The 57,671-nt window shown below is 63.4% G+C and carries 49 protein-coding genes and 5 tRNA genes (1 of these 54 cut by a window edge); 41 read left to right on the top strand and 13 right to left on the bottom strand.

The genetic code is table 11. The annotated features are described in order from the left end of the window. The first annotated feature begins 8 nt into the window (after positions 1-8). The 8 genes from V5F23_RS08755 (at position 9) to V5F23_RS08790 (ending at position 10,315) form a co-directional block, all read left to right on the top strand. Complete coding sequence (locus tag V5F23_RS08755; protein ID WP_042732749.1) at positions 9-491, top strand: sigma-70 family RNA polymerase sigma factor; 483 nt, start codon at positions 9-11, stop codon at positions 489-491. 148 nt (positions 492-639) lie between these two features. Next, positions 640-1,974, top strand: coding sequence for a SidA/IucD/PvdA family monooxygenase (locus V5F23_RS08760; RefSeq protein WP_047737368.1), 1,335 nt, complete (start codon positions 640-642; stop codon positions 1,972-1,974). Positions 1,975-2,355: 381 nt separating this feature from the next. Continuing rightward, positions 2,356-5,589 carry a transporter substrate-binding domain-containing protein gene (locus V5F23_RS08765; protein ID WP_338498081.1) on the top strand — a complete coding sequence of 1,078 codons (3,234 nt, stop codon included), beginning with the start codon at positions 2,356-2,358 and terminating at the stop codon, positions 5,587-5,589. Positions 5,590-5,747: 158 nt separating this feature from the next. Then, the gene (locus V5F23_RS08770) at positions 5,748-6,182 is read left to right on the top strand and encodes a response regulator (RefSeq protein ID WP_212803577.1); all 435 of its coding nucleotides are present in this window, start codon (positions 5,748-5,750) and stop codon (positions 6,180-6,182) included. Positions 6,183-6,295: 113 nt separating this feature from the next. After that, on the top strand, positions 6,296-6,910 hold the full coding sequence (locus tag V5F23_RS08775) for a response regulator transcription factor (protein WP_042732779.1): 615 nt from the start codon (positions 6,296-6,298) through the stop codon (positions 6,908-6,910). Positions 6,911-7,070: 160 nt separating this feature from the next. After that, positions 7,071-7,937, top strand: a complete 867-nt coding sequence (locus V5F23_RS08780; RefSeq protein WP_047737364.1) for a pirin family protein — start codon at positions 7,071-7,073, stop codon at positions 7,935-7,937. A 214-nt stretch (positions 7,938-8,151) separates the two neighbouring features. Continuing rightward, positions 8,152-9,594 (top strand): mechanosensitive ion channel family protein, encoded by a 1,443-nt coding sequence (locus V5F23_RS08785; protein ID WP_042732781.1) that lies wholly within the window; start codon positions 8,152-8,154, stop codon positions 9,592-9,594. A 280-nt stretch (positions 9,595-9,874) separates the two neighbouring features. Then, on the top strand, positions 9,875-10,315 hold the full coding sequence (locus tag V5F23_RS08790; protein ID WP_212803578.1) for a carboxymuconolactone decarboxylase family protein: 441 nt from the start codon (positions 9,875-9,877) through the stop codon (positions 10,313-10,315). A 59-nt stretch (positions 10,316-10,374) separates the two neighbouring features. On the opposite strand, the gene V5F23_RS08795 is transcribed toward V5F23_RS08790, so the two are convergent. Further along, a complete protein-coding gene (locus V5F23_RS08795) occupies positions 10,375-11,526 on the bottom strand; it encodes an MFS transporter (RefSeq protein ID WP_212803579.1) in 1,152 nt (383 codons plus the stop codon). A 130-nt stretch (positions 11,527-11,656) separates the two neighbouring features. After that, on the bottom strand, positions 11,657-12,310 hold the full coding sequence (locus tag V5F23_RS08800) for a carboxymuconolactone decarboxylase family protein (RefSeq protein ID WP_042732209.1): 654 nt from the start codon (positions 12,308-12,310) through the stop codon (positions 11,657-11,659). A 173-nt stretch (positions 12,311-12,483) separates the two neighbouring features. Between V5F23_RS08800 and V5F23_RS08805 the strand changes: the two genes are divergently transcribed. Continuing rightward, positions 12,484-13,476, top strand: coding sequence for a diaminopimelate epimerase (locus V5F23_RS08805; RefSeq protein WP_212803580.1), 993 nt, complete (start codon positions 12,484-12,486; stop codon positions 13,474-13,476). Positions 13,477-13,673: 197 nt separating this feature from the next. On the opposite strand, the gene codA is transcribed toward V5F23_RS08805, so the two are convergent. The 4 genes from codA to V5F23_RS08825 all read right to left on the bottom strand — a co-directional run bounded on the left by codA (position 13,674) and on the right by V5F23_RS08825 (position 17,634). After that, complete coding sequence (gene codA, locus V5F23_RS08810; RefSeq protein WP_212803581.1) at positions 13,674-14,921, bottom strand: cytosine deaminase; 1,248 nt, start codon at positions 14,919-14,921, stop codon at positions 13,674-13,676. Positions 14,922-15,046: 125 nt separating this feature from the next. After that, positions 15,047-15,898 carry an alpha/beta hydrolase gene (locus V5F23_RS08815; RefSeq protein ID WP_123578633.1) on the bottom strand — a complete coding sequence of 284 codons (852 nt, stop codon included), beginning with the start codon at positions 15,896-15,898 and terminating at the stop codon, positions 15,047-15,049. Positions 15,899-16,114: 216 nt separating this feature from the next. Then, positions 16,115-16,471, bottom strand: coding sequence for a 6-carboxytetrahydropterin synthase QueD (queD, locus tag V5F23_RS08820; RefSeq protein ID WP_003203918.1), 357 nt, complete (start codon positions 16,469-16,471; stop codon positions 16,115-16,117). Positions 16,472-16,554: 83 nt separating this feature from the next. Then, entirely contained in the window at positions 16,555-17,634 is a 1,080-nt protein-coding gene (locus tag V5F23_RS08825; protein WP_123578634.1) for a patatin-like phospholipase family protein, read from the bottom strand. Between the two features lie 241 nt (positions 17,635-17,875). Here V5F23_RS08825 and V5F23_RS08830 point away from each other — a divergent pair, with 241 nt between their 5' ends. The 6 genes from V5F23_RS08830 to V5F23_RS08855 all read left to right on the top strand — a co-directional run bounded on the left by V5F23_RS08830 (position 17,876) and on the right by V5F23_RS08855 (position 24,024). Continuing rightward, entirely contained in the window at positions 17,876-18,184 is a 309-nt protein-coding gene (locus V5F23_RS08830) for a PepSY domain-containing protein (RefSeq protein WP_042728342.1), read from the top strand. Next, positions 18,184-18,495, top strand: a complete 312-nt coding sequence (locus V5F23_RS08835) for a PepSY domain-containing protein (RefSeq protein ID WP_042728343.1) — start codon at positions 18,184-18,186, stop codon at positions 18,493-18,495. Before V5F23_RS08830 ends, V5F23_RS08835 begins: the two co-directional genes overlap by 1 nt. Continuing rightward, complete coding sequence (locus V5F23_RS08840) at positions 18,495-19,163, top strand: response regulator transcription factor (protein WP_042728344.1); 669 nt, start codon at positions 18,495-18,497, stop codon at positions 19,161-19,163. Before V5F23_RS08835 ends, V5F23_RS08840 begins: the two co-directional genes overlap by 1 nt. Before the next feature lie 10 nt (positions 19,164-19,173). Continuing rightward, the gene (locus V5F23_RS08845; RefSeq protein ID WP_047737350.1) at positions 19,174-20,487 is read left to right on the top strand and encodes a sensor histidine kinase; all 1,314 of its coding nucleotides are present in this window, start codon (positions 19,174-19,176) and stop codon (positions 20,485-20,487) included. A gap of 282 nt (positions 20,488-20,769) precedes the next feature. Next, positions 20,770-22,086 (top strand): Na+/H+ antiporter NhaC family protein, encoded by a 1,317-nt coding sequence (locus tag V5F23_RS08850; protein WP_161796091.1) that lies wholly within the window; start codon positions 20,770-20,772, stop codon positions 22,084-22,086. 258 nt (positions 22,087-22,344) lie between these two features. Then, entirely contained in the window at positions 22,345-24,024 is a 1,680-nt protein-coding gene (locus tag V5F23_RS08855; protein WP_042728347.1) for a methyl-accepting chemotaxis protein, read from the top strand. A gap of 375 nt (positions 24,025-24,399) precedes the next feature. On the opposite strand, the gene yegQ is transcribed toward V5F23_RS08855, so the two are convergent. Then, the gene (yegQ, locus tag V5F23_RS08860) at positions 24,400-25,719 is read right to left on the bottom strand and encodes a tRNA 5-hydroxyuridine modification protein YegQ (protein WP_047737346.1); all 1,320 of its coding nucleotides are present in this window, start codon (positions 25,717-25,719) and stop codon (positions 24,400-24,402) included. A 147-nt stretch (positions 25,720-25,866) separates the two neighbouring features. Here yegQ and V5F23_RS08865 point away from each other — a divergent pair, with 147 nt between their 5' ends. Next, positions 25,867-26,928, top strand: coding sequence for an AI-2E family transporter (locus V5F23_RS08865; RefSeq protein WP_042728349.1), 1,062 nt, complete (start codon positions 25,867-25,869; stop codon positions 26,926-26,928). Here V5F23_RS08865 and V5F23_RS08870 read toward each other — a convergent pair. The 4 genes from V5F23_RS08870 to V5F23_RS08885 all read right to left on the bottom strand — a co-directional run bounded on the left by V5F23_RS08870 (position 26,925) and on the right by V5F23_RS08885 (position 29,167). Then, positions 26,925-27,107 (bottom strand): hypothetical protein, encoded by a 183-nt coding sequence (locus V5F23_RS08870; protein ID WP_042728350.1) that lies wholly within the window; start codon positions 27,105-27,107, stop codon positions 26,925-26,927. The genes V5F23_RS08865 and V5F23_RS08870 overlap by 4 nt on opposite strands. An 88-nt stretch (positions 27,108-27,195) precedes the next feature. Next, complete coding sequence (locus tag V5F23_RS08875; RefSeq protein WP_042728351.1) at positions 27,196-27,390, bottom strand: hypothetical protein; 195 nt, start codon at positions 27,388-27,390, stop codon at positions 27,196-27,198. A 245-nt stretch (positions 27,391-27,635) separates the two neighbouring features. Beyond that, positions 27,636-27,711, bottom strand: a tRNA-Asn gene (locus V5F23_RS08880). 259 nt (positions 27,712-27,970) lie between these two features. Then, complete coding sequence (locus tag V5F23_RS08885) at positions 27,971-29,167, bottom strand: amino acid aminotransferase (protein WP_042728352.1); 1,197 nt, start codon at positions 29,165-29,167, stop codon at positions 27,971-27,973. A 332-nt stretch (positions 29,168-29,499) separates the two neighbouring features. Between V5F23_RS08885 and uvrB the strand changes: the two genes are divergently transcribed. The 11 genes from uvrB (at position 29,500) to V5F23_RS08940 (ending at position 37,754) form a co-directional block, all read left to right on the top strand. Continuing rightward, positions 29,500-31,515, top strand: a complete 2,016-nt coding sequence (gene uvrB / locus V5F23_RS08890; RefSeq protein WP_042728353.1) for an excinuclease ABC subunit UvrB — start codon at positions 29,500-29,502, stop codon at positions 31,513-31,515. Between the two features lie 232 nt (positions 31,516-31,747). Next, positions 31,748-33,229 carry a glutamate--tRNA ligase gene (gene gltX, locus V5F23_RS08895; RefSeq protein ID WP_042728354.1) on the top strand — a complete coding sequence of 494 codons (1,482 nt, stop codon included), beginning with the start codon at positions 31,748-31,750 and terminating at the stop codon, positions 33,227-33,229. Between the two features lie 146 nt (positions 33,230-33,375). Beyond that, positions 33,376-33,451: transfer RNA gene (locus V5F23_RS08900), tRNA-Ala, on the top strand. Positions 33,452-33,530: 79 nt separating this feature from the next. After that, positions 33,531-33,606 (top strand) — tRNA-Glu (locus V5F23_RS08905). 53 nt (positions 33,607-33,659) lie between these two features. Then, a tRNA-Ala gene (locus V5F23_RS08910) sits at positions 33,660-33,735 on the top strand. A gap of 76 nt (positions 33,736-33,811) precedes the next feature. After that, positions 33,812-33,887, top strand: a tRNA-Glu gene (locus V5F23_RS08915). A gap of 182 nt (positions 33,888-34,069) precedes the next feature. After that, positions 34,070-34,609, top strand: coding sequence for a TetR/AcrR family transcriptional regulator (locus V5F23_RS08920; RefSeq protein ID WP_042728355.1), 540 nt, complete (start codon positions 34,070-34,072; stop codon positions 34,607-34,609). 28 nt (positions 34,610-34,637) lie between these two features. After that, positions 34,638-35,471 (top strand): alpha/beta fold hydrolase, encoded by an 834-nt coding sequence (locus V5F23_RS08925; protein ID WP_042728356.1) that lies wholly within the window; start codon positions 34,638-34,640, stop codon positions 35,469-35,471. A 45-nt stretch (positions 35,472-35,516) separates the two neighbouring features. Beyond that, complete coding sequence (locus V5F23_RS08930) at positions 35,517-35,975, top strand: thioesterase family protein (RefSeq protein WP_212803582.1); 459 nt, start codon at positions 35,517-35,519, stop codon at positions 35,973-35,975. Between the two features lie 246 nt (positions 35,976-36,221). Continuing rightward, a complete protein-coding gene (locus V5F23_RS08935) occupies positions 36,222-37,181 on the top strand; it encodes a tRNA-dihydrouridine synthase (protein ID WP_042728358.1) in 960 nt (319 codons plus the stop codon). A 120-nt stretch (positions 37,182-37,301) separates the two neighbouring features. Next, a complete protein-coding gene (locus tag V5F23_RS08940; RefSeq protein ID WP_042728359.1) occupies positions 37,302-37,754 on the top strand; it encodes an Hsp20 family protein in 453 nt (150 codons plus the stop codon). Positions 37,755-37,814: 60 nt separating this feature from the next. Here V5F23_RS08940 and V5F23_RS08945 read toward each other — a convergent pair whose 3' ends face one another. Further along, positions 37,815-41,093, bottom strand: a complete 3,279-nt coding sequence (locus V5F23_RS08945) for a bifunctional diguanylate cyclase/phosphodiesterase (RefSeq protein ID WP_042728360.1) — start codon at positions 41,091-41,093, stop codon at positions 37,815-37,817. Positions 41,094-41,162: 69 nt separating this feature from the next. Further along, positions 41,163-42,053 carry a LysR family transcriptional regulator gene (locus V5F23_RS08950; RefSeq protein WP_042728361.1) on the bottom strand — a complete coding sequence of 297 codons (891 nt, stop codon included), beginning with the start codon at positions 42,051-42,053 and terminating at the stop codon, positions 41,163-41,165. Between the two features lie 156 nt (positions 42,054-42,209). On the opposite strand from V5F23_RS08950, the gene leuC reads away from it, so the two are divergent. The 14 genes from leuC to purF all read left to right on the top strand — a co-directional run. Further along, positions 42,210-43,628, top strand: a complete 1,419-nt coding sequence (gene leuC, locus V5F23_RS08955) for a 3-isopropylmalate dehydratase large subunit (RefSeq protein ID WP_042728362.1) — start codon at positions 42,210-42,212, stop codon at positions 43,626-43,628. Positions 43,629-43,639: 11 nt separating this feature from the next. After that, positions 43,640-44,284 carry a 3-isopropylmalate dehydratase small subunit gene (gene leuD / locus V5F23_RS08960; protein WP_042728363.1) on the top strand — a complete coding sequence of 215 codons (645 nt, stop codon included), beginning with the start codon at positions 43,640-43,642 and terminating at the stop codon, positions 44,282-44,284. Positions 44,285-44,433: 149 nt separating this feature from the next. Next, positions 44,434-45,198, top strand: coding sequence for a class I SAM-dependent methyltransferase (locus tag V5F23_RS08965; RefSeq protein ID WP_047737337.1), 765 nt, complete (start codon positions 44,434-44,436; stop codon positions 45,196-45,198). A 64-nt stretch (positions 45,199-45,262) separates the two neighbouring features. Further along, complete coding sequence (leuB, locus tag V5F23_RS08970; RefSeq protein WP_042728365.1) at positions 45,263-46,345, top strand: 3-isopropylmalate dehydrogenase; 1,083 nt, start codon at positions 45,263-45,265, stop codon at positions 46,343-46,345. 54 nt (positions 46,346-46,399) lie between these two features. Then, the gene (gene asd, locus V5F23_RS08975) at positions 46,400-47,512 is read left to right on the top strand and encodes an aspartate-semialdehyde dehydrogenase (RefSeq protein WP_042728366.1); all 1,113 of its coding nucleotides are present in this window, start codon (positions 46,400-46,402) and stop codon (positions 47,510-47,512) included. A gap of 311 nt (positions 47,513-47,823) precedes the next feature. Further along, positions 47,824-48,834 carry an aspartate-semialdehyde dehydrogenase gene (locus tag V5F23_RS08980; RefSeq protein ID WP_042728367.1) on the top strand — a complete coding sequence of 337 codons (1,011 nt, stop codon included), beginning with the start codon at positions 47,824-47,826 and terminating at the stop codon, positions 48,832-48,834. 208 nt (positions 48,835-49,042) lie between these two features. Further along, positions 49,043-51,658: a FimV/HubP family polar landmark protein gene (locus tag V5F23_RS08985; RefSeq protein ID WP_123578637.1), complete on the top strand. Its 2,616-nt coding sequence runs from the start codon at positions 49,043-49,045 to the stop codon at positions 51,656-51,658. Positions 51,659-52,027: 369 nt separating this feature from the next. Then, positions 52,028-52,852, top strand: coding sequence for a tRNA pseudouridine(38-40) synthase TruA (truA, locus tag V5F23_RS08990; RefSeq protein WP_003203852.1), 825 nt, complete (start codon positions 52,028-52,030; stop codon positions 52,850-52,852). A 63-nt stretch (positions 52,853-52,915) separates the two neighbouring features. Continuing rightward, a complete protein-coding gene (locus V5F23_RS08995; protein ID WP_212803584.1) occupies positions 52,916-53,548 on the top strand; it encodes a phosphoribosylanthranilate isomerase in 633 nt (210 codons plus the stop codon). A 257-nt stretch (positions 53,549-53,805) separates the two neighbouring features. Beyond that, positions 53,806-54,726, top strand: a complete 921-nt coding sequence (gene accD / locus V5F23_RS09000; protein WP_042732641.1) for an acetyl-CoA carboxylase, carboxyltransferase subunit beta — start codon at positions 53,806-53,808, stop codon at positions 54,724-54,726. Then, entirely contained in the window at positions 54,723-56,030 is a 1,308-nt protein-coding gene (folC, locus tag V5F23_RS09005; protein ID WP_338498100.1) for a bifunctional tetrahydrofolate synthase/dihydrofolate synthase, read from the top strand. Before accD ends, folC begins: the two co-directional genes overlap by 4 nt. Beyond that, on the top strand, positions 56,014-56,682 hold the full coding sequence (locus V5F23_RS09010; protein ID WP_212803585.1) for an SPOR domain-containing protein: 669 nt from the start codon (positions 56,014-56,016) through the stop codon (positions 56,680-56,682). The genes folC and V5F23_RS09010 overlap by 17 nt, the downstream gene beginning before the upstream one ends. A gap of 90 nt (positions 56,683-56,772) precedes the next feature. Beyond that, complete coding sequence (locus V5F23_RS09015; RefSeq protein WP_039593931.1) at positions 56,773-57,333, top strand: CvpA family protein; 561 nt, start codon at positions 56,773-56,775, stop codon at positions 57,331-57,333. Positions 57,334-57,374: 41 nt separating this feature from the next. Further along, a protein-coding gene (purF, locus tag V5F23_RS09020) for an amidophosphoribosyltransferase (protein WP_042728273.1) crosses the window boundary here: on the top strand, positions 57,375-57,671 show its beginning. 1,209 nt of this gene lie beyond the right edge of the window; the window shows 297 of its 1,506 coding nt (coding positions 1-297); its start codon is at positions 57,375-57,377; its stop codon lies off the right edge, out of view.

The following is a 57,671-nucleotide window of genomic DNA, read 5'->3' on the forward strand; positions in this document are numbered from 1 at the left end:
CGGGAGTCATGTTGGAAAACTACTATCGCGAGCTGGTGTGTTTCCTGAACGCCAGGCTAGGCAGCCGCCAGGCGGCCGAGGATGTGGTGCATGACGCCTATGTGCGGGTTCTGGAGCGCGCCAGCGACACGCCCATCGAACAGCCGCGGGCCTTCCTGTATCGCACGGCGTTGAACCTGGTGATCGACGGCCATCGGCGCAACACCCTGCGCCAGGTTGAATCCCTGGACGTGCTGGACAGCGAAGAACGCTTCTTCACGCCATCGCCCCACACCTGTCTCGATCACGGCCAGCGCCTGGACATGCTCCAGCGCGCCCTGGCCGAGTTGCCGCCGCTGTGCCGCGAAAGCTTCCTGTTGCGCAAGCTCGAAGGCTTGTCGCACCCGCAGATCGCCGAGCGCCTGGGCATTTCCCGGGCACTGGTGGAAAAGCACATCGTCAATGCCATGAAGCACTGTCGCGTTCGGGTGCGACAGTGGGACACGCCTTGATTTGCCGCTGGCGATTCGCGCGGCGGTAAATTTTTTTTCCTTGTCCTCGTTCCTCTCAACAGACGACTTGCCGGCCCTGCACTCGGGCCGGTCGGTTACCCCCAGGCTTTTCGCGCCCTGTTGAGGGGCTTCTCCAGAGGACACTGGAATGACACAGGCAATTGCATCGCCCATCGTTCACGACTTGATCGGCATTGGCTTCGGCCCTTCGAACCTGGCACTGGCCATTGCGTTGCAGGAGCGAGGGCCGGTCCAGGGCGAGCTGGACGTGCTGTTCCTCGACAAGCAGGCCGACTACCGCTGGCATGGCAACACCCTGGTGACCCAGAGCGAGTTGCAGATTTCCTTCCTCAAGGACCTGGTGACCCTGCGCAACCCCACCAGCCCTTATTCGTTCGTCAATTACCTCAAGCAGCACGGGCGCCTGGTGGATTTCATCAACCTGGGCACCTTCTACCCATGCCGCATGGAGTTCAACGACTACCTGCGCTGGGTCGCCGCGCAGTTCGCCGAACAGAGCCGCTATGGCGAGGAAGTGCTGCGTATCGAGCCGGTGCTGCACCACCAGCAGGTGGAGGCGCTGCGGGTGATTTCCCGTGACAGCCAGGGCGAGGAATTCGTCCGCACCGCCCGTTCGGTGGTGGTCAGCGCCGGCGGCACGCCGCGCATCCCGGACGCGTTCAAGGCGTTCAAGGACGATCGCCGGGTGTTCCATCATTCCCAGTACCTGGAGCGCATGGCAACCCAGCCGTGCGTGAGTGGCCAGCCGATGAAGGTGGCCATCATCGGTGGCGGGCAGAGCGCGGCCGAGGCTTTCATCGACCTCAACGACAGCTTCCCGTCGGTCCAGGTCGACATGATTCTGCGCGGTTCGGCCCTGAAGCCGGCGGATGACAGTCCGTTCGTCAACGAGGTGTTCTCGCCGGAATTCACCGACCTGGTGTTCCAGCAGCCCCACAGCGAGCGCGAGCGCCTGGTCAACGAGTACCACAACACCAACTATTCGGTGGTGGACATCGACCTGATCGAGCGCATCTACGGGATTTTCTATCGCCAGAAAGTCTCCGGCGTGGCCCGCCATGCCTTCCGTACCCTGACCACCGTGGAAAAAGCCACGGCCACCGACGCCGGTATCGAGCTGGCGGTGCGCAACAGCGCCACCGGCGAACTGACCGTGCGCCGTTACGACGCGGTGGTGCTCGCCACCGGTTATGAGCGGCAGATGCACCGTTCGCTGCTGGCCCCGCTGGCGCCGTACCTGGGCGATTTCGAAGTGGACCGGCACTACAAGCTGATCACCGACGAACGCTGCAAGGCGGCCATCTACATGCAGGGCTTCTGCCAGGCCAGCCATGGCTTGAGCGACACCTTGCTGTCGATCCTGCCGGTGCGCGCCGATGAAATCGCCGGCTCGCTGTATGACCATGGCAAGCACCGCGGGCAAGCGCGCCCGGTGCCAGACCTGCACCTGGCGTCGGCGTAACCGCCCACTGCCAGACTCCCCGTGGGAGCTTGCTCGCGAATGCGCTGGGGCAGTCGATGGCGATGTTGGCTGTGCGGCCGCTTTCGCGGGCAAGCCCGCTCCCACAATGGGCTAGGTGGCGACCACAGACTCAAGGCAAACCCAAAGTCCTGTGGGAGCGGGCTTGCCCGCGAAAGCGCTCCACCTGAATTTGCGCTGCATGGCAGGCAAATCCTCAGAAATTTCCTACACTCAGTCCACGCCTGCCGCCATTTGACAGGCCCATGGACGGTTCGCTGTTCTCCCGTATTGGCAGTCTGAACCCATCAGCCGGGTGTCCCGACTCGAACGCAGTCGGCGGCGTCCCGGGCCGACTACGCCAAGCGATACAACCTGACCCCGATGATGCAGCTTCTACGCACAGGCCTGGCGGCGCTGTTGCTGGGCTCGTTGAGTGTGACGCCACCGGTGGAGGCGGCGCCCGAGTCGTTGCAGGTGCTCGGGCGTTCGAACGTGGACGATTATTCGGTGTCCCTGGGCGCGGCGGACTGGGCCTGGTTGCGCCAGAAAGGCACGTTGCGGCTGGGCGAGTCGGCGCCGGACTATGCGCCGTTCGGCATGACCGGCGACGGGCGCCACTACGAAGGCCTGACCGCCGACTATGCGCAACTGCTGGGGCAACTCTTGCACGTCCAGGTGGTGGTCCAGCGCTATCCGTCCCGGGCCGAATCGCTCCAGGCCCTGCGTGGCGGCGAGATCGACCTGCTCGGCAATGCCAATGGTTTCGAGGCCGGCGACCCGGACTTGGCGATGTCCCAAGCCTATGCCGATGACCTGCCTACCCTCGTGGCGCGCACCGACGACAGCCAGGACTTGCCGCCGGACCTGGCGGGCAAGCGCGTCGCGATGCTGTACCACTACTTGCCGCCGGACACCGTCAAGGCGTTTTATCCCGAGGCGTCCTTGCAGTTGTACCCCTCGACCCTCAGCGCCATCGGCGCCGTGGCGTTCGGACAGGCCGACGTCTACCTGGGGGATTCGATCAGCGCCCATTACCTGATCAGCAAGAACTACCTGAACAATGTCCAGCTGGCGGATTTCTCTCGCCTGGAGGTGCAGCCGTTCGCCTTCGCGGTCAGCCGCGACAACGCGCGCCTGCTGCGTATCCTCAACGCCGCGTTGCAAGCCATCCCCGCTGGCGAGCGGATGAGCATCCTGCGCCGCTGGAGTGCCGGCGGCGCGAGCGTGCCGGGGCAACAGGCGCTGCATTTCAGCGTCAAGGAGCAGCGCTGGCTGGACACCCATCCGCGGATCAGGGTGGCGGTCAACGAGCATTTCCCACCGCTGACGTTCATCGATGACCAGGGCCAGTTGCGCGGTATCAGCGCCGACGTGCTGGCCAGGATCAGCCTGCGCACCGGCCTGAAGTTCGATCTGCTGCGCGGCGGTTCGCTCAACGAGCTCATCGAGCAGGTGCGCAGTGGCCAGGCCGATGTGCTGGCGGCCGCGCCCGTCAGCCCCGAACTGGAAGACCAGTTGCGCTTCACCCGACCGTACCTGACCAACCCGTTCGTGCTGGTGACGCCGCGCAAGGTCGCGCTGACCCTGGACCAGATGGACGGCAAGCGGCTGGCGCTGATCCGTGGCAACGTGCTGCGTGACTACCTCTCGGAAACCTTTCCCGGCGTGCACCTGGTGCCGGCTGAAAACACCGCCGACGCCATGGCGATGGTGGCCGCCGGCACGGTGGAGGGCGCGGTCAATTCGTTGATCAGCGCCCGCTACCTGATTTCCCGCCAGTACCGCGACCGGTTGCAGGTCACCAGCACCGTCGGCACCTTGCCGGCTCGCGTGGCCCTGGTGACCCGGCGAGACTCGACGCAACTGCATTCGATCCTGGACAAGGCGCTGCTGAGCATTTCCCCCGAGGAAATGGACGAACTGACCAACCGTTGGCGCAGTGAAGTGGTGATCGATGACAGCTACTGGCTGCGTAACCGCACGACCATCCTGCGCGGCTTCGCCATCGCAGCGCTGTTGTTGCTGGTGACCCTGGGCTGGGTCGTCTACCTGCGGCGCCTGCTGGAGCAGTTGCGCGTGGCCAAGCAAAGCGCCGACGACACCAACCGCGCCAAGACCACCTTCGTCGCGACCATGAGCCATGAAATCCGCACACCGATGAACGCGGTGATCGGCATGCTGGAGCTGGCGCAGAAAAAAGCCGACCAGGGCGTCGTCGACCGGTCCGCCATCGAAGTTGCGTCAACGGCGGCCCGCGGCATGTTGGACTTGATCGGCGACATCCTCGACATTGCCCGCATCGAGTCCGGCAAACTCACGTTGATGCCGGAACGCGCCGCTCTGCATGAGCTGATCGAGTCGATGGCGCGCATGTTCGACGGGCTGGCCCGACAGAAACACCTGCGTCTGCTGCTGGACGTGGAGGCCACGCTCCAGCGCGATGTGTTGATCGATCCGCTACGCTTCAAGCAGATCGTCTCGAACCTGTTGAGCAACGCCATCAAGTTCACCGACCAGGGCGAGGTCCGCCTGAAGGTCCGCGGCGAACCGGGCCTGAAGGGTGAACGCCTGGACGTGTGCCTGCGGGTCGAGGACACCGGCTGCGGGATTTCGCTTGAAGATCAGCGGCGGCTGTTCAGCCCGTTCAGCCAGGCCGGTCAGAATGCCTCGTCGGCCCGCGGCGGTTCCGGGCTGGGTCTGGTGATCAGTCGAACCCTGTGCGAAATGATGGGCGGTACCCTGAGGTTGAGCAGCGTGCCGGGACAGGGCACGCAGGTCGAGGTGCTGCTCAGCCTGCCGGTGCTCGACGCCCGGCCCGGCGTGCCGCGCGCCGAGACTGAGACTGAGGCTGCGGTGGCGGCTCGGGCTCTGAAGATCCTGGTGGTCGACGACTACCCGGCCAACCGCTTGCTGCTGAGCCAGCAACTGAGCTACCTGGGGCACCACGTCCAGGTTGCTGCGGATGGTGAGCAAGGCCTGCGGGCCTGGCGCAGCGAACCCTTCGACGTGGTCATCACCGACTGCAACATGCCGTTGTTGAGCGGTTACGACCTGGCCCGCGCCATCCGGGCCGAGGAGCGCGCCCGTAACGTGCCGGCAACGCTGCTCCTGGGCTTTACGGCCAATGCCCTGCCAGAAGAGAAGCAACGCTGCGCCGAAGCGGGGATGGACGACTGCCTGTTCAAGCCCATCGGCCTGAGGGAGCTCGCCGCGCGTCTGGCCCAGGTCCTGCCGGAGGCGGCGCCATCGTCGCCCAGCGCCGGTTTCGACCTGTCCACCCTCGAACAACTGACCGGCAGCGACACCGACTCTCTCAGGCAGCTGCTGCGCGAACTGCTCAGCAGCCATGTCGAAGATCAAGCCCGGCTGCTGCGCCTGTCCGATCAGCGCGACTTGCCGGGCCTGGCGGACCTGGCGCATCGGATCAAGGGCGGCGCGCGGATGATCAACGCCCAGCCGCTGATCGACGCCTGTGAAGCCTTGGAAAGCGCCTGCCGCGCCGCCGACCGGAGCATACTGGCGCCCGCCGTGGAAGACCTGCGCGTGGTCATGGAGCAACTGGCGCAGCGACTGGCGCGACACATGGCCGCGATGCCCGGTCCGGGGGGCGCATGAAAGGGTTTACTGGGACGAATCCCAACGTCATGAGGAATGCGTCCTTCTTCAATTTGGGAATAGTCCTACAGCGCCTCTCAAAAGCTTCCTCTAGCCTGACGCCCCTTACTGTTTACGAGCCGGTTCCCGCCGGGCGCGTTGCTATTGGAATGCCTGCCATGCCGAATAAAGCACTACGTATCCTGATTGCCGACACTCAACATACCCATCGAATCGTGCTGGAACGCCTGTTCAATCAACAGGGCTACTTCCGGATTGTCCCGGTGAGCGACGTGCAAGCGCTGCTGACGTTGGTGGAGTACGGCAGCGAGCCCTTCGACCTGGTGGTGGTCAACGCCGGGCTGGCGGAGGGGGCGCTGGACCTGCACGATTTCATCCTCTACAACCCGCAGGTGCGTCACGCCATGCTCTACAACGTGCAGCAGATCGGCCTGTCGCCGGTGCCCGCCGTGCGCCGTTCCAGCCTGCACCTGAGTCACGCCCCGTTGCCTGACCTGGCCGCGTTGCGGCGGGTGACGGAGCGGGTCGATCCCCCGGCCAGCGAGCCGATGCAACCCTGGGGACGGTCCTTGAGGCAAGGCCGTGGTGGTTGAGGTGGGCCGTTGGTCCGCACTGTCGGCCCTGACAGGTGGCAAGGCCAGTCACCTGTGGAACAGTCCGCTGCAAACATGGCATCGGCGCCTTTTATATTGACTGGGGAACAGCCTTGAAAGACGTATTGATCGTGGATGACCACCCTGTGATCCGAGGGGCGCTGCGGCTCATTTGCCAGAACGAAGGCTTCCACCGTGTCAGGGATGCCAGTGGCGTGGCCGATGCCAGGGACCTCATCAAGGAGGGCGCGCCAGACCTGGTGATCCTCGACCTGGTGATGAACGGTTTCGACGGTCTGGACCTGCTGGTCTGGATCATGGGCCAGTTTCCCGCGTGCAGCGTGCTGGTGTTCACCGCCCAGGATGCCCAGCATTTCTGCAACCGTTGCATCTCGGCCGGAGCGCGGGGCTTCGTGACCAAGAAAAGCGACCTGAAGGAACTGATCAAGGCCATCCATGCGTTGAAGTCCGGCTATGCCTACTTTCCACAATTGTCCGTGCGCCTCGACTTCCAGCAGCGCACCGAACAGCAGGCCCTGGAAAGCCTCTCCACGCGGGAACTGTCCATCTTGCGCATGCTGGCGATGGGGATGCGCGGCAAGGACATTGCCGAAAGCCTGTTCCTGAGCCCCAAGACCGTCAGCACCTACAAGACCCGCCTGTTGGAAAAGCTCGGGCTGAAATCGCTGGTGGGGCTCTCGGATTTCGCCAAGCGCAATCATCTCTAAGCACTTTTTGCCAGGCAGCGGCGGGCGTGAACGGGCTCGCGCCCACAGGGGGATCGTTCTTTTAATGGAACGCTAAAGCTGGTTTTTGCGGTCTAGTGCGTCAAAGGGTTGGGTTTTAAGCTGTGTCATCGAATCGCTACCCCTGATTGGGAGACACGGCATGAAAAACATCATTGGCCTCTACACCAGCCCCCGACCGCATTGGGTCGGCGATGGCTTCCCGGTCCGCACGCTGTTTTCCTACGACCACCTGGGCAAGCACATCAGCCCGTTCCTGCTGCTGGATCACGCGGCCCCCACCGAATTCGCCCCCACCACTGAACGGCGTGGGGTCGGCCAGCACCCCCATCGCGGCTTTGAAACCGTGACCATTGTCTACCAGGGCGAGCTGGAACACCGTGACTCCACGGGCAGCGGCGGCAAGATCGGCCCCGGTGATGTGCAATGGATGACCGCCGCTTCCGGCATCATTCATGAGGAATTCCACTCCGAAGCATTCGCCCGGCAGGGCGGGTTCATGGAGATGGTCCAACTGTGGGTCAACTTGCCCGCCAAGGACAAAATGGCCCCGGCCGGCTACCAGACGATCCTCAAGGCCGACATTCCCAACATCGCCCTCAAGGACGACGCCGGCAGCCTGCGCCTGATCGCCGGGCAATTCGACGGACAGCAGGGGCCGGCCAGGACGTTCACGCCCATCGACGTCTGGGACATCCGCTTGAACGCCGGCAAGACCCTCACCCTTGACCTGGTCGAAGGTCACAACACGGCCCTGGTGGTGCTGCGCGGTTCGGTCCAGGCCAACGGCCGCGAACGGGTCGAGGCCGGTCAACTGGCCCTGTTCGATCGGGCCGGCGACCAGTTGAGCCTGCACGCCAATAACGAGGCGGTGGTGCTGCTGCTCAGCGGCGAGCCCATCGACGAGCCGATCGTCGGCCATGGTCCGTTCGTGATGAACAGCGAGCAGGAAATCCACCAGGCCTTCGGCGATTTCCATTCCGGGCGCTTTGGGCGGATGGAGGGTTGAAGCGCACAAGTGTTGCAGATTGAATAACTAACGACACCGATCCATTGTGGGAGCGGGCTTGCTCGCGAAGGCGTAGTCACAGTCGACATCTTTGTCGAACTTGCCACCCTCTTCGCGAGCAAGCCCGCTCCCACAATGGGGTTTCGCGGTGTCTTCTACAGGCTGCGCAATCTGTGCCACTCTTGCCGTCGATGACCTGCCTGGAGCTGTCCCGATGCTGTCCTTGATCTCCGACCACCCGTTGCTCTGTGCCCTGGTGTTGCTGGTGCTCGACCTGCTGTTGTGGCGACTGGTCAGCGCGCAGCGGACCTATTGGAAAATCGGCACGCGGCTGGTGATTTTCTCGTTGTTCAGCGTGCTGCTGTTCAACGAAGGCCTCAACCCGATGGTGCCGGCGCAGTGGGTCGACGACGTGCCCCGGCATCTGGCGGCCACCGGTTTGCAGATTGCCTGGTGGTTGTTTGCCGCGCGGACCCTGACGGAGTTGATCGGTGCGGCGATGATGCAACGGGTCGGCCACACCGGGCGGTTGCTGCAGGACCTGCTCGGCGCGGTGATCTTCCTGATCGCTGTCATCGCGGCCCTGGCCTACGTGCTGGACCTGCCGGTCAAGGGCGTGCTGGCGACGTCCGGCGCGGTGGCGATCATCGTCGGCCTGGCCTTGCAGAGCACCCTGAGCGATGTGTTTTCCGGAATCGTGCTCAACACCACCAAGCCTTATCAACTCGATGACTGGATTTCCATCGACGGCACCGAAGGCCGGGTCACCGACATCGACTGGCGGGCCACGCGGTTGCAGACCTCCCAGGGCAGCATGGCGGTGATCCCCAACTCCCTGGCGGCCAAGGCCAAGATCATCAACTTCAGCCGGCCCAGCGACGTGCATGGTTTGTCCATCAGCGTCCAGGTCAGCCCGCACGCCCGGCCGCAAAAGGTCATCGAAGCGCTCGAGCGTGCCATGATCGGCTGCCGTGCGTTGCTCGCCAGCCCGGCACCCTGCGTGACGCTCAAGTCCTCCGGCAGCAGCGGGGCGGAATACGAAATCAGCGGGTTCGTGGCCTCGATGGGGCAAAAGCGCGACGTGCGCAATCAACTGTACGATCTGGCGTTCCGGCATCTGCGGGCGTCGGGCATCAGCCTGTTGTCCACCACGGAAAGCGCGTCGGCCAGCGCGTTCTCGCGGCCCAGGGCATTGCTGGAAAGTTCGAGCATTTTCTCCACCCTGCGCCAGGAGGAAAAGGACACCTTCAGCCAGAACATGACCCTGCAGACCTTCCGCCCCGGCGACATGATCCTGCCGGCGGGAGAGGTCAGCGATCACCTGTTCATCATCGAATCCGGCGTGGTCAGCGTCACCCTCGTGCGCAACGGCCTGACGCTCGAAGGCGGACGCATGGGCCCGGGGGAGGTCATCGGCGAAGCGGGCATCGTCGCCGAGCAAGCCACGCTGGCGAACTTTTCGGCGAAGACGTTCTGCAGCCTTTATCGCATCGAGAACACCTACCTCAAGCCGTGCCTGGAGGCCCGTCGTGACATCAGCGATGCCATGAAGAACCTGCTGGACGTGCGCATCCACCTGGCCGAGAACCTGACGCGCGAAGCCCCCAAGCCGATCGCCAAGAAGCGCTTTCTGCAGTGGCTGCGTAGCCGGGCTTGAGCGAATCCTGAAGTTGCCCCGCCCCCCTGTGGCGAGGGAGCTTGCTCCCGCTGGGTTGCGTAGCGACCCCAGAATCCTTGCGCCTGCTGCGCAGTCGAGCGGGAGCAAGCTCCCTCGCCACAGGGGCGATATTTGCCAGCCCTTTTTGGTTCATGGCCCCTGCGCATAAGTCGCGCCGATGGGCCCATTGGCTACCCGAACTTCCCAACAATTGGCTATTTGTCTTGCGCTATTGCAGGGCTAACGTAGCGCCACACCCACCTTTGTTCTGGAGTTCACCATGCAACCGCGCATCGATTTCTACACCGCTTCTCCTGACGCTTTCAAAGCGATGTTCGCCCTGGAAACCGCCGTCTCGAAACTGGGCCTGGAAAAATCCCTGATCGAACTGGTCAAGCTGCGTGCCTCGCAGATCAACGGCTGTGCCTTCTGCATCGACATGCACACCGCCGACGCCCGCAAGGACGGCGAGACCGAACGGCGCCTCTACGCCGTCACTGCCTGGCGCGAGGCGCCGTTCTTCACCGGCCGCGAGCGCGCCGCACTGGCCTGGACCGAAGCCCTGACGCGCCTGAGCGACACCCACGCACCGGACGCCGACTACGCTCTGCTGAGCGAACACTTCAATCCCAAGGAAATGGTCGACCTGACCGTGGCGATCAACGCCATCAACGGTTGGAACCGTTTGGCGGTCGGTTTCCGCAAGATGCCCGAGGCTTAAGCCCGCGCGGGTGATCGAGCCCGACAGCGATCCGTGGGGCATGAAGGGCTGGCCAGGCCTCAGACCTTGAGGACCTTGCCGCTGGCTGCCACCGCCACCAGCGCCAGCGCGATCAGCCCGAAGGCCACGCTCAGGCTGCTGCCATGGGCCACGAAACCGATCAACGCCGGGCCGGCCAGGATGCCGGCGTAGCCAATCGTGGTGATGGCCGGCACCGCGATGGCCTCTGGCATCAGCGTCTGCTTGCCGACCGCGGTGTACAGCACCGGCACGATGTTCGAACAACCGGCCCCCACCAACGCATACCCCAGCAGCGCCGCTTGCCACATTGGTGCCAGGGTTGCCAACAGGAACCCCGTCGCTGCGAGGGTCCCGCCGTAGATGATGATGCGTTTGGGTCCCAGGCGACGCACCACGGAGTCGCCTGTCAGCCGGCCCACCGTCATGGTCAGCGCGAACGCGGCATACCCCAGCCCGGCATAGGCCGTCTCCACGCCACGTTCGGTGGTCAGGAACACCGCGCTCCAGTCCAGCACAGCGCCTTCGGCCAGGAACACGATGAAACACAAGATGCCGATAAACAGCACCACGCCGTGGGGAATCGCAAACGCCGGTCCCGAGCTCTCGCTGCCATAGGGCAGCAAGTGCGGCGCGGCCTTGAACAACGCCACCAGCAACAAGGCGTTGACCACCAGCGTCGCCCCCAGGGGCGACAACCCCAGGCCGAGCAGCGCGCTCACCCCGGCGGCACCGACGATCCCGCCGAGGCTGAACATGCCATGGAACCCCGACATCATGGTCTTGCCGCTGGCCCGTTCGACGATCACCGCTTGCAGGTTCACGGTGGAGTCCACGGTACCGAGCCCGGCACCGAACAGGAACAAGGCCGCCACCAGCCAGGGCAATGAAGTCATCGTCGCCAGCAGCGGCAGCGCCAGGCAGACCAGGATCGTGCCGCCACTGAGCACCCGGCGGCAACCGAACCGCGCCGCCAGCGCACCGGAAATCGGCATCGCCAGGATCGAACCCACACCCAGGCACAACAACAGCAGGCCGAGTGTGCCTTCATCCAGGTTCGCCCGTGCCTTGGCGTAGGGCACCAGCGGTGCCCAGGCCGCAATGCCCACGCCGGCGATGAGGTAGGCAAGGCGGGTGGACATCTGTTCCAGGCGTCCGGGGACAAAAGTGGGCGGAGGGGTAATGGCGGTCATGAATCGTCCTTGGTTTTCGGGCAGTGCGGTCGGGTGACGCAGGCAAGGGGCCTATGCTTGCATATCCACTGACCGCACCGCGACCCCAAGGTGCCAGAACGCCGCCGTATCCTCCTTGCATCCGGTGGCTTTAGCGTTCCTCGAACAATTGGATACGCGCCACCTGGTCCGCCTCGATATCCAGAGCGAGGAGCGCGGTCAGGGATGCGGGCTCATCGATGCATTCGACGATCACCCTTCGCGCCGACGTGGCATGGGCCGACAAGTGCTTGGCCCGGCGCAGCGCGCGCTTGACTGCGGGATCCACCGGTATCGGTGGCCGGCCTTTGCGCACGTTATCGCAAAAGGTCAGGGCGACCTCGCGTGGGGTGGGCGGCGGCGGTGAAGCCAGGCCAAGCTCCGCGAACAACCGGTTGAGCTGATCGGCGGTGGAAACGGCCCTGGGGAAACCGGTGAACGCCGAGGCTTGCACCACCAGTTCGACGATTTCCCCCGGCGCGAGGCCGGACGCCAGACCGGTCCTGAAATGCACGCTCAGGGGCGGCCCGACCATGCCGGCCGCAACGATGGCGGCCAGCGTTGCGCCTTCTCGCAAGCGTGGGTCGAGGCCGGGGCGACTCTGCAGATGACCGTACACCACGCCCACCGCCAGTTCGCCGAGTGCCGGCGCGGTGTGGAACAGGGCATCGAGGCGCGCGCCACCGTCGGGCACCAGTTCGATGAAATGTTTGCGGCCTTCGCTGTAGAGCTCGGCCATGGGGCTGGAAGAGGCTTTGCGGGTCATGGGAGGGGCGTCCTTGTGCCTGGGTTGGAAGAGCCAAAATACGGGTTCCCCTGGTCAGTGCGCACCTGTCGGAACTGACAGGTTACGACCGCTGTTTTTGCGTGTATGAGGTGTGCTTTTGGGGCTTGGGCCCTTAAAGTGGCGGCTCATCTGGCAGCTTCCGGACCCGATTCATGACGCAGTTCTATGATGCACGCGGCAATCTCTACGGGGTGGTTTCCCCGCAACAGGTGCGGGCTTGCGGTGTGGCCTTGCCGCCGACGGCGGCCCTTGCCGCACAGGTACGAGAAATTTGGGCTGCGGCGGCGATACAGGCGTTCTGTGCCTGGGCGCCGGGCGAGAAGCCGGCGGGGGCCAAGGACCATCGCAGCGACGGTCTGTTGATCGGGCCCTTCCAGGAGAAACCACCGTTCGATGTGTTGATCGTCAACACCGACGGCACCCTGGCCGAACGCAGCGGCAACGGTCTGACGATTTTCTCCCAGGCGCTGCGAGAGCAGGGCTTGATGCCGGACGATGGCGAATGTGTGCTGCAGGTTCATCATGACAAGCGCCAAGGCTTTTCACCGTTGCAGACTTCGGTGCGTGCCGCTGAGTTCGAGGGCCTGCAAGGCTTCTGGCTGGACCTGGGGCAGCCACTGTTCGGGCCGCAGGCAGTGGGTGCCCAAGGGGTGGACAGTGTGACCTTCGATCAACGAGACCTCAGTCGAGTACCTGCGCTCTGTGAGTTGAACCCGGCCTGGGGCCACAGTCAGTTCGTCAACCTGGGCAACCCGCACTGCGTGACGCTGGTGGAGGATGCCGAGGCGTTGCCGGCCAATGCGCAGATGGGCGCTGCGCCACTCTTGCAGGAACTGACCCGCATCGCGTTCGCCGCGCCCGGTGGCGACGGGGTTCCCTGTCCGCTGGGGGTGAACCTGCAATGGGGCTGGCGCGAAGCCGAAAGGCGACTGGCGGCCCGGGTGTTCGAGCGCGGCGAAGGGCCCACCGCCTCCTCGGGCACCAGTGCCAGCGCCGTGGCCTGCGCCGCGTGGCGGGTGGGTTGGGTGACAGCGGGGCCGGTCAGCGTAGTGATGCCGGGCGGCACGGCGCCGATTCTGTTGCAGGAAGAGAGTGGAGAGTTGGTGCGGGTGAGTCTGTTTGGGGCGGCCAGGGTCATGCCTTGAGGGAGTCGTGAGGCTGATGGCCTCATCGCGAGCAGGCTCGCTCCCACAGTGGATCTTCAGTAGTCATCAATCTGATGTACAACGCTGAACCCCTGTGGGAGCGAGCTTGCTCGCGATAGCGCCGGATCAGTCACCCCAGTATCAATTGATAGACCGCCATCGCGAGCAAGCTCGCTCCCACGGGACGGCATCAGAGGTCAGTCCAACTGCGTTCCGAATTCCACCACCGGCATCTGCCGCTTCATCAGCACCTCGCCATTGCGAATCGAGTACAGCGGCAACCCCTGGCTGCGGATCATTTCATAATCGCTGTCGGCCGAGAGGATCAGCAGGTTCGCCGGGCGTCCGGGTTCCAGCCCGTAGCGCTCGCCCAGGGCCATGGCCTTGGCGCTGTTGTCGGTGACCAGGTCGAGGGCGCTCTGCAGGTTGCGGTAGCCGAGCATGTGGCAGATGTGCAGCCCGGCTTCCAGTACCCGCAGGATGTTGCCGTTGCCCAGGGGGTACCACGGGTCGACGATCGAATCCTGGCCGAAGCACACGTTCATCCCGGCTTCGAGCAGTTCGTTGACCCGCGTGACGCCGCGGCGCTTGGGAAAGGTGTCGAAGCGGCCTTGCAGGTGGATGCTCTCGGTGGGGCAGGACACGAAGCTGATGCCCGAGTGCCCGAGCAGCCGGAACAGTTTGGCGCAGTAGGCGTTGTCGTAGGAGCCCATGGCAGTGGTGTGGCTGGCGGTGACCCGAGCGCCCATGTCGCGGCTGCGAGCTTCCTCGGCCAGCACTTCGAGGAAGCGCGAATGCGGGTCGTCGGTTTCGTCGCAATGCACATCCACCAGGCAACCGGTGCGTTCGGCCAGGTCCATCAAAAATTTCACTGAACTGACGCCCTGGTCGCGGGTGTACTCGAAGTGCGGGATGCCCCCCACCACGTCGGCGCCCATGCGGATCGCTTCTTCCATCAACTCGCGGCCGTTGCGGTAGGACTCGATGCCTTCCTGGGGGAACGCGACGATTTGCATGTCGACCAAATGGCGGTTCTCTTCGCGCACCTGCAACATCGCCTTGAGGGCGGTGAGCTGGGGATCGGTGACATCGACGTGGGTGCGCACATGCTGAATGCCGTGGGCGGCGAGGGCCTGGAGGGTTTTGCGCGCGCGGGTCCGGGTGTCTTCCTCGGTGATGGTGGCCTTGCGTTCGCCCCAGCACTCGATGCCTTCGAACAGCGTGCCGCTCATGTTCCAGCGCGGCTCGCCGGCGGTGAGGGTGGCGTCCAGGTGAATGTGCGGCTCGACGAAGGGCGGCACCACCAGGTTACCGCCGGCATCGAGGTCCTGAGGGCCCAGGCTGGGGGCCTCGGTCTGGCGGGCGACGCTGGCAATCAGGCCATTTTCCAGGTGCAGTTCATGCAAGCCTTCGTGGTTGCGCAGGCGGGCGTTGATGATGTGCATCAGGCGAGTCCCTTTCAGAGGTCTTGGAGTGGCGCGTCAGCGGAGCGAGCCCCCATGGCGCTGATCAATAGCACATACGCCAGAGAGTGGCGAGTGCCCTTTACGCAGTACATCGCGCGCGACGGTCAGCCCCGCGTCCCGGACACTGGGGTGTCCGCATTGGCGCCTATATATCGCAACACCGCCGCCACGATCGCCTCTGGCGCGTCCTCCTGGACAAGGTGCCCGGCATTGGGGACGGGCAGCAGTTGTGCGCCCGGAATCAACCGTTGCAGGGCCTGGCCGCGTTCGATGGGGATCCATTGGTCATTCTCTCCCCAGAGAATCTGCGTCGGGCAACGTACGCTGGTGTACAACCCCTCGACTTCGCGGGTGTAGCGCTCGTCCATTTGCGCGATCTGCCGATAGAACGCCGCCTGGCCGGTCTCGCCGAGCCAGGGCTGGACGTAGGGCGCCAGCTCCCGGTCCGGGATGTCCCGTTCGATCGCGCCGCGGATATAGGTCGGCACGATGGCCCGCTGGATGTAATCGGGCAGGCCGTTAAAGGCCGCTTCGTGCTGACGAACGTGCTGCACGAAAGGCGAGCCCCAGGGCGATAGCGCCACCGGGTCGATCAGCGTCAGGCTGCGGTAGTTCTTACCATTGAGCAGATGCGTGCGCAGCGCGGTGGCGCCGCCGAAGTCATGGGCCACCACATCCGGGCAGTCCAAGCCCCAGTGCGCCAGCAACTGCGCGAGCAATGGGTTCTGCACGCCGAGGGACACATCGGCATCGGGTTGCGCGGATTGGCCGTAGCCCAACAGGTCGAAGTAATGCACCCGGTGGGTGGAAAAGAAGAGCGGGGCGATCCGGTGCCACACATAGGACGAGAAGGGCGTTCCATGGACAAACACCAGCGGTGGCCCGTCACCCTGGATGGCGTAGCGAATGGAATGTCCGTTGAAGTCGTATACCTGATCCAGCTGCCAGTCGGTCATGGTCGATGCTCCGCCGAGAAGGGTTCAGGGGGTAGAGCATAGGCCAATGCAGGATGGCAGGAGAGCACAGTTGTGGCGAGGGAGCTTGCTCCCGTTGGGCTGCGCAGCAGCCCCGAAAGCGGCGACAACGATCGACCTGACGACACAGCCCCAGGCTTAAGGGCCGCTTCGCGGCCCAGCGGGAGCAAGCTCCCTCGCCACGGGAACAGCGTGGGGTCACTCGCCGTGATAGATGCAGCCGCTGGTGCAGGTTTCATGGATGCGAATCGCGCTGAGTTCCGGCAGCAATGGCTTCAGCTCGTTCCAGATCCACTTGGCCAGTACTTCGCTGGTGGGGTTTTCCAGGCCGGGGATGTCATTGAGGTAGTTGTGGTCCAGACGCTCGTAGAGCGGCTTGAAGATCGCCTTGATCTCTGAAAAGTCGCGGATCCACCCGGTATGCGGGTCGATGTCGCCGCTCAGGTGGATCGCCACCTTGAACGAATGCCCGTGAAGGCGCCCGCACTTGTGGCCGTCCGGCACGTGGGGCAGGCGGTGGGCGGATTCGAAGGTGAATTCTTTGAAAATTTCCACAGGTTCGGGCTCTTTGAAAGATCAGTCGCGAGGCAGGCGGCGCAGTTTATCAGGTTGCCAACGGTGGTGCGCGGCCATGCTGACTAAAGGGTCAGCAATCGCTCGGCCAGGCCACCGTTGACGGTCAGCTCGAGAAACTCGTCACCGAGGCGGCGACTCTCGTCCATCGCCTTGCGCCAGTAGGTGCGGCGGCTCGGGTCATCGCCCATGAAACGCTTGAAATCGTTACGGTCTGGCAGTTTGCCGTAGGGCAGGCGAGCCAGGTATTCCCGTGACGGCGCCAGTAACAGCACGTCCTGCAGGCGTTCGACGCTGGCCCGACGCCAAGGCAGGCCTTTGTCGAACCAGCCGGGGATGACCCGGTCGGTGAAGTGCGGGTACAGCACGATGTCGTTGCCGCTGTAGGGCAGGTCGAGGTGATAATCCAGCAGGCCACCGTCGCGGTAGGTGCCGGCGCCGGCACCGGGCAGGTCGCGCACCCCCTGCATCACCATCGGGATCGAGCCCGATGCCAGCAGCGCTTGGCGCAGGTTCGAGGCGTCCAGCGGCACGAAGCGGGACGGAAAGTCCTCCAGCGGATGCAGCGGCGGAGCCCGGCGCGGGTCGTGGATGATCAGGCGTTCGAAGTGCCTTGAAAGCCTTGCACGGCCGCGCAGGTTGTCGGCAATCACCGACGATAACCCCAGGCCCAGTCGCCCGCGATGGTCCTGTGCCAGCCAGCCGTGGCTCTTGACCACCATGATGTTGAGCCGGTAGTGCGGGGTTTCGAGGATCGTGTTGTCGCGGCCTTCGAGCAGGTCGTCGAGCATGCGTTGCGAGCTCTGGCTGACGCCGGCCATGGTCACGCCCTTGGCGAAGCTCTGTTCGTTGTACAAGGTGCCCAGGCGTCGGATTCCCTCGGCGGCATCCGGCAGGCAGGCACTGGCGAAGCGCCAGGAACCCACCGAGGCCCCGATCAGCGAGCGTTCCCGGGGCGCGGCAGGCAGCCACTCGCCGAACAGCGCCAGGTCCAGCCCCTGGATCCCCAGGGCTTTCGGGCCCCCGGCGGCACCTGGCAACGTGCCGACGTCGGCGGCATTCAGGCCGGCCTGGCGGATGCGTGCGAGCGCACGAGGGCCGGCCTTGAGGGTGAGGGCGGGGAACTTGATGTGGATGGCTGTCATACCGGTCTCGTGACTTGGGCAAGCGAAGGATTATAGCGACACACTCTATCTGTGGGAGCGGGCTTGCTCGCGAATGGGGTGGGCCAGCTTGCATCGATGTTGGATGTACTGACGCCTTTGCGAGCAAGCCCGCTCCCACAGGGATCGCGACTTTGACCTGGGTTCGATGATGGCAATTCAGTTTCAGTTAAGTTCACCCCGATACAGTTCCAAGGTGACGACTATAAAAAGGAGACAACCCATGAACCGCCTGACTGCCTTATTCATCGCGACCCTCATGGCCTTCAACGCGGGCCTGGCTCACGCTCGCGACTTGGGGGCCGATGAGTCCCGCAAGCTGCAAGACGCTGGTACCATCCTGAGCTTTGAAAAACTCGACGCCGCCGCCCTGGCCGAACACCCGGGTGCCACCGTCACCGACTCCGAGTTGGAAGAAGAGTACGGCAAGTACATTTACCAGGTGGAGCTGCGCGATCCCAAAGGCATCGACTGGGACCTGGAATTGGACGCCGTCACCGGCAAGGTACTCAAGAATCATCAGGATACGTAATGAAGCTTAATTTACGCGCCCGCAGCCGCTGGGCGCTGGCGCTGCTGGCGGTCTGTTCGGTGGTGGTGGCCCGGGACCTGGACCAGGACGAAGCCCTGCACCTGCGTCAGCAGGGCGTGATCCTGCCGCTGGAGCAACTGCTGCAACAGGCGCTGGACCTTCATCCCGGGGCCAAGCTGCTGGAGGCCGAGCTGGAAGAAAAGCACGGCGTCTATATTTACGAGGTCGAGCTGCTGGACACCGACGGCGTCGTGCGCGAACTGGACCTGGAGGCCGCGACCGGCCGTTTACTCAAAGATAAGGAAGACTGATGCGCCTGCTTCTGGTGGAAGATCACGTTCCCTTGGCCGACGAGCTGATGGCCGGGCTGACACGGCAGGGCTACGCCGTCGATTGGCTCGCCGATGGGCGCGACGCGGTGTATCAAGGCAGCAGTGAGCCCTATGACCTGATCATCCTCGACCTGGGCCTGCCGGGCGTGCCGGGCCTTGAGGTGCTGGCCCAATGGCGTGCCGGTGGCCTGGCCACGCCGGTGTTGATCCTGACCGCGCGCGGTTCGTGGGCCGAGCGCATCGAAGGCCTCAAGGCCGGGGCCGACGATTACCTGACCAAGCCTTTTCATCCCGAAGAACTGCACCTGCGGATCCAGGCGCTGCTGCGTCGCTCCCATGGCCAGTTCAACCAGCCGACGCTCCAGGCCGCCGGGCTGCACTTGGACGAGGGGCGTCAATGCGTGATCCGCGACGGCACCGACATCCAGTTGACCGCCGCCGAGTTTCGGCTGCTGCGCTATTTCATGCTGCACCCCGAGCAGATCCTGTCCAAGAGTCATCTCGCCGAGCACCTGTACGACGGTGAAACCGAGCGCGATTCCAATGTGCTGGAGGTCCACGTCAATCACTTGCGACGCAAACTGGGCCGCAGCGTGATCGAAACCCGTCGCGGCCAGGGTTACCTGTTCGGCGGGCAGGCCCAATGAGCGACCTGCCGTGAGATCCATCCAGCGCCGCCTGAGCCTGGGCCTGATCGGTGTGATGGTGGTGGTGGGCCTGGTCCTGGCCCAAACCAGCCTGTGGCTGTTCGAGTTGGGTTTGCAGCGTTACCTGGAAGCCGGGTTGCGCAACGACAGCGAGAACCTGCTGGTGGCGTTGGTGCGTGGCCCGCAGGGCCTGCAACTGGATGAGCGACGCTTGTCGCCGGCCTACCAGCGGCCGTTTTCCGGGCATTACTTTCGCATCGATTTTGCCGATGCCCACTGGCGTTCCCGCTCGCTGTGGGACCAGGAACTGCCCCGGCTCGACCATCCGGGCCTGCACAGCAACCTGCAACTGGGCCCCGAGGGCCAGAAGCTGCTGGTGTTGCGCACCGATTACCGGCGCCTGGGCCAGGCGATCTCCATCAGCGTCGCTCAGGACTACACCCCCGTGCGCGACAGTTTCCGCCGGATGCAGCAGATCGGCCTGGGCCTGGGGTTGGCGGGGCTGCTGCTGATCCTGTTGCTGCAACGCCTCACCGTGCGTCGGGCCTTGCGCCCGTTGGACCGGGCCCGGGAGCAGATTGCGCAGTTGCAACGCGGCCAGCGTTCGCAGCTCGACGAGCAGGTCCCGCGCGAACTGGAACCGCTGGTGGCGCAGATCAACCATCTGCTGGCCCACACCGAGGACAGCCTCAAGCGTTCGCGCAATGCCCTGGGCAATCTCGGCCATGCCTTGAAAACACCCTTGGCGGTGCTGCAAAGCCTGGCGTCGAACGAGAAACTCGACCCGCACCCCGAATTGCGCAAGCTGTTGCTCGAACAACTGGAACAGGTACGCCAGCGCCTGAACCGTGAGCTCAATCGCGCCCGGTTGGCCGGCGATGCGTTGCCCGGCGCCCACCTCGATTGCGACGCCGAACTGCCTGGCCTGCTGGCGACGCTCAATATGATCCACGGCGAACACTTGCATTTAAGTTACCTCGGCCCTCCTGGCCTGCACCTGCCATGGGACCGCGAGGACCTGCTGGAACTGCTGGGCAACCTGCTGGATAACGCCTGCAAATGGGCCGACGCCGAAGTGCGCCTAACGGTGACCGAGACGGCCGGGGGATTCAGCCTGGCCGTGGAAGACGACGGCCCAGGCATCCCTGAAGACCGCCGCGACCAGGTGTTCAGCCGTGGCACCCGACTGGATGAACAGACCGATGGCCATGGCCTGGGGCTGGGGATCGTGCGCGACATCGTCGACAGCTGGGGCGGCAGGCTGGTGTTGGACGCCAGTGAGTGGGGTGGGTTGAAGGTGGTGATCGAACTGTCCAAGCGCTGAAGCCTGCACTTGCCACTGTGGGAGCGGGCTCGCCTTTTGTGGCTGGCACAAATCCCCCTGTGGGAGCGGGCTTGCCCGCGAAGGCGGAGTGTCAGTCATGAATGTTTAGCTGATACACCGCCTTCGCGGGCAAGCCCGCTCCCACATTTGACGGAGAGAGGCCCGGCGCTTTGTGGCTGGCACAAATCACCACCTTGGCCCTTGCAGCTTGCCGCCGCTTCCTGCAAAGTCGCGCCCTTTTTGTCCGGTGGCTTTCCATCGCTGTGCTTTGAGGTAACGATGATAAATGCAGTAATTGCCGCGGTTGGCATCATGCTGGTGCTCAGCTTGTCTCGTGTGCATGTGGTAATCGCGCTGATCATTGGCGCGCTGGTGGGGGGCTTGACCGGGGGCTTGGGCATCGACGCGACGCTCAAGGCGTTCAACGCCGGCCTTGGGGGCGGTGCGACGGTGGCGCTGTCCTACGCGTTGCTCGGCGCGTTCGCCGTGGCGATTGCCAAATCCGGCATGGCCCACGCCCTGGCGGACAAAGCCCTGGCCATGGTGGACCGTCAGGACGCCGCCGGCGGGTCCGGCGTCAAATGGGTCCTCATCGGCCTGTTGGGCACCGTCGCGGTCGCCTCGCAGAACATCCTGCCGATCCACATCGCCTTCATCCCGCTGCTGGTGCCACCGCTGCTCTATGTGCTGACCAAGCTGCAACTCGATCGCCGGTTGATCGCCTGCGTCATGACCTTCGGCCTGATCACTCCCTACATGTTTTTGCCGGTGGGCTTTGGCAACATCTTTCTCAATGAAATCCTGCTCGCCAACATCGCCCGCAGCGGTGTGGACGTCAGCGGCATCAACGTCACCCACGCCATGGGCATCCCGGCGTTGGGCATGGTGTTCGGCTTGTTGCTGTCGTTGTTCAGCTACCGCAAGAAACGCGTCTACGACCTGAAGAAAATCGCCCGGGTCGAGCAAGTGGCGGTGCGCTACAACCCGATGAGCCTGATGGTGGCCGGGTTGGCCGTGGCGGCGGCGTTCGCCATCCAGTTGCTGGTGGACTCGATGATCATCGGTGCCCTGGTCGGCTTCCTGATTTTCTCCCTGTCGGGCGTGGTGCGCTGGCGTGAGACCGACGACCTGTTCACCGAAGGCATGAAGATGATGGCGATGATCGGTTTCATCATGATCGCCGCCTCGGGGTTTGCCGAAGTGATGAAGGCCACGGGTGAAGTCCAGAGCCTGGTGGAGGCCTCGGCGGCCTGGATCGGCCACAACAAGGGCATCGGTGCGCTGATGATGCTGCTGGTCGGGCTGCTGGTGACCATGGGGATCGGTTCGTCGTTCTCCACGGTGCCGATCCTCGCGACGATCTTCGTCCCGCTGTGCCTGCAACTGGGCTTCAGCCCACTGGCGATCGTCTGCATCGTCGGCACCGCCGGTGCCCTGGGCGATGCCGGCTCGCCTGCCTCGGACTCGACCCTGGGCCCGACCTCCGGCCTGAACATCGACGGCCAGCACCATCATATCTGGGACACGGTGGTCCCGACCTTCATCCACTACAACCTGCCCTTGCTGGCGTTTGGTTGGGTGGCGGCGATGGTGTTGTAAGGGATATTCAAACAGGCTCAGGACCGAGCCGAACCCTTCGCGAGCAAGCCCGCTCCCACAAAAGATCTGCTGTGAACACCCAATAGGTGCTGCCAGCAGTCCAGTGTGGGAGCGGGCTTGCTCGCGAAGAGGCCATTAAATCCGATGACAAATCGGTAGACCATTCGCGCCAAGCTTTTTCACCTTGTCCTACAGTTTTGCCGTGCGCTGCCGCTAACCCAGCTAACCACGCCAATAACACCAACAAGAGTGAACAGCATGCGCCTGAGCCTGAAGGCTAAAGTCCTGTCCCTGGCAATACTGCCGGTCCTGTTGTCTGCGGTGATCATCAGCCTGACCACGGCCTTCATCCTAACGGAGCAGGCCGGCAAAGAGGTGCAGCAGACGCGCGAACGCCTGCTCGCGGAGGCCAAGGCGACGCTGCAGAACTACGTGGCGGTGGGGTTGACCGCCATCAAGCCGCTGTACGATGCCGCCGCTGCCGGTGACAACGAGGCGCGGGCCCAGGCGATCAAGCTCCTGTCGAACATCAGCTACGGCAAGGACGGCTACTTCTTCGGCTACGACTCCGAGACCGTGCGCCTGTTCAAGGCCAACAGCGCCGACGGCGTGGGCAAGAGTTTCAAGGACAACCGCGATCCCAACGGGGTCTACGTCAACCGTGACCTGGTGAAAGTCGCCAAGGACGGTACCCACTACCTCGAATACAGCTCGCCACTGCCCAACAGCCAGGAACTGGTGCCCAAGCTCGGCTACACCGAATACCTGCCCAAGTGGGACATGGCGGTCGGTAGCTCGGTCAACCTGGACGGCATCGAAGCCCAGGTCGCCCTGGTGGAGACCAAGGTCCATGAACGCGTGCAGGGTGTGATCCTGAGCATCGTCGGCATCGCCGCCGTGGTGTTGCTGGTGATTGCCGTGGTGGGCCTGCTGCTGGCGAACACCATCCTGCGGCCGCTGCACCTGATGAAGGACAACCTCGATGACATCGCGGCGGGCGAGGGCGACCTGACCCGGCGCCTGGCGATCACCAGCCAGGACGAGCTCGGCCAACTGGCCGGTTCGTTCAACCGCTTCGTCGACAAGATCCACGGCCTGGTGCGGCAGATCACCGACATGACCTCGCAACTGACCGGGCTGGTGACGCAAGTGTCCGAGCAGGCCCAGCGCTCGGAGCAGGCCATGGAGCGCCAGCGCCACGAAACCGACCAGGTCGCCACGGCGATCAACGAAATGTCTTCGGCCGCCCAGGAAGTGGCACGCAGCGCCCAGGGCGCGGCCGTCGCCGCCCAGCAGACTGACGAAGAAGGCCAGTCGGCCAAGCGCGTGGTGGCCGGTAGCATCCAGCAGATTCATGCGTTGGTGAACGATATCCGCAGCAGCGGCGTGTCCCTGGACAGCCTGCAACAGGACGTGTCCTCGATCGTCAGCGTGCTCGGGGTGATTCGTTCGATTGCCGAGCAGACCAACCTGCTGGCCCTCAACGCCGCCATCGAGGCCGCGCGTGCCGGGGAGGCGGGGCGTGGCTTCGCGGTGGTGGCCGATGAGGTGCGGGCCCTGGCCAGCCGGACCCAGCAAAGCACCCAGGAAATCCAGGGCATGATCGACCGCCTGCAATCAGGCACCCATGCTGCCGTGGAGGCGATGCGCCGCTCCAGCGAGGCCGGCGACGGCACGTCGGTGCGGGCCAACGAGGCGGGCGCGTCCCTGGACACCATGGCGCAGTTGATCGGCACCATCAACTCGATGAACGCCCAGATCGCCAGTGCCGCCGAAGAGCAGACCGCGGTGGCCGAGGAAATCAACCGCAGCGTGCATCAGATCGCCGTCGCAGTGGACAATGTTGCCGACGAAACCCAGCTCGGCGCCCAGACCTCCCGCAGCCTCAACGAGCTGGGCCAGCGCCTGGGCAAATTGGTCGGCCAGTTCCGCATCTGACCGGCTGGAGCTGCCGAAGGCTGCGATCTTTCGCGCCCGATCCAGATGTGACGCCCGGGCAGCCGGGCCCTATCGGTCGGGGAGGATCGCAGCCTTCGGCAGTTCCTGTCGCGGTCCAACGGCCAATACTGGCCCCAGTGGGAGCGGGCTTGCTCGCGAATGCAGCGTGTCAGGCAATGTATTCACTTCTGACACACCACTTGCTTTCACAAGGAATGGCGGCAGCACCAGGCCTAGGCTCTGTCTGAAAAGCCTTGATACTCGTTCATGCTGCGTTGAAAACCGGCTCGGAATGCTCATTTACTCCAGTAAACTCCGCTTCCTCTCCGGTTTTCGCCTTGCCTGACCTTCGTCTCAAGACTTTTCAAACAGAGCCTAGCGCACATCCCGCATCAACAACCCGAACTGCAGGTCCACCGCATCTGGAATCGGCACATACACCACGTGCCCGTCCCCCGGTGCGACGTCGATGCCCTGGCCTTTGATGTCCTGCAACTGGTGCAGGTCGAAATGAAAGTTGCCCTTGGGGGTCATCAGTTCCAGATGGTCTCCCAGGCCGAAGCGGTTCTTCACCCGCACTTCGGCCAGGCGCTCGCGCCGTTCGCCGGTCAGCTCGCCGACGAATTGCTGGCGCGCCGACACCGAACTGCCGTTCTGGTAGTTCTGATACTCATCATGCACATGGCGTCGCAGGAAACCTTCGGTGTAGCCGCGTTGGGCCAGGGATTCCAGGTCGGTCATCAAGGTGCGGTCGAAGTCGCGGCCGGACACCGCGTCATCAATGGCCCGGCGGTACACCTGGGTGGTGCGGGCGCAATAGAAGTGCGACTTGGTGCGGCCTTCGATTTTCAGTGAGTGCACGCCCATCCGCGCCAGCCGGTCGACGTGCTGCACGGCACGCAGGTCCTTAGCGTTCATGATGTAAGTGCCGTGCTCGTCCTCGAAGGCTGGCATGGATTCCTCCGGCCGGTTCGCCTCCTGGAGCAGGAACACCTGGTCGGTGGGGGCACCGATGCCCAGGGTCGGCTCGGGCGTATAGGTTTGCACGATGTCGCCCACCAGGTTCTCGGTGGCCGGCTGCGCCGAATACTTCCAGCGGCAAGCGTTGGTGCAACTGCCCTGATTGGCGTCGCGCCGGTTCAGGTAGCCCGACAGCAGGCAGCGCCCCGAATAAGCCATGCACAACGCACCATGGACGAAAACTTCCAGTTCCATGGCCGGCACCTGCTGGCGGATCTCGGCGATTTCCTCCAGGGACAACTCCCGGGACAGGATGATCCGGCTCAAGCCCTGTTGCTGCCAGAACTCGACGCTCGCCCAGTTCACGGTATTGGCCTGCACCGACAAGTGGATGGGCATCTGCGGGAAATGCCGGCGTACCAGCATGATCAACCCCGGGTCGGACATGATCAGCGCGTCCGGCGCCATGGCGATCACCGGCTCCAGGTCTTTGAGGAAGGTCCGCAGCTTGGCGTTGTGCGGGGCGATGTTCACCACCACGTAGAAGCGCTTACCCATGGCCTGGGCTTCGCGTATCCCCAGGGCCAGGTTCGCGTGGTCGAATTCGTTGTTGCGCACCCGCAGGCTGTAGCGCGGTTGACCGGCGTACACCGCGTCCGCCCCGTAGGCGAAGGCATAACGCATGTTCTTCAGGGTGCCGGCGGGGGCGAGCAGTTCAGGGGCGGCGAGGGTCATGGTGGCGTCGGTCGCAAAAAGCGGCGAGGGTACGCCACGCCGGACCGGGCCTTATTGATGTGGATCAAGGCACAAGCGCAGAACCGACGGCACTCCGGCGATTCCTGGCTGACTAATGTGTAACCCGCCTCAGGACATGGAAAGCTGATGAATCGAAAGATGCTGCAAAACAAATCCCAGATGCTGTTACTGGTCCTGGTCACCCTGGCTTTCATCTGGATCCTGTTGCCATTCTACGGCGCGGTGTTTTGGGCGGTGATCCTGGGCATCGTCTTTGCGCCGATGCAACGGCGGCTGCAACTGAAGTTCGGCTGGCAGCGCAACGTCACCTCGTTGTTCACCCTGAGCACGTGCGTGGTGATCGCGATTTTGCCGGTGATCGTCATCGGCTTGCTGCTGGTTCAGGAAGGCGCGGCGCTGTACAAGAGCCTGGAGAGCGGAGAGCTGGACATTGCCGATTACCTGGCCCGCTTCAAGGATGCGTTACCACCGTACTTCCAGCACCTGCTGGACCGCTTTGGCCTGGGCAACCTCAATGGCCTGCGTGACAAGATCGTCAAGAGCGCCATGCAAGGCAGTGAGTTCTTCGCCACCCAGGCGTTCAGCTTCGGCCAGGGCACTTTCCAGTTCCTGGTCAGCCTGTCGGTGATGCTGTACCTGCTGTTCTTCTTTCTGCGCGATGGCCCTGAGCTGGTGCGCAAGGTGCGTGCCGCGGTGCCGCTGGCCGAACACCAGAAGCGGCGCCTGCAGTTGAAATTCAACCGCGTGGTGCGGGCGACGGTGAAAGGCAACCTGCTGGTGGCGATCACCCAGGGCGCGCTGGGCGGGTTGATCTTCTGGATCCTGGGCATTCCGACGGTGTTGCCCTGGGCGGTGCTGATGGCGTTCCTGTCGCTGCTGCCAGCGGTGGGGGCAGGCCTGGTCTGGGCGCCGGTGGCCGTGTACTTCCTGCTCTCGGGGGCCATCTGGCAGGGCGTGGTGCTGATACTGTTCGGGGTATTCGTGATCGGCCTGGTGGACAACTTCCTGCGACCGATCCTGGTGGGCAAGGACACCAAGATGCCCGACTACATGGTGCTGGTCTCGACGTTGGGCGGGCTGGCGGTGTTCGGGTTGAACGGGTTCGTGATCGGCCCGTTGATCGCCGCGTTGTTCCTGTCGTGCTGGGCGCTGTTCGTCGAAACCGCGCCTCGGGTGCAGTTGCCCTAGGCGGTCAGCAGGTACGGGCCGATGCGTTGCGACATGGCCTGGGCGGCGGGCAGTGAAGTCAGCGGGCCGCTGATGGTTACGCCATCTTGCACCAGATACCAGCAGGCCAGCAGACCGCGCTCCCTGAGCGGGGCGGGGACGGCACTGCCAATGACAGACATGATTTGAACCTTGGGCATGGGAACCTCCATCAATCGATGGGGTTACCTTACGACTCAGCCGCGGTAACGAAAAATCAACCGGCTCAATAGTGGGAATCGATGTCGCTCAATCGACCACCAGATCGAGCATGTGCACCACTTCCTGCTCATGGAGCACGCCTTTGCGCACCAGGTTCTCCGCCAGCAGTGAAATGAACTTGGCGGTTCGGTGGCCTTCTAGGTGCTTGAGTTCTGTGAGCGCGTTGTAGACCTTGCTGGAAGTGCACAGGCCAACGATGCGATGGGGATTTTGCGTGGGCATAGCTTCGTCCTTGTTGTTATGAAGCTGTTGTTGACGGACAGCGTCAGTGTGCGGCACCGCCATGACGCTCACGTGACAGCCTGGGTTGCAGGAAAACAAAGCAGGATTCAGACCATAATGCCTTTTTGGCGCCGGATTATTGTTCCGGTAGCGACCTCGACGAGCTTTTTCAGCCAGCAGCGTTTTTCTTTGGCCCATGAAAAAGCCCCTGAACCTTTCGATTCAGGGGCTTTTTTATTGCTGTCTGGCTCCACGACCTGGACTCGAACCAGGGACCCAGTGATTAACAGTCACTTGCTCTACCAACTGAGCTATCGCGGAATGGCGCGTATGTTACTGATTGGAAAAGAGAAGTCAAGCTTTGGGTGATGATTGGCGCGTTGCAGGGGCGGTCAGCGGTCCATTGCTCACCTGTTACCGCTTCAGCCAGCCTTAAATGCAAGAAACATAAAAACGCTGTGGGAGCGGGCTTGCTCGCGAATACGGTGTGTCAGCTAAGAATATTTCAACTGACATATCGCCTTCGCGAGCAAGCCCGCTCCCACAGATCTCACCTGGTTCTGCTTTTAATGAGCAAGCCTCAGATCACCTGGACGATGGCCTGGGTCACCGCGCCGATGTTGTTCTGGTTCAGCGCCGCCACGCAGATGCGGCCGGTGTCCAGGGCATAGATGCCGAACTCGTTGCGCAGGCGGGTGACTTGTTCAACGGTCAGGCCGGAATAGGAAAACATCCCGCTCTGGCGCGCGACGAAGCTGAAGTCATGCTGCGGCGCGGCTTTGGCCAGCATGTCCACCATCTGGGTGCGCATACCACGAATCCGCAGGCGCATTTCGCCCAGTTCCGCTTCCCACTGGGCGCGCAGCTCAGGGCTGTTGAGCACGGCGGCAACGATGCTGGCGCCGTGGGTCGGTGGGTTGGAGTAGTTGGTGCGGATCACGCGCTTGACCTGGGACAGCACGCGGGCGCTTTCTTCTTTCGACTCGCTGACGATCGACAGGGCGCCTACGCGCTCGCCGTACAGGGAGAACGACTTGGAGAACGAGCTGGAGGCGAAGAAGGTCAGGCCCGACTCGGCGAACAGGCGCACGGCCGCGGCGTCTTCGTCGATGCCCGCGCCAAAGCCCTGGTAGGCCATGTCCAGGAATGGAACGTGGTTCTTGGCCTTGACCACGGCCAGCACGTTTTTCCAGTCTTGCGGGCTCAGGTCCACGCCGGTCGGGTTGTGGCAGCAGGCGTGCAGCACGATGATCGAGCGGTCGGGCAGGGCGTTGAGGTCTTCCAGCAAGCCGGTGCGGTTCACGTCATGGGTGGCGGCGTCGTAGTAGCGATAGTTCTGCACCGGGAAGCCGGCGGTCTCGAACAGCGCGCGGTGGTTTTCCCAGCTCGGGTCGCTGATGGCCACGACGGCGTCGGGCAGCAGTTGCTTGAGGAAGTCTGCGCCGATCTTCAGGGCGCCAGTGCCACCGACCGCCTGGGTGGTGATGACACGGCCGGCGGCGATCAGCGGGGAGTCCTTGCCGAACAGCAGGGTCTGGACCGCCTGGTCGTAGGCCGCGATGCCGTCGATCGGCAGGTAGCCGCGCGAGACATGCTGAGCCACGCGAATCGTCTCGGCTTCGACCACGGCGCGCAGGAGTGGAATGCGCCCCTCCTCGTTGCAGTAAACACCCACGCCCAGGTTGACCTTATTGGTACGGGTATCGGCGTTGAATGCTTCGTTGAGGCCCAGGATGGGATCGCGGGGTGCCAATTCGACAGCGGAAAACAGGCTCATTATTGCGCGGCTCTGAATGGAGTGAGGGGGGACGTGTCGCGCTCCAGCCGGATGCACTAGAGCGGTGCACAAACGGGGAGCTAGTATAGAGGCCATCACAGGGCAGGGCGACAGGCGATTCGGTTTTTACGGTAAGTATTTTCGATTTTTTTCGACCGTTAGTCTCTTCTCGACGTCAAAGTCTGCAAGGCGTGTAGGACGTTCGTCTTGAAAGCGAAGGCATTCACCTCCACATTGTGTGCATTCCAGTTTTTTCCTCGGGCGACATCAGTCGTTTCGGTCTTTCTCGTTCCTGTTGGTTGGCCAGCAGGAGTGAATCCAGGGGTTATGTCATGTCTGAATTCCAGCTAGTCACCCGATTTCAGCCCGCCGGCGACCAGCCGGAAGCCATCCGCCTGATGGTCGAAGGCATCGAGGCCGGGCTGGCGCACCAGACGCTGCTCGGTGTGACCGGGTCGGGCAAGACCTTCAGCATCGCCAACGTGATCGCCCAGGTGCAGCGCCCGACCCTGGTGCTGGCGCCGAACAAGACCCTCGCGGCTCAGTTGTATGGCGAGTTCAAGGCGTTTTTCCCCAACAACGCGGTGGAGTACTTCGTCTCTTACTACGACTACTACCAGCCCGAGGCGTACGTGCCGTCGTCGGACACCTTCATCGAGAAGGACGCCTCGATCAACGACCACATCGAACAGATGCGACTGTCGGCGACCAAGGCGCTGCTGGAACGCAAGGATGCGATCATCGTCACCACCGTCTCGTGCATCTACGGCTTGGGCAGCCCGGAAACCTATCTGAAGATGGTCTTGCACGTGGACCGTGGCGACAAACTCGACCAGCGCGCCTTGCTGCGCCGCCTGGCGGATCTGCAATACACCCGCAACGACATGGATTTCGCCCGGGCGACGTTCCGGGTGCGCGGTGACGTGATCGATATCTATCCGGCCGAATCGGACCTGGAAGCGATCCGCATCGAGCTGTTCGACGATGAAGTAGAGAGCCTCTCGGCGTTCGACCCGCTGACGGGGGAGGTGATCCGCAAGCTGCCACGGTTCACCTTCTACCCCAAGAGTCACTACGTCACGCCACGGGAAACCCTGCTGGACGCCATCGAAGGGATCAAGGCCGAGCTGCAGGAGCGCCTGGAATACCTGCGCACGAACAACAAGCTGGTGGAGGCCCAGCGCCTGGAGCAGCGAACCCGTTTCGACCTGGAGATGATCCTCGAGCTGGGCTATTGCAACGGTATCGAGAACTACTCGCGCTACCTGTCGGGGCGTCCGGCGGGTGCTGCGCCGCCCACGCTCTACGACTACCTGCCGGCCGATGCCTTGCTGGTGATCGACGAGTCCCACGTCAGCGTGCCCCAGGTCGGCGCGATGTACAAAGGCGACCGCTCGCGCAAGGAAACCCTGGTGGAGTACGGCTTCCGCCTGCCGTCGGCACTGGACAACCGGCCGATGCGCTTCGATGAGTGGGAAAGCGTCAGCCCGCAGACGATTTTCGTCTCGGCGACCCCGGGCAACTACGAGGCCGAGCACGCGGGGCGGGTGGTCGAGCAGGTGGTGCGACCGACCGGCCTGGTGGACCCGCAGGTCGAGGTGCGGCCGGCCTTGACCCAGGTCGACGACTTGCTCTCGGAAATCACCAAACGCGTGGCTCTGGAAGAGCGGGTGCTGGTCACCACGCTGACCAAGCGCATGGCCGAAGACCTCACCGACTACCTGGCCGACCACGGCGTGCGGGTACGTTACCTGCACTCGGACATCGACACGGTGGAGCGGGTTGAGATCATCCGCGATCTGCGCCTGGGCACCTTCGATGTGCTGGTGGGCATCAACTTGCTGCGCGAAGGCCTGGACATGCCGGAAGTGTCGCTCGTGGCGATCCTGGACGCCGACAAGGAAGGCTTCCTGCGTTCCGAGCGTTCGCTGATCCAGACCATCGGTCGGGCCGCGCGTAACCTCAACGGCCGGGCGATTCTCTATGCCGATCGCATCACCGGTTCCATGGAGCGGGCCATCGGCGAGACGGAACGGCGCCGCGACAAGCAGATTGCCTTCAACCTGGCCAATGGGATCACGCCAAAAGGGGTGTTCAAGGACGTCGCCGACATCATGGAAGGCGCCACCGTGCCCGGCTCTCGCAGCAAGAAGCGCAAGGGCATGGCGAAAGTCGCCGAGGAAAGCGCCCGCTACGAAGCCGAACTGCGCTCGCCGAGCGAAATCACCAAACGCATCCGGCAGTTGGAAGAAAAGATGTACCAACTGGCCCGGGACCTGGAGTTCGAAGCGGCGGCGCAACTGCGCGACGAGATCGGCAAGTTGCGTGAGCGGTTGCTGGCTGTCTGAGGTTGTGTGGCGACCTTAAGGGCCTCATCGCGAGCAAGCTCGCTCCCACAGTGGGCCGCGTCGTCCAGGCTGCAAGCGGTCTTCTGTGGGAGCGAGCTTGCTCGCGATGGGCGCGACTCGGTCCGACGACGAGCCACACAAATCCCGCTCTCACTGGAGCCCGCCCGCCATCGCCTGTTACCATTCGCCCCCTGTTTGACCTCCGCTTTTATCTTCTTTTCCGAGACATGCCATGACCACCGTCCGCACCCGCATCGCGCCTTCGCCCACTGGCGATCCCCATGTCGGCACCGCCTACATCGCTTTGTTCAACTATTGCTTTGCCAAGCAGCACGGCGGTGAGTTCATCCTGCGCATCGAGGACACCGATCAGTTGCGTTCGACCCGTGAGTCCGAACAGCAGATTTTCGACGCCCTGCGCTGGCTGGGGATCGACTGGAGCGAAGGCCCGGATGTGGGCGGTCCCCATGGTCCGTATCGCCAGAGCGAGCGCGGTGCGATCTACCAGCAGTACTGCCAGCAACTGGTGGACATGGGGCATGCGTTCCCGTGTTTCTGTACCGCCGAAGAGCTGGACCAGATGCGCGCCGAGCAGATGGCCCGCGGCGAAACCCCGCGCTATGACGGGCGTGCGTTGCTGCTGTCCAAGGAAGAAGTCGCCCGCCGCCTGGCCGCTGGCGAGCCCCATGTGATCCGCATGAAGGTGCCGTCCGAGGGCGTCTGCGTGGTCCCGGACATGCTGCGTGGCGACGTCGAGATCCCGTGGGATCGCATGGACATGCAAGTGCTGATGAAGACCGACGGCCTGCCGACGTACTTCCTGGCCAACGTGGTCGACGACCACCTGATGGGCATCACCCACGTGTTGCGCGGTGAGGAATGGCTGCCATCGGCGCCGAAACTGATCCTGCTCTACGAGTATTTCGGCTGGGAACAACCGCAACTGTGCTACATGCCGCTGCTACGTAACCCGGACAAGAGCAAGCTGTCCAAGCGCAAGAACCCGACTTCGGTGACGTTCTACGAGCGCATGGGCTTCATGCCCGAGGCGATGCTCAATTACCTGGGGCGCATGGGCTGGTCGATGCCGGACGAGCGCGAGAAGTTCTCGCTACAGGAAATGGTCGAGCACTTCGACCTGTCGCGTGTTTCCCTGGGCGGCCCGATCTTCGACATCGAGAAACTGTCCTGGCTCAACGGCCAGTGGCTGCGGGACCTGCCGGTGGAAGAGTTCGCCGCGCGCGTGCAGAAATGGGCGCTGAACCCCGACTACATGATGAAGATCGCCCCTCATGTGCAGGGCAGGGTGGAGACCTTCAGTCAGATCGCACCGCTGGCCGGCTTCTTCTTTGCCGGTGGCGTGACGCCGGATGCGAAGCTGTTCGAATCGAAGAAACTTTCGGGCGACCAAGTGCGCCAGTTGATGCAACTCATCCTGTGGAAGCTTGAGAGCTTGCGCCAATGGGAGAAGGACAGCATCACTGCGACCATCCAGGCCGTGGTCGAGTCCCTGGAGTTGAAGCTGCGTGATGCCATGCCGCTGATGTTCGCCGCCATCACGGGCCAGGCCAGTTCTGTGTCGGTGCTCGATGCGATGGAAATCCTCGGGCCGGACCTGACCCGTTTCCGCCTGCGCCAGGCCATTGATCTGCTCGGCGGCGTGTCGAAAAAGGAAAACAAGGAGTGGGAAAAACTGCTGGGCGCGATCGCTTAAGCGGTCGATGAGGCAGGGCACACCCCGGTTTTCCGGGGTTTGTCGGTAAGTGATTGTTATCCCGGCAAAAAATTTTCAAATTTGTTGAAAATAAATTTGACAGCCCTCCGATACGCCCTTAAGATTCGCCCCGTCCTCAGCGATGAGGGGCTATAGCTCAGCTGGGAGAGCGCTTGCATGGCATGCAAGAGGTCGACGGTTCGATCCCGTCTAGCTCCACCAATTTACACTTCGAGGTCTGGCCACACCGGCCTCGAAGCGATCAACACTCAGCGTTGATCAGTGGTATAGAAGGGTTTGCGTCCCCTTCGTCTAGTGGCCTAGGACACCGCCCTTTCACGGCGGTAACAGGGGTTCGAGTCCCCTAGGGGACGCCAGTTTTACAGAAGCGATGTTGCAAGATGTCGCTCCGCCGCGAGGCGAAAAACCTGGGGCTATAGCTCAGCTGGGAGAGCGCTTGCATGGCATGCAAGAGGTCGACGGTTCGATCCCGTCTAGCTCCACCAATTTACACTTCAAGGTCTGGCCACACCGGCCTTGAAGCGATCAGTTCTCAGCGCTGATCATGTTCAGAAGGTTTGTGTCCCCTTCGTCTAGTGGCCTAGGACACCGCCCTTTCACGGCGGTAACAGGGGTTCGAGTCCCCTAGGGGACGCCACGATTACCCGCTCTGCGGGATTTTATAAGGGTCATTCAATTCTTGAATGGCCCTTTTGTTTGTCTGGCGTTCGGCCAATTCTCCTAACCTTTGAAAACAGGCTTCTGACCGACGGGCAGATATTCCGCTTGCGGAAAATTATTATACGGATAATATTTCAATCGTAATATTCGGAGGCGACGATGAGCGATAAGAAGGCACAAACCCGCGAACGCATTCTCAAGGCCGCCAGTGCGGCGTTGATCAAGCATGGCCCGGCCGAGCCGAGCGTGGGTGAGGTGATGGGCGCGGCGGGTCTGACGGTGGGCGGCTTCTATGCGCACTTCGAAAGCAAGGATGCCCTGATGCTGGAGGCGTTCAAGCAGTTGCTCAGCCATCGTCGCGACTTGATCGCCGGCCTGGACGCAGGGCTGACCGGTGAAGAGCGGCGCACGCTGTCGGCGGCGTTCTACCTGTCGCGCAAGCACCGCGACTCCAGCGAACAAGCCTGCCCGATCCCGGCCTCGGTGGGTGAGCTCGGACGCCTGCCGGATGAGTTTCGCGCGGTGCTCAATGAACACATAGAACTCATGGCTGCGCAGTTGGCGGCCAGCCCCGAAGACACCGACAAGGCCTTGGCCGACATCGCCCTGATGGTCGGCGGCTTGTCCCTGGCGCGGGCGCTGGGCCCTGGAGAGTTATCGGATCGTTTGCTGCGCGCTGCCAAATCGGCGGTGCGATGAGCTAAGGCGCAAGCCCTGGAGATGAGCAATGGACAGGTTGAGCTGGATTCGTGGTGTCAATGGCACGCTTGGGCGGGTAGCGCCGCGCCTGGTGGCGAAGAAAATGCGCTCGCTGTTCATGCGTCCGCGAAACCTGCCGCCACGGGACTGGGAACTGCCATTGCTGGCAACGTCCGAGCGCATCACCTTGCGCTTCGGGCTTTCGGCCCTGCGTTGGGGCAAAGGCCCGACCGTCCTGCTGATGCATGGCTGGGAAGGGCGGCCCACGCAGTTCGCGGCGCTGATCACGGCGCTGGTGGACGCCGGCTACACGGTGGTGGCGCTGGATGGTCCGGCCCATGGCCGTTCGCCGGGGCGCGAGGCGAATGTCCTGTTGTTTGCCCGGGCCATGCTTGAAGCCGCCGCGGAACTGCCGCCGCTGCAAGCAGTGATCGGTCATTCAATGGGCGGTGCCAGCGCCATGCTGGCGGTCCAGTTGGGGTTACGCACCGAGACGCTGGTGAGCATCGCCGCCCCCGCGCGCATTCTTGGCATATTGCGCGGCTTTGCCCGGATGATGGGCCTGCCGCCCCAGGCACGTTCGGCATTCATCCGTCAGGTGGAACTCGACGTAGGCATGCCGGCCTCGAAGATGGACGTGGCGCACTACCAATTGGACATCCCAGGGTTGATCGTCCATGCCGAGGACGATACGTCGGTCTCGGTCAAAGAGTCGCAGGTGATTCATGAGGCCTGGTTCGACAGTCGCCTGCTGCGGCTGCCCCAGGGTGGGCACCAGCGGGTACTGGCTGATCCGCGGGTCATCGACGGGGTGCTGTCCCTGCTGGCCGGGCGCAGTTTGCAGGCGCGGCAATCGGCTTGAGCATCCGGTACACTGCCCCGATCCATATTCGACCGGGAGAGGGGCATGGGCTGGGATCGGGCAACGCCGTTCATCATTGATCTTCAAGTGAATGCCGAGGACATCGACGGGCTGGGTCACGCCAACAACGCGGTGTACGTCAGCTGGCTCGAACGTTGCGCCTGGCGCCACTCACAGCGCCTGGGGTTGGATCTGGTGGAATACCGGCGCCTGGACCGCGCCATGGCGGTGGTGCGGCATGAAATCGATTACCTGGCGGCGGCCTATGAGGGCGATGAGCTGCAACTGGCCACCTGGATCGTCGACTGGGACCAGCGCCTGAAGATGACCCGGCACTTCCAACTGGTCCGCCCCCGTGACAACGCCACTTTGCTGCGGGCCCAAACCACCTTTGTCTGCATCGAGCTGTCCAGCGGCAGGCCCAAGCGCATGCCGGCGGAGTTCATCGACGGATACGGCCCGGCGCTGGAGTCCCAGGTCGCGCCTGATGTCATCACCAGCTGACCCACCGCCTTCGCGGGCAAGCCCGCTCCCACAAAGGATTTACGGTGGACACACATCCTGTGTCCGCCAACGATCAACCTGTGGGAGCGGGCTTGCCCGCGAATGCGGCGGTACATTCAACATCAATGCAAACTGACCCACCGCTTTCGCGAGCAAGCCCGCTCCCACAGGGATTTATGCTGAATGCCGGATATGTGGGCAAAATCCGGTAAACTGCCGCACGTTTTTCCGTTGAGTGTGTGTTTCATGCAAATTGCCCTGGCGCCCATGGAGGGGTTGGTCGACAACATCCTGCGCGATGTTCTGACCCGCGTTGGCGGAATCGACTGGTGCGTCACCGAGTTCATCCGCGTCAACGATCGCCTGCTCACGCCGGCGTACTTTCATAAGCTCGCCCCGGAGCTGCTGACCCAGGCTCGGACCGCCGCCGGCGTGCCGCTACGGGTGCAATTGCTGGGGTCCGACCCGGTGTGCCTGGCGGAGAACGCAGCGTTGGCCTGCGAGCTGGGCTCTGAGGTGATCGACCTGAACTTCGGGTGCCCGGCCAAGACCGTGAACAAATCCCGCGGTGGGGCGGTCTTGCTCAAGGAGCCGGAACTGCTCAACCAGATCGTCGAACACGTACGCCGCGCAGTGCCCCGGCACATTCCGGTAACCGCCAAGATGCGCCTGGGCTTCGACAGCCCGGACGGCGCGCTGGTGTGTGCCACGGCGCTGGCCGAGGGCGGTGCAGAGCACATCGTGGTGCATGCGCGGACCAAGACCGACGGCTACAAGCCACCGGCTCATTGGGAATGGATTCCCCGAGTCCAGGACGTGGTCAAGGTGCCGGTGTTCGCCAATGGCGATATCTGGAGTGTCGAGGATTGGCGGCGTTGCCGCGAAATCAGTGGCGTCGACGACATCATGCTCGGTCGCGGCCTGGTTTCCCGTCCAGACCTGGCTCGGCAGATTGCCGCTGCCCGGGCCGGCGAAGAAGTGGTGCCGATGTCCTGGGCCGAACTGCAACCGATGCTGCAAGATTTTTGGGGGCAAGTGGTCGAGCAACTGACGCCCCGCCAGGCCCCTGGCCGATTGAAGCAGTGGCTGGCGATGCTGACGCGCAATTACCCCGAGGCGGTGACGTTGTTCAGTGCGTTGCGCCGGGAGACCGAGCTGGAAGCGGTGGGGCATTTGTTGGGTGTGAAGCGCACGGAAGCGGCCTGAAAAAAATTTCAAAAAAAGCTCTTGAAAAGTATTTGGCGGCCCCTAGATAGGGGTTACGCGATGCCGAATTCGGGTCGCGGAGACAAAAAACCTTGCTGAATTTTTCAGGAGATTTGAATCATGAGTACTGCATTTTCGCTGGCCCCACTGTTCCGTTCCTCGGTAGGTTTCGACCGTTTCAACGACTTGTTCGAAACCGCGCTGCGCAACGAACCAGGCAGCAGCTATCCACCCTACAACGTGGAAAAATACGGTGATGATCAATACCGTATCGTGGTCGCCGCCGCAGGTTTCCGGGAAGAAGACCTGGACCTGCAGGTGGAAAAAGGTGTGCTGACCATCAGCGGCGGTAAGCGCGAGGCCAGCAACGACAGCGTGACCTACTTGCACCAGGGCATCGCCCAGCGTGCATTCAAGCTGTCCTTCCGGTTGGCGGATCATATCGAGATCAAGTCCGCTGGCCTGAGCAACGGTCTGTTGAGCATCGACCTGTTGCGGGTCATCCCGGAAGAGGCGAAAGCCAAGCGCATCCCAATCAACGGGGTGCAGCAACAACCTGCGTTGCAGAACTGATGCATCGCCACTGAAAAAGGGCGCCGAAAGGCGCCCTTTTTCATGTCCAGCCTTTCACCTTCAGGGCAGCAGCCGTTCAAACGCCTCCAGCGGCAGCGGCCGGCTGTGCAGGTAGCCCTGGTACAGATGGCAGTCGAGCCCTTGCAGGAATTGCAGTTGTTCCAGGGTTTCCACGCCTTCGGCGATCATTTCCAGGTTCAGGCTGTGGGCCATGGCGACGATGGCGCGGATGATTTCAGCGTCGTTGGGGTCGCAGGTGGCGTCGCGCACGAACGACTGGTCGATTTTCAGCGTGTCTACCGGCAGGCGCTTGAGGTAGGTCAGTGATGAGTAGCCGGTGCCGAAGTCGTCCATGGCGAAACTCACCCCCAGTTTTTTCAGCCGGCGCATCTTGCCGATGGTGTCGTCCAGGTTCTGGATCACGATGCCTTCGGTGATCTCCAGTTTGAGCATGGAAAAGGGCAGGCCGTGGGTGACCAGGCTGCTTTCGATGCGTTCGACGAAGTCGCTCTGGCGGAACTGCCGGGGGCTGATGTTCACGCACAGGCTGAATCGCCGCGGGTCGATCCTGCCCCGGGCGATCAGGTCCTTGAAGCCGACACAGGCCTCATCGAGGATCCAGGTCCCGACTTCGAGGATCAGGCCGCTGTCTTCCAGCACCTTGATGAACTCGTTGGGCGACTGGGCACCCAGTTCCGGGTGATGCCAGCGAACCAGGGCTTCGGCGCCGACGATGCGGTTGTCCCGGGCGTCGACCTGGGGCTGGAAGTGCAGGCTGAATTCGCCACGGGCCAGGGCCTGGCGCAGGTCGGTTTCCATTCGCAGCCGTTCGCTGGCGGCTTTTTGCATGGTGGCGTGGAACATCTGCGAAGTGTTGCGCCCTGAATCCTTGGCGCGGTACAGCGCAATGTCGGCGCGCTTGAGCAGGTCGGCGGGCGTGGAGCCGTGGTCGGGAATCAGCGCCATGCCGATGCTCGGCGTGACTTGCAGGCGCTGGCCATCGAGGAACATCGGCTCCGAGAGCAGCTCACGCAGGGTGTCGGCCAGTTTCTGCACTTGCTCGCTGACGGCGGCACGGTTGCCCTCCAGCCCGCTGAGCAGCACGACGAACTCGTCGCCGCCAAGTCGGGCCACGGTGTCTTCCAGGCGTACGCTGGCCTCCAGTCGCGCCGTGATGATCTTCAGCACGGTGTCGCCCACGGGGTGGCCGAGGGAGTCGTTGATGTGCTTGAAATGGTCCAGGTCGAGAAACAGCAGGGCACCGCGCAGGTTGTGGCGCTTGAGCAGGGCGATCTGTTGGCTCAGGCGGTCCATCAACAGGGCGCGGTTGGGCAGGTTGGTCAGCGGGTCGTGGTAGGCCAGGTGGCGGATCTGCGCTTCGGCATTGCGCAGCAGGCTGACGTCTCGGGCGGTGAGCAACAGGCAGGCGGTTTCGTTCAGGGTGATCGGCTCGACGGACACCTCCACCGTGAGGATTTCCCCGCGCTTGTTGCGCCCGAGCATTTCCCGGTGGTGCACGCGGCCCTTGAGTTGCAGCTCGGCCAGCAACGCCGTGCGCTGTTTTTCATCGGCCCAGATGCCCACTTCATAGACTGTGCGGCCCAGCACCTCGTCGGCACGGTAGCCGGTCAGGCGATAGAAGCCGTCGTTGATCTCCAGGTAGCGGCCGCTTTCGCGTTCGGTGATGGTGATGGCGTCGGGGCTGGAGTGAAACGCCTTGGCGAATTTTTCCTCGCTGGCCTTCAGGGCCGCTTCCGAGCGCTGCTGGTGGGTGATATCGCGCAGGGTGGTGACGATACAGGGCTGGTTGCCGACGTTGATCTGCCGGCTGGAGATCACGCAGGTCAGTGGCTGGCCGTCCTTGTGGTGGACGACGATGGCGACATTGCTCAGCGATTGCTCGCGAATCACTCGTTCGATGCGCTGCAGGCTGCTGCCCGAGGCTTCCCAGAGGCCGATTTCGTCGGCGCTGAGGCCGATCACGTCCTTGGCGCTCCAGCCGAAGGTCTGGGTGAAGCTGGAGTTGATCTCCAGGAACCGGCCGCTGTCCTGGTGGGTCACGCAAATCGGGTCGGGACTGACCTGGAACAGCGTGGCGAATTTCTCTTCCGAGGCCGCCAGGCTCTGTTCGCGCTCGACCTGGTCGGTGATGTCCAGCAGCGTGCCGGCCATGCGCAGGGGGCTGCCGTCTTCGTTGCGGTAGAGGCGCGCGCGGCTTTCCAGGTAGCGGGAGCTGCCGTCCGGCAGTTGCACGCGGTAGGTCAGTTGGTAGTTGCCTGCCGGGCCTTCGCGCAGGCTGCGGTAGGCATTGCGCATATTGTTGCGTTCTTCATCGGGCACCCCTTCGAAAAACGCATCGAACGATTCATGGAACGCCTTGGGCTCCAGGCCATGCAATTGCGCGGCGCGTGCGGAGCCGTAGAGCATGCCGCTGGGAATGTGCCAGTCCCAGGTGCCCAGTTGCGCCGAGTCGAGGGCCAGGTCAAGGCGCTCCTGGCTGTCCTTGAGGGCCTGTTCGGCGAGTTTGCGCTCGGTGGTGTCGAGAAAGGTGCTCAGCAGATAGGGTTGGCCCTCGAGCTCGACCTTCTGCGCGCTGAGGATGCCGTTGTGGATCTGGCCGTTACTGGCCCGGAACTCCACTTCCATGCTGACCAGTTCGCCCTTGGCCTTGGTCGCCTGCACCAGTTTCTGTCGTTGGCTGGGGTCTACCCACAGACCCAGCTCCAGGGTCGTGCGGCCGATCACGGCATGGACCGGCCAGCCGAACAGGCTTTCGAAGTACTGGTTGACCTCGCTGATCAGGCCGTCTTCCTGGCGCGTCAGCAGCACCATGTTCGGGCACAGGTGGAACAGCGTGGCGAAGCGTTTCTCCGAGCTGCGCAACGCCTGCTCGCGTTGGCGCTGGTGAGTGATCTCGCGGATCACCCCGATCATGCGCGGGCGCCCGTGTTTGTCAGGCTGGACGCTGCCACTGATCTCCAGCCAGTGCAGGCTGCCGTCGGGCCAGACGATGCGGTGGTGCATCGCCTGTTCCAGCGGCGCGCCGGCCACGGCGGCGCGAAAGGCGCGGATGGCCCGGGCGCGATCTTCGGGCAGCAACAGGTCCAGGTAGTCCATGTCCGCCGGCAGCGGTTGGCGCGGGTCGAAGCCGAAGAGTGCCTGGGTTCCGCGGGACCAACTGATCTGGCCCGTCTCGATGTCCCACGACCAGGCGCCCAGCCGCGCACCGTTGAGCGCGGCCAGCAACTGTGGCGCACTGTCCCAGCTTTGCTCGGACCGCTTCGGGTCAAGCGCCTGGATACGCGGCAGGGGCGGTAGGGGATCTACGGGTTTGGGCATTCTCTGGCGAGCCTTGGGCAGGTTTGGGACTTAAGCGCGGGTGGCGTGGCGCTACAGGCGTCGCACAACCTATGCCTGAGTCCCTGGCAGATCGATTTGTGCGTCCAGTAGCGCCATGAAGGCCCGTGCAGCATTCGACAGCGTCCGTTCGGTGTGCAAGATATAGCCTAGCTGGCGAGTGAGCTGTATGCCTGGCAAAGGAATACGCGCCACCTGTTCGTCGAGCATGGTGCGCGGCAAAACGCTCCAGGCCAGGCCGATGGAAACCATCATCTTTATGGTTTCCAGATAATTCGTGCTCATGGCGATGTTGGGCGTCAGGCCCTGGGCCTCGAACAGCCGTCGCACGATGTGATGGGTGAACGTATTGCCGCCCGGGAAGACCGCGGGGTGCAAGGCGATGTCGGCGAGGCTGACGGCGCCGTTTTCCAGCAGCGCATGTTCCGGCGCCACCACGAAATCCAGCGGGTCGTCCCAGACCGGCGTGGCACGCACCAGCGTGTGCGGTTCGGGGGCGAGGGTGATAACCGCCAGCTCCGCCCGGCCATGGAGGATTTCCTCGTAGGCCACTTCCGAATCCAGGAACTGAATATCCAGCGCCACCTGTGGGTAGCGTCGGGTGAATGCCCTCAACAGCGGTGGCAGGCGGTGCAGGCCGATGTGGTGGCTGGTGGCGAGGGTCAGTCGCCCGGTCACTTCGCCGGTCAGGTTGGTCAGGGCGCGGCGGGTATCGTCCAGTACATTGAGGATTTGATAGGCCCGTGGCAGCAGCGCGCGGCCGGCCTCGGTCAGGCCCACTTCACGGCCCAGGCGGTCGAACAGGCGTACGTTGAGTTGTTGTTCCAGGCCGGCAATGCGCTTGCTGATGGCCGGTTGGGTCAGGTGCAGGCGTTCACCGGCGCCGGAGAAACTGCCCGTCTCGGCGATGGCAATAAAGGCGTTGAGGTTGGCGAGGTCCATGGCGGTCGGGGTCGAATTCCAGTTGGTTATGCAAAGTATAAAAAATATGAATTTGAGTTATTCAATGTAACCCCATAGCATCAGCCTCACAAGCCAAAGGGTTATTGAAACGTTCAAGGCCCGGGGCATAGAAACAAGCTGATGAGGAACCGTCTGATGGCCGGCAAAACGCTCTACGACAAGCTCTGGGATTCGCATTTGGTCAAGCAGCGCGACGATGGCTCGGCGCTGATCTATATCGATCGTCACATCATCCACGAAGTGACGTCGCCGCAAGCCTTCGAAGGCCTGCGCCTGGCTGGGCGCAAGCCGTGGCGCATCGACGCCAACATCGCCACCCCGGACCACAACGTACCGACCACCCCGGAGCGCAAGGGCGGCATCGCGGCCATTGCCGACCAGGTCTCGCGCCTGCAAGTCCAGACCCTCGACGATAACTGTGACGAGTACGGCATCGTCGAATTCAAGATGAATGACGTGCGCCAGGGTATCGTCCACGTCATCGGCCCGGAGCAGGGCGCGACCTTGCCCGGCATGACCGTGGTCTGCGGCGACTCGCACACTTCCACCCACGGCGCATTCGGCGCCCTGGCCCATGGCATCGGTACTTCCGAGGTCGAGCACGTGCTCGCCACCCAGTGCCTGGTCGCCAAGAAAATGAAAAACATGCTGGTTCGCGTCGAAGGCAAGCTGCCGTTCGGTGTGACTGCCAAGGACATCGTCCTGGCGGTGATCGGCAAGATCGGCACCGCCGGCGGCAACGGCCATGCCATCGAGTTCGCTGGCAGCGCGATTCGCGACTTGTCCGTCGAAGGCCGCATGACCATCTGCAACATGTCCATCGAGGCCGGTGCCCGCGTGGGCCTGGTGGCGGCCGATGAAAAAACCGTGGAATACGTTAAGGGTCGTCCGTTCTCGCCAAAAGGCGCGGAGTGGGACATGGCGGTCGAAGCCTGGAAGGACCTGGTGTCCGACGCCGACGCCCACTTCGACACCGTGGTCGAACTCGACGCCGCCCAGATCAAACCGCAGGTCAGCTGGGGCACTTCGCCGGAAATGGTCCTGGCCGTTGACCAGAACGTCCCGGATCCGGCCAAGGAGATGGACCTGGTCAAGCGCGACTCTATCGTCCGTGCCTTGAAATACATGGGCCTGAGCGCCAACCAGGCGATCACCGACATTCAGCTCGACCGCGTGTTCATCGGCTCGTGCACCAACTCGCGGATCGAAGACCTGCGCGCTGCCGCGGTGATCGCCAAGGGCCGCAAGGTTGCTTCGACCATCAAGCAGGCCATCGTGGTGCCAGGCTCGGGCCTGGTGAAAGCCCAGGCTGAAGCGGAAGGGCTGGACAAAGTGTTCATCGAGGCCGGTTTCGAATGGCGTGAGCCGGGGTGCTCGATGTGCCTGGCGATGAACCCGGATCGCCTGGAGTCGGGCGAGCATTGCGCTTCCACCTCCAACCGTAACTTCGAAGGCCGTCAGGGCGCCGGTGGCCGTACGCACCTGGTGAGCCCGGCCATGGCCGCGGCAGCGGCTGTCAACGGCCGTTTCGTCGACGTCCGCGAATTGATCTGAAGGAGCGCAGCATGAAAGCTTTTACCCAGCACACCGGTCTTGTCGCGCCTTTGGATCGTGCCAACGTCGACACCGACCAGATCATTCCCAAACAGTTCTTGAAGTCCATCAAGCGCACCGGTTTCGGCCCGAACCTGTTCGATGAGTGGCGCTACCTGGATGTGGGCCAGCCGTACCAGGACAACTCCAAGCGCCCGCTGAACAAGGATTTCGTACTCAACGCCGAGCGTTACCAAGGCGCCAGCGTGTTGCTGGCCCGCGAGAACTTCGGCTGCGGTTCGAGCCGCGAGCACGCGCCGTGGGCCCTGGAAGAGTACGGTTTCCGTAGCATCATCGCGCCGAGCTACGCCGACATCTTCTTCAACAACAGCTTCAAGAACGGCTTGCTGCCGATCATCCTGAGCGACGCTGAAGTCGACGAGCTGTTCCAGCAGGTCGAAGCCAACCCGGGTTACCAGTTGCAGATCGATCTGGCGGCCCAGACCGTCACCCGTCCCGACGGCAAGGTGCTGGGGTTCGAGATCGATGCCTTCCGCAAGCATTGCCTGCTCAATGGCCTGGATGACATCGGCCTGACCCTGCAGGACAGCGATGCGATTGCCGCGTTCGAGGCCAGGCACCGGGCGAGCCAGCCTTGGCTGTTTCGCGATGCCTGATTGATTTGAGCTTTAAATAGGCAGGGCCGGCCTCTTCGCGGGCAAGCCCGCTCCCACAAAGTTTTGCGAACATCCAGTGTGGGCGCGGGCTCGCCCTCGAAGACGGCAGCAAAAACACCACCAGGCTAACCCCAAAAAAGGAAGTGCCCATGACCAGCACCGCCCACAGTCAGGTTGTACAGAAACAATTCGGTGAACAGGCCTCGGCCTACCTGAGCAGTGCCGTGCACGCCCAGGGCGCCGAGTTCGCGCTGCTGAAGGCGGAGCTGGCCGGTCATGAGCAGGCGCGTGTGCTGGACCTGGGATGCGGTGCCGGCCACGTGAGTTTCCACGTGGCGCCGCTGGCCGGTGAAGTGGTGGCCTATGACCTGTCACAGCAGATGCTCGATGTCGTGGCCACGGCGGCTGCGGACCGTGGCCTGGACAACATCACCACGGTGCGCGGTGCCGCCGAGCGCCTGCCGTTCGCTGATGGCGAGTTCGACTTCGTGTTCAGCCGCTATTCGGCGCATCATTGGAGCGACCTGGGCCTGGCGTTGCGCGAAGTGCGCCGCGTGCTCAAGCCGGGTGGGGTGATGGCGTTCATCGATATCCTGTCGCCGGGCACACCGTTGCTGGACACTTACCTGCAAAGCATCGAAGTGCTGCGCGACACCAGCCATGTGCGCGACTATTCGGCTGACGAGTGGTTGCGCCAGGTCAGCGAGGCGGGGCTGTACACCCGCAGTCTTTCGCGCCAGCGCCTGCGGTTGGAATACCAGTCCTGGGTCGAGCGCATGCGCACCCCCGAGGTGATGCGCGGGGCGATTCTGGCGCTGCAGCGTGCGATGGGCGATGAAGTGCGTGAATATTTTGAGATTGAGGCCGATGGTTCGTTCAGTACAGATGTACTGGTGCTGTGGGCCGAGCGATAGCATTTTTCCTGGTGCGACCTGGGTTTAGAACCTGGTGCGTGCCGATAGAGCAAACGAGGAAAGCATGAGCAAGCAGATTCTGATTCTCCCCGGCGACGGTATTGGCCCGGAAATCATGGCCGAGGCGGTCAAGGTCCTGGAGTTGGCGAACGACAAGTACGACCTGGGCTTCGAGCTCAGCCACGACGTCATCGGTGGCGCAGCCATCGACAAGCACGGCGTGCCGCTGGCCGATGAAACCCTGGAGCGTGCCCGTGCGGCCGATGCCGTGCTGCTGGGCGCCGTGGGCGGCCCGAAATGGGACAAGATCGAGCGTGACATCCGCCCCGAGCGCGGCCTGCTGAAGATCCGTGCGCAACTGGGCCTGTTCGGCAACCTGCGTCCGGCGATCCTCTACCCGCAACTGGCCGATGCTTCGAGCCTGAAGCCGGAAATTGTCTCGGGCCTGGACATCCTCATCGTTCGTGAGCTGACCGGCGGTATCTACTTCGGCGCCCCCCGTGGCACCCGTGAGCTGGATAATGGCGAACGCCAGGCCTACGACACCCTGCCGTACAGCGAAAGCGAAATCCGCCGCATCGCCCGGGTCGGTTTCGACATGGCCCGCGTGCGGGGCAAGAAGCTGTGCTCGGTGGACAAGGCCAACGTGCTGGCGTCCAGCCAACTGTGGCGCGAAGTGGTCGAGCAGGTGGCCAAGGATTACCCGGACGTCGAGCTGAGCCACATGTACGTCGACAACGCCGCCATGCAACTGGTGCGTGCGCCGAAGCAGTTCGACGTGATGGTCACCGACAACATGTTCGGCGACATCCTGTCCGACGAAGCGTCGATGCTCACCGGTTCCATCGGCATGTTGCCGTCGGCGTCCCTGGATGCCAACAACAAGGGGATGTACGAGCCATGCCACGGTTCGGCGCCGGACATCGCCGGGCAGGGCATCGCCAACCCGTTGGCGACCATCCTGTCGGTGTCGATGATGCTGCGCTACAGCTTCAACCGCAGTGACGCGGCCGACGCCATCGAGCAGGCGGTCAGCGTGGTGTTGGACCAGGGCTTGCGCACAGGCGATATCTGGTCGGCCGGTTGTACCAAAGTCGGTACGCAGCAAATGGGCGATGCAGTAGTCGCCGCGCTGCGGAATCTGTAATCTTTCGGGCCCACTGCTTCGACGGTGGCCCACTTTTGTATAGGTGTAGTTGCGATGAAACGTGTAGGTCTGATCGGTTGGCGCGGCATGGTCGGTTCCGTGCTCATGCAGCGAATGCTGGAAGAGCAGGATTTCGATCTCATTGAGCCGGTGTTTTTCACCACCTCCAACGTAGGTGGCCAGGGCCCGTCCGTGGGCAAGGATACCGGCGCGCTCAAGGATGCCTACAGCATCGAAGAGCTCAAGACCCTCGACGTGATCCTGACCTGCCAGGGCGGCGACTACACCAGCGAAGTCTTCCCCAAGCTGCGTGAAGCCGGCTGGCAGGGTTACTGGATCGACGCCGCTTCCAGCCTGCGCATGCAGGACGACGCGGTGATCATTCTCGATCCGGTGAACCGCAAGGTCATCGACCAGCAGTTGGATGCGGGCACCAAGAACTACATCGGCGGCAACTGCACCGTCAGCCTGATGCTGATGGGCCTGGGCGGCCTGTTCGAGGCCGGCCTGGTGGAGTGGATGAGCGCCATGACCTACCAGGCGGCGTCCGGTGCCGGTGCGCAGAACATGCGCGAGCTGATCAAGCAGATGGGCGCGACCCACGCCGCCGTCGCCGATGACCTGGCCAACCCGGCCAGCGCCATCCTGGACATCGACCGCAAGGTGGCCGAGGCGATGCGCAGCGATGCCTATCCGACCGAGAACTTTGGCGTGCCGCTGGCCGGCAGCCTGATCCCGTGGATCGACAAGGAACTGCCTAACGGCCAGAGCCGCGAAGAGTGGAAGGCCCAGGCTGAAACCAACAAGATCCTGGGCCGCTTCAAGAGCCCGATCCCGGTGGACGGCATCTGTGTGCGCATCGGTGCCATGCGCTGCCACAGCCAGGCGCTGACCATCAAGCTGAACAAAGACGTCCCGATCGCCGACATCGAAGGGCTGATCAGCCAGCACAACCCATGGGTCAAGCTGGTGCCGAACAACCGCGACATCAGCATGCAGGAGCTGAGCCCAACCAAGGTCACCGGCACCCTGAACGTGCCAGTGGGGCGTCTGCGCAAGCTGAACATGGGTTCGCAATTCGTCGGTGCCTTCACCGTCGGCGACCAGTTGCTGTGGGGTGCGGCCGAGCCGCTGCGCCGCATGCTGCGGATCCTGCTCGAGCGTTGATTCGATGTGGCTGTGAAAGAACCCGTGCCTTGTGAAAGGTGCGGGTTTTTTTATGGTTACAGATAAACGCGTCCTTGTGGGAGCGGGCTTGCTCGCGAAAGCGGTATGTCAGTTTGCACCTGCGTTGAATGTGCCCCCGTCTTCGCGAGCAAGCCCGCTCCCACAGGTTCTTTGTTCGCCGCGAAATCCCATGTGGGAGCGAGCTTGCTCGCGAGGAGGCCAGTCCAGGCACTGCAAGTCCCCCAGCCAATTGCCTGCATACCCACCACCCGGTAAAGTGCCGCTCCCCCCGTGTTACCTGAGGTAGACCCATGAGCCAGTCCTTTGATATTGCCGTGATCGGCGCCACCGGTACTGTCGGCGAAACCCTTGTCCAGATTCTCGAAGAGCGCGATTTCCCGATCGGCAACCTGCATTTGCTGGCCAGCAGCGAGTCGGCCGGCAGCTCGGTGCTGTTTCGTGGCAAGAACGTGCGGGTGCGGGAGGTCGCTGAATTTGATTTCAGCAAGGTTCAACTGGCGTTTTTCGCCGCAGGCCCGGCGGTGACCCTGAGTTTCGCCCCGCGTGCCACGGCGGCCGGCTGTGCGTTGGTCGATCTGTCCGGTGCGTTGCCGCCGGAGCAGGCGCCGCAGATCGTGCCGCAAGCTAACGCCCAGGTGCTGGCCGGCCTGGCAAAACCTTTCCAGGTCAGCAGCCCGAGCGCTTCGGCCACGGTACTGGCCATGGCGCTGGCGCCGCTGCGCGAGTGTCTGGTGATGCAGCGCGTCAGCGTGACCGCCCACCTCGCCGTGTCCACCCAGGGCCGTGTCGCCGTGAACGAGTTGGCGCGCCAGACCGCCGAACTGCTCAACGCCCGCCCGTTGGAGCCGACCTTTTTCGATCGGCAGATGGCGTTCAACCTGCTGGCCCAGGTCGGTACGCCGGACGAGCAGGGTCACACGCTGCTGGAAAAGCGCCTGGTGCGCGAATTGCGCCAGGTGCTGGAGCAACCTTTGTTAAAGATTTCCGGTACTTGCATTCAAGCGCCGGTGTTTTTTGGCGATAGCTTTAGCGTGACGGTGCAGACGGCCGATGCCGTCGACCTGGCGAAGGTCAATGCGGCCCTCGAAGCTGCGCCGGGTATCGAGCTCGTGGAGGCGGGCGACTACCCGACGCCGGTGGGCGATGCGGTGGGGCAGGATGAGGTCTACGTCGGGCGTGTGCGACTGGGTATCGACGATCCGGCTGAACTAAATATGTGGCTGACGTCAGATAACGTACGCAAAGGCGCGGCGCTCAATGCGGTGCAGGTCGCTGAGTTGTTGATAAAAGACTTGCTGTAAAAGATACTTGGCGTCAATTTGTCGAATGGTTCTAGCTGGGCGCTATGCTTGGCCAGAGAGCTGAAGGCGAACCTCCCTCCGGGGGCTTCCCGGGACATGAGTGAAACGATCGCGCGCACCGTCGCTTCGGGGCTGCGCGCAATGCCTTACGGCAGCGGCATCAATACCTTCTCGCTGGCCGAGGAATGTTCAAACAAAGGAAGAGGCTATGGTTCAAGTTCGCAAACTGGTGTTAGCAATAGCGGCCGCCTCGGCGCTGTCCTCCGGTATGGCGCAGGCGCTCGGGCTTGGGGAATTGACCCTGAAGTCGACGCCGAACCAGCCCCTGGTCGCCGAGATCGAGCTGCTCGACGTCCAGCAGTTGACCGCCGCCGAAGTCGTGCCGAGCCTGGCCTCGCCCGAAGACTTCGCCAAGGCCGGCGTCGACCGCCAAGCCTTCCTCAACGACCTGAGCTTCACGCCGGTGATCAACGCCAATGGCAAGAGCGTCTTGCGGGTCACCTCCAGCCGGCCGCTGTCCGAGCCGATGGTCAAGTTCCTGGTGCAGGTGATGTGGCCCAACGGTCGCCTGTTGCGCGACTACAGCGTGCTGCTCGACCCGTCCAAGTTCTCCCCGCAGGCGGCGGATGCTGCCCGGGCGAAACCGCCTCAGGTGGTGTCCACGCCGGTCACCGGTGCCACCAAGCCTTCCCAGTACACCACCACGCCGCGCGACACCCTGTGGGAAATCGCCGCCAAGGTGCGCAACGGCGGGTCGGTCCAGCAGACCATGTTGGCGATCCAGGCGTTGAATCCGAATGCATTCATCAACGGCAACATCAACCTGCTCAAGACCGGCCAGGTGCTGCGCTTGCCAGACTCGGTGCAAAGCACCGCGCTGCCGCAGCCCCAGGCCATTGCCGAAGTCGCCGCGCAGAACGCCGCCTGGCGTTCGGGGCGGCGTGGCGTGGCGGGCGCGGGCCAGCAACAGCTGGATGCAACCCGGCGTGGCCGCGGTGAAGGCGCGCCGGCCCAGGCCGCTGGTCGCGATAACCTGAGCCTGGTGTCGGCCGAGTCGGCGAAGGCGGGCGGCAAGGGCAAGGGCGCTGCCGGTGATGCCCAGGCGCTGAGCAACAAGCTGGCGGTGACCCAGGAGAGCCTCGATTCGGCCCGCCGGGACAACGAAGAGCTGAAAAGCCGCATGGCCGACCTGCAAAGCCAGTTGGACAAGCTGCAACGCCTGATCGAATTGAAGAACAATCAGCTGGCCAAGATGCAGGCCGAAGGTGGCGCAGTGCCGCCTGCGGGTGAAGCGGCCCCGGCGATGTCCGCGCAATTGACCCCCGCACCGGCTGCGCAAACGCCGGGGGCGCAGGCTCCGACTGTCGCGCCCGAGGCTGCTCCCGCACCGGCCGCCACCCCGGAAGCGACACCGCCGGCCACGCCGATCGAGCCAGCGCCGGCGGCTTCCAATGAGCAGAAGTACAACGATCTGCTGACCAACCCGGTCCTGCTGGGCCTGGTGGGCGGCGGCGTGTTGATCCTGCTGTTGCTGCTGTTGTTGCTCGCCCGCCGCCGCAAGGCCCAGCAGGAAGCCGAGAAACATTTGCGCATGGCCCGAGCCCTCGAGGAGGAGGCCGACTTCTCCCCGGAGCTCGATCTGCCCCCGAGCAGCTTCGAGGGCATTGAAGTTCCACCTCCCAGCGTCAAACTCGAGCCAAAACCGGCGCCTGCGCCAGTGCCCAAGCCGGCCCCGCTCGTTGCCCCGGTGATTGTCACGCCGCCGATTGCCGCGCCCTTGGTGGCGCCTGCCGCCGAGCCTTCGGATGACGTGTTGCCCCTGGCCCAGTCCCACATCGACCGCGGTCGCCTGAACCAGGCCGCCGACCTGCTGGAACAAGGCATCAAGGCCGAACCCCAGCGCAGTGACCTGCGGCTGAAGCTCATGGAAGTCTACGGCCAGCAAGGCGATCGCGATGCGTTCGTCGCCCAGGAGCGCCAGCTCGTGGCCAACGGCGACAACTACGCCCAGGTCGAGCAGCTCAAGAGCCGTTTCCCTGCCATGGTCGTGGCGACCGGCGCCGGCCTGGCTGCGGCGGCACTGGCCGCCGAGCTGGATGCGCAGTACGTCAAGGACCTGCTGGAAGACAAGCCGTTGTCCGATGAGGAACTGGACAGTGCCTTTGACCTGAGCCTGGATGACCTGGAAACGACGCCGGTGCCACCGGCCGCCGAGCCGATCGCCGAGCTGGATGCATTCCCGGAAGACGACGACCTGAGCTTCGAGTCGGTGCTCAAGCAGCAGACCGAAGCCAACCAGAGCCTCGATGACCTGTCCGAGTTCGACCTGGACCTGGGCGCCGATACCCCGGCCCCGACCGCAGCCCTCGATGACGAGGACTTCCTGTTGGATCTGGGCGACGACCTCAAGGGCTTCGACTTGCCGCCGGCCGATGCGCCTGCGTTGCTCGACACTCCGTCCGACGATCTCGAGCTGCCCGCGGATTTCGACCTGTCCCTGGCTGACGAAATGGATGTCCCTGGCGCGCCGAAGGACGCCTTCGAGTCCGAGCTGGACGACGTCAATGCCGAGTTGGACCGCCTGTCGGACAGCCTGAGCGAGCCAACCTTCACCGCCGAAGATGCGCTGGCCGGCGCCGAGGACGAGCCGGATTTCGACTTCCTCAGCGGCACCGACGAGGTGGCGACCAAGCTCGACCTGGCCCAGGCCTACATGGACATGGGCGATAATGATGGCGCCCGGGACATCCTCGGCGAAGTCCTTAGCGAAGGCGATGCTACGCAGAAGAGCGAAGCGCAGGAGATGTTGTCGCGCCTGGCGTGAATCAGTGGTTATACAAAAAATGGCAGCCGGTGAGGCTGCCGTTTTTATTTGTGGGTCATTCACGCTGCTCTTGTGGCGAGGGAGCTTGCTCCCGCTGGGCTGCGAAGCAGGCCTCTCTATGGCACGTCGAGCACTTTTGCGAGCGCTGCGCACTCGAGCGGGAGCAAGCTCCCTCGCCACAAGGACTTGTCTTGGTTTGAAAACCATCTGAACCCCTGTGGGAGTAAGCGTGCTCGCGATAGCGCCAGCCCATTCAACACAGATCACCCGCCGGACTGGCATCCCAAGCCATCGGCCTTATAATGCCCGCCTTTGCGTCCCTCAGCAGGCTGTAATTCCTTGGCAAACATAGACAATCCGGCCGCCGAAATGGCGGCCGACGGCTTTTTCCGGATCGCCCTGGGCGTTGAATACAAGGGCTCGCGCTATCGGGGTTGGCAGCGCCAGGCTTCTGGTGTGCTGACGGTGCAGGAAACCCTCGAGAATGCGCTGTCCAAAGTCGCCGACTCGCCGGTGTCGCTGCATTGTGCCGGTCGTACCGACGCAGGCGTGCACGCCTGCGGCCAAGTGGTGCATTTCGACACCCAGGTCGAGCGCTCGATGAAGGCCTGGGTGATGGGCGCCAACATCAACCTGCCGCACGATGTCAGCGTCAGTTGGGCCAAGGTGATGCCGGCGCACTTTCACGCGCGCTTCAAGGCTATCGCCCGGCGTTATCGCTATGTGATCTACAACGATCAGATCCGCCCGGCGCACCTGAACGAAGAAATCACCTGGAACCACCGTCCGCTGGATGTCGAGCGCATGGCCGAGGCGGCGCAGTATCTGGTCGGTGTGCATGATTTCAGCGCGTTCCGCGCCGGCCAGTGCCAGGCCAAGTCGCCGATCAAGGAGCTGCATCACCTGCGCGTGACGCGGCACGGCAAGATGATCGTGCTCGACATCCGCGCCAGCGCATTCCTGCACCACATGGTGCGCAACATTGCCGGTGTGTTGATGACTATTGGCGCCGGCGAACGCCCAGTGGAGTGGATCAAGGAAGTGCTCGACAGCCGTATCCGCCGCTCCGGCGGGGTGACCGCGCATCCGTTCGGCCTGTACCTGGTGCAGGTGGAATACCGCGATGAATTCGAGTTGCCCGAGCGTTACATCGGGCCACATTTCCTCACCGGCTTCTCGGAACTCGACGGCTGACGCCTTTCGCAGCATTTGCTACCATCCGGGACTTTCACGGATTTGCCTTGGAGTTTTCACGACATGTCGGCCGTTCGCAGCAAGATTTGCGGGATCACCCGCGTCGAGGACGCGTTGGCGGCGGTCGAGGCCGGAGCCGATGCCATCGGGTTGGTGTTCTACGCCAAGAGCCCGAGGGCGGTGACGGTGCAGCAGGCGAGGGCAATCATCCAGGCCTTGCCGCCGTTCGTGACCCCGGTCGGGCTGTTCGTCAATGCCAGTCGTTGCGAGCTGGGCGAGATACTCGATGCGGTGCCGCTGGCGCTGTTGCAGTTCCATGGCGACGAAACCCCGGAGGACTGCGAGGGCTGGCACCGCCCGTACATCAAGGCGTTGCGGGTCAAGGCGGGCGATGACATCGCCGCCGCATGCGAGACCTTCGCCGGAGCCAGCGGTATTTTGCTGGACACCTACGTGGAAGGCGTTCCCGGGGGTACTGGCGAGGCGTTCGACTGGTCACTGGTGCCCAAGGGGCTGAGTAAGCCGATTATCCTGGCCGGTGGCCTGACGGCAGAGAATGTGGCCGAGGCCATTCGCCAGGTTCGTCCGTATGCGGTCGATGTGAGCGGCGGCGTGGAGCAGGGCAAGGGGATCAAGGATCCGGCAAGGATTCGCGCGTTCATGGCGGCTGTACGCAGCAGCCAGTCGCCAATGTGACGGCTGGCAGACTGCCGCCGTCCATACCTGCACTGTACACAGCAGGCAGGCACCGCCTCCGGGTGGGCCGATAGCGTAGTGGCAACCACGATGAAGCGGTTGCCGGGATGGCTGAGGAAGGTTGGGTTGCACGCAGGTCATGTTTCGCGCTGACCGTGGCGGCCCTTCGGCCCTCGCCGCACAATGAATTTAGCTCAAGGGCATACGCGGGGCCGCGAACCAGAGCGTTCGGGCCGCCGGTACTGGAGAAAGAAAGCATGAGCAACTGGTTAGTAGACAAACTGATCCCTTCGATCATGCGTTCCGAGGTGAAGAAAAGCTCGGTGCCTGAAGGTCTGTGGCACAAATGTCCTTCCTGCGAAGCGGTGTTGTATCGCCCGGAGCTGGAAAAGACCCTGGACGTGTGCCCCAAGTGCAACCACCACATGCGCATTGGCGCGCGTGCCCGTATCGATATCTTCCTGGACGCCGAGGGTCGTGAAGAGCTCGGCGCCGACCTGGAGCCGGTGGACCGCCTGAAGTTCCGCGACGGCAAGAAGTACAAGGACCGCCTGACAGCTGCCCAGAAGCAGACCGGCGAGAAAGACGCCCTGGTGTCCATGAGCGGCACTTTGCTGGGCATGCCGGTGGTGGTCTCGGCGTTCGAGTTCTCCTTCATGGGCGGTTCCATGGGTGCCATCGTTGGCGAGCGTTTCGTTCGTGCCGCCAACCATGCCCTGGAAAACCGTTGCCCGATGATCTGCTTCGCCGCCTCCGGCGGTGCGCGGATGCAGGAAGCGCTGATTTCCCTGATGCAGATGGCCAAGACCTCCGCGGTGCTGGCACGCTTGCGTGAAGAAGGCATTCCATTCATCTCGGTGCTGACCGACCCGGTCTACGGCGGTGTCTCCGCCAGCCTGGCCATGCTGGGCGACGTGATCGTCGGCGAGCCTAAGGCGCTGATCGGCTTTGCCGGCCCGCGTGTGATCGAGCAGACCGTGCGTGAAAAACTGCCCGAAGGCTTCCAGCGAAGCGAGTTCCTGCTGGAGCACGGTGCGATCGACATGATCATCCATCGCCAGGAACTGCGTCCGCGCCTGGGCAACCTGCTGGCGCAACTGATGGGGCTGCCGACGCCGAAGTTCGTCGCCGCTCCCGTCGAGCCGATCGTGGTTCCGCCGGTGCCTGCAGGCCTATGACCCAACGTACCCTGGGCGACTGGCTTGCCTACCTCGAGCAGTTGCATCCGTCGGCCATCGACATGGGGCTGGAGCGCTCGCAAGCGGTAGCGTCCCGCATGGGACTGGCCAAGCCGGCGCCCCGGGTCATTACCGTTACCGGCACCAACGGTAAGGGTTCGACCTGCGCCTTCCTGGCCTCGCTGCTGCGGGCCCAGGGGTTGAACGTCGGTGTCTACAGTTCGCCGCACCTGCTGCGCTACAACGAGCGGGTGCAGGTCAACGGCGTCGAGGCCACTGACGCCCAACTGTGCGAAGCCTTTGCCGCGGTGGAAACCGGGCGGGGCGAGACTTCCCTGACCTATTTCGAAATGGGCACCCTGGCGGCGTTCTGGCTGTTCGCTCGGGCAGGCCTCGATGCCGTGGTGCTGGAAGTCGGCCTGGGCGGGCGCCTGGATGCGGTCAACCTGGTGGACGCCGACATCGCCTTGGTCACCAGCATCGGCGTGGACCATGCCGATTACCTGGGCGATACCCGCGAATCCGTGGCGTTCGAGAAGGCCGGTATCTTTCGCCAGGGCGCACCTGCGCTCTGCGGCGACCTCGATCCGCCTCAACCGCTGCTGGACAAGGTCCGCGAGCTGGGCTGCCCATTCTTCCTGCGTGGGCGGGATTTTGACCTGGCAATGACCGAGCAGCACTGGCAATGGCGCGGCAGCGATGCCCAGGGCCAGCCAGTGGAACTGCGTGACCTGCCGCTGCTGGACCTGCCGATGGAAAACGCCGCGCTGGCGCTTCAGGCCTACTTGCTGCTCGGCTTGCCGTGGGAGGCGGGGCAGATTGCCGAGGCGTTGCAGGCAGCGCGCGTTGTCGGGCGGTTGGATCGTCGCCAGTTCGAGTGGCAGGGCAAGCGCCTGAACCTGTTGCTGGATGTCGGGCACAATCCCCATGCCGCGCAGTACCTGGCCGAGCGTCTGGCCCGGCGGCCGGTCGTGGGGCGGCGCCTGGCGGTATTCGGACTGCTGTCCGACAAAGACCTGGATGGCGTTGTCGAGGCGTTGGGTGCTAGTGTCCAGCAATGGGCGGTGACGCCGCTGGACTCGCCGCGTTCGCGTCCGGCGACCGAGTTGCAGGCCACTTTGCAGCGTCACGGTGCTGCTGTACAAAGCTATGGCAGTGTGGCCGCCGCGCTGGAAGGGCAGTGCGCCGCGGCGACGGCCGATGACGAGATCCTGTTGTTCGGATCATTTTTTTGTGTTGCCGAGGCCCTTCAATGGCTGGCCCGGCGCTCCACGGAGGACGCGGCAGATGGCAATGCTGGATAAGGCGTACAAGCAGCGCATGGTCGGTGCCCTGGTGTTGGTGGCCCTGGCGGTGATTTTCCTGCCGATGCTGTTTTCCCGCCAGGACGAGCAGCGCCAGATCACGGTGGATGCGCCGGCTGCGCCCCAGGCGCCTGCCGTGCCGCCCGTGCAGGTAGAGCCGGTGGCGGTGCCTGAACCACAGGCACTGCCCCAGGAACCTGTACCGAGTGACGAGGAGCTGGCGCAGCAGCCAGCTGCGCCGTCGACGCCTATCGCACCCGCACCCGCACCCGCTGCGCCAGCGCCGAGCAAACCGGTCGTCGCGCCGACGCCTGCTCCGGCGGCGCCTGCCGTCAAGCCGGCCCCGACCCAGCCGATTACCGCCGCACCCGCCAAGCCGGACACCACGCAAAGCCGTGTGGATGCCAACGGCCTGTCGGTCAGTTGGTCGGTGCAACTGGCCAGCCTGACCAGTCGCGAAAGTGCTGAAAGCTTGCAGAAAAACCTGCGCAGCCAGGGCTACAACGCTTATATCCGCTCCGCCGATGGCAAGAACCGGGTATTTGTCGGGCCGTTGATCGAGCGCGCCGAGGCCGATCGCCTGCGTGACCTGCTCGGGCGCCAGCAGAACCTCAAGGGTTTCGTGGTACGTTTCCAGCCAGAGCGTGGTTGACCGGCGATTTAGCTGATTTGAATCACGCAGCTTACCGACAGCCCTGGGCTCTGCTAAAATGCGCCGCCTTATCCGTCTGCAGGCTGCACCGTGCCATTTACCTGGGTTGACTGGGCGATCGTTGCGATCGTCGCCATCTCCGCATTGATCAGTCTGAGCCGAGGCTTCGTCAAGGAAGCCCTCTCGCTGCTGACCTGGATCATCGCGGGAGTCGTGGCCTGGATGTTTGGTGGCTCGCTGTCCCAGTACCTCGCCGGATACATCGAAACCCCGTCGGCTCGCGTGATCGCGGGCTGTGCCATCTTGTTTATCGCCACCTTGCTGGTCGGCGCAATGATCAATTATCTGATCGGCGAACTGATTCGCGTCACCGGGCTTTCCGGGACGGACCGGTTCCTGGGCATGGCCTTCGGCGCGGCGCGTGGCGCGTTGCTGGTGGTCGTGGCCGTCGGGCTCCTGAGCTTGGGGCCGGTGCAGCAGGATACGTGGTGGCAGGAGTCCCGGCTCGTGCCACAATTTCTATTGGTCGCAGACTGGTCTAAAAACCTGATTCTGGGTTGGAGCAGTCAGTGGCTTGCCAGCGGTATCAGCGTACCCGCTGAAATACCGTTCAAGGAGCAGCTCTTGCCGATGGCCAAAACGCCGCAGTGAGTGCTGTTCAGTTCAGATCCATTAAGTAGGGGTTGCGTCGCATGTGTGGCATCGTCGGTATCGTCGGTAAGTCGAACGTCAATCAGGCGCTGTATGACGCGCTAACCGTGCTCCAGCACCGCGGCCAGGACGCTGCCGGTATCGTGACCAGCCATGACGGCCGGTTATTCCTGCGCAAGGACAACGGCCTGGTGCGTGACGTGTTCCACCAGCGTCACATGCAGCGCCTGGTCGGCCACATGGGTATCGGCCACGTGCGCTATCCGACGGCGGGCAGCTCGACGTCGGCTGAGGCCCAGCCGTTCTACGTCAACTCGCCATACGGCATCACCCTGGCG

Source organism: Pseudomonas sp. WP18 (genome assembly GCF_036689585.1).
GTDB classification, from domain to species: domain Bacteria; phylum Pseudomonadota; class Gammaproteobacteria; order Pseudomonadales; family Pseudomonadaceae; genus Aquipseudomonas; species Aquipseudomonas chlororaphis_E.

Bases quoted from the DNA above. Each gene is read 5' to 3' on its own strand.
- asd (WP_042728366.1), top strand. From the start codon at position 46,400: ATGAAACGTGTAGGTCTGATCGGTTGGCGCGGCATGGTCGGTTCCGTG.
- V5F23_RS08765 (WP_338498081.1), top strand. From the start codon at position 2,356: ATGATGCAGCTTCTACGCACAGGCCTGGCGGCGCTGTTGCTGGGCTCG.
- V5F23_RS08825 (WP_123578634.1), bottom strand. From the start codon at position 17,634: ATGACAGCCATCCACATCAAGTTCCCCGCCCTCACCCTCAAGGCCGGC.
- V5F23_RS08980 (WP_042728367.1), top strand. From the start codon at position 47,824: ATGAGCCAGTCCTTTGATATTGCCGTGATCGGCGCCACCGGTACTGTC.
- V5F23_RS08995 (WP_212803584.1), top strand. From the start codon at position 52,916: ATGTCGGCCGTTCGCAGCAAGATTTGCGGGATCACCCGCGTCGAGGAC.
- V5F23_RS08870 (WP_042728350.1), bottom strand. From the start codon at position 27,107: ATGCCCAAGGTTCAAATCATGTCTGTCATTGGCAGTGCCGTCCCCGCC.
- V5F23_RS08770 (WP_212803577.1), top strand. From the start codon at position 5,748: ATGCCGAATAAAGCACTACGTATCCTGATTGCCGACACTCAACATACC.
- V5F23_RS08795 (WP_212803579.1), bottom strand. From the start codon at position 11,526: ATGACCGCCATTACCCCTCCGCCCACTTTTGTCCCCGGACGCCTGGAA.
- V5F23_RS08760 (WP_047737368.1), top strand. From the start codon at position 640: ATGACACAGGCAATTGCATCGCCCATCGTTCACGACTTGATCGGCATT.
- V5F23_RS08875 (WP_042728351.1), bottom strand. From the start codon at position 27,390: ATGCCCACGCAAAATCCCCATCGCATCGTTGGCCTGTGCACTTCCAGC.
- V5F23_RS08930 (WP_212803582.1), top strand. From the start codon at position 35,517: ATGGGCTGGGATCGGGCAACGCCGTTCATCATTGATCTTCAAGTGAAT.
- codA (WP_212803581.1), bottom strand. From the start codon at position 14,921: ATGCACATCATCAACGCCCGCCTGCGCAACCACGAAGGCTTGCATGAA.
- V5F23_RS08885 (WP_042728352.1), bottom strand. From the start codon at position 29,167: ATGAGCCTGTTTTCCGCTGTCGAATTGGCACCCCGCGATCCCATCCTG.
- V5F23_RS08780 (WP_047737364.1), top strand. From the start codon at position 7,071: ATGAAAAACATCATTGGCCTCTACACCAGCCCCCGACCGCATTGGGTC.
- V5F23_RS08940 (WP_042728359.1), top strand. From the start codon at position 37,302: ATGAGTACTGCATTTTCGCTGGCCCCACTGTTCCGTTCCTCGGTAGGT.
- gltX (WP_042728354.1), top strand. From the start codon at position 31,748: ATGACCACCGTCCGCACCCGCATCGCGCCTTCGCCCACTGGCGATCCC.
- V5F23_RS08755 (WP_042732749.1), top strand. From the start codon at position 9: ATGTTGGAAAACTACTATCGCGAGCTGGTGTGTTTCCTGAACGCCAGG.
- V5F23_RS08920 (WP_042728355.1), top strand. From the start codon at position 34,070: ATGAGCGATAAGAAGGCACAAACCCGCGAACGCATTCTCAAGGCCGCC.
- leuD (WP_042728363.1), top strand. From the start codon at position 43,640: ATGAAAGCTTTTACCCAGCACACCGGTCTTGTCGCGCCTTTGGATCGT.
- V5F23_RS08815 (WP_123578633.1), bottom strand. From the start codon at position 15,898: ATGACCGACTGGCAGCTGGATCAGGTATACGACTTCAACGGACATTCC.
- folC (WP_338498100.1), top strand. From the start codon at position 54,723: ATGACCCAACGTACCCTGGGCGACTGGCTTGCCTACCTCGAGCAGTTG.
- uvrB (WP_042728353.1), top strand. From the start codon at position 29,500: ATGTCTGAATTCCAGCTAGTCACCCGATTTCAGCCCGCCGGCGACCAG.
- V5F23_RS08925 (WP_042728356.1), top strand. From the start codon at position 34,638: ATGGACAGGTTGAGCTGGATTCGTGGTGTCAATGGCACGCTTGGGCGG.
- V5F23_RS08840 (WP_042728344.1), top strand. From the start codon at position 18,495: ATGCGCCTGCTTCTGGTGGAAGATCACGTTCCCTTGGCCGACGAGCTG.
- V5F23_RS08985 (WP_123578637.1), top strand. From the start codon at position 49,043: ATGGTTCAAGTTCGCAAACTGGTGTTAGCAATAGCGGCCGCCTCGGCG.
- V5F23_RS08935 (WP_042728358.1), top strand. From the start codon at position 36,222: ATGCAAATTGCCCTGGCGCCCATGGAGGGGTTGGTCGACAACATCCTG.
- truA (WP_003203852.1), top strand. From the start codon at position 52,028: ATGGCGGCCGACGGCTTTTTCCGGATCGCCCTGGGCGTTGAATACAAG.
- V5F23_RS08805 (WP_212803580.1), top strand. From the start codon at position 12,484: ATGACGCAGTTCTATGATGCACGCGGCAATCTCTACGGGGTGGTTTCC.
- V5F23_RS08785 (WP_042732781.1), top strand. From the start codon at position 8,152: ATGCTGTCCTTGATCTCCGACCACCCGTTGCTCTGTGCCCTGGTGTTG.
- V5F23_RS08830 (WP_042728342.1), top strand. From the start codon at position 17,876: ATGAACCGCCTGACTGCCTTATTCATCGCGACCCTCATGGCCTTCAAC.
- accD (WP_042732641.1), top strand. From the start codon at position 53,806: ATGAGCAACTGGTTAGTAGACAAACTGATCCCTTCGATCATGCGTTCC.
- leuC (WP_042728362.1), top strand. From the start codon at position 42,210: ATGGCCGGCAAAACGCTCTACGACAAGCTCTGGGATTCGCATTTGGTC.
- V5F23_RS08790 (WP_212803578.1), top strand. From the start codon at position 9,875: ATGCAACCGCGCATCGATTTCTACACCGCTTCTCCTGACGCTTTCAAA.
- V5F23_RS08835 (WP_042728343.1), top strand. From the start codon at position 18,184: ATGAAGCTTAATTTACGCGCCCGCAGCCGCTGGGCGCTGGCGCTGCTG.
- yegQ (WP_047737346.1), bottom strand. From the start codon at position 25,719: ATGACCCTCGCCGCCCCTGAACTGCTCGCCCCCGCCGGCACCCTGAAG.
- leuB (WP_042728365.1), top strand. From the start codon at position 45,263: ATGAGCAAGCAGATTCTGATTCTCCCCGGCGACGGTATTGGCCCGGAA.
- V5F23_RS08800 (WP_042732209.1), bottom strand. From the start codon at position 12,310: ATGACCCGCAAAGCCTCTTCCAGCCCCATGGCCGAGCTCTACAGCGAA.
- V5F23_RS08965 (WP_047737337.1), top strand. From the start codon at position 44,434: ATGACCAGCACCGCCCACAGTCAGGTTGTACAGAAACAATTCGGTGAA.
- V5F23_RS08865 (WP_042728349.1), top strand. From the start codon at position 25,867: ATGAATCGAAAGATGCTGCAAAACAAATCCCAGATGCTGTTACTGGTC.
- V5F23_RS08855 (WP_042728347.1), top strand. From the start codon at position 22,345: ATGCGCCTGAGCCTGAAGGCTAAAGTCCTGTCCCTGGCAATACTGCCG.
- V5F23_RS09010 (WP_212803585.1), top strand. From the start codon at position 56,014: ATGGCAATGCTGGATAAGGCGTACAAGCAGCGCATGGTCGGTGCCCTG.
- V5F23_RS08945 (WP_042728360.1), bottom strand. From the start codon at position 41,093: ATGCCCAAACCCGTAGATCCCCTACCGCCCCTGCCGCGTATCCAGGCG.
- V5F23_RS08950 (WP_042728361.1), bottom strand. From the start codon at position 42,053: ATGGACCTCGCCAACCTCAACGCCTTTATTGCCATCGCCGAGACGGGC.